This is a genomic window from Pseudonocardia sp. Ae505_Ps2 (assembly GCF_001932425.1).
In the GTDB taxonomy this organism is placed as follows: Bacteria; Actinomycetota; Actinomycetes; order Mycobacteriales; family Pseudonocardiaceae; genus Pseudonocardia.
In genome coordinates, this window is record NZ_MCIP01000001.1 from 5,506,172 (window position 1) to 5,562,170 (window position 55,999).

Here is a 55,999-nt window from a genome sequence, read left to right on the forward strand (position 1 = left end):
CGACCGCATGATGTCCGAGGGCCGTGCGCTCACCAACGCGATCGGCAACGTCGTGGCGACCTTCGTCGTCGCCCGCTGGAACGGCGAGCTCGACCGCGAGCGGCTCGCCGCGGTGCTGGACGACCCGAAGCTCGTCGAGGCCGACATGGAGGCCGCGCACGGGGGCGGTGCCGCCGACGAGCAGATCGAGCAGGCCGCCGAGGGCGCCGAGAAGCCCGAGTCCGGCTCCCGCGAGAAGGTCGGCGCGGGCTCCTGACCACGGCGCGGGTCCTCCTCCCATGACCGTCGCACCCCCGCGGAGCCGGCAGGCCCGCGGGGGTGCCGACGTCCCGGCCGGTGCACGGGTCCCCCTGCCACTCCCGCGGTGGCAGGCTGGGCCCGTGCGCCGGCCGTTCCGTTCCTCCCCACCGCTGCGGCGGTCGCGGCTGGTGCGGCGGCTGTTCCTGCTCCAGGTCGTCACCGTGCTGCTCACCGTCGGCGGGCTCGCCGCGCTGGGTGTCGTCGGTGCGACCCGCCTGGAGCACGACGCCGCCGGGCGGCTCACCACCGCCACCGCGCTGTCGCTGGCCTCCGATCCCGAGGTCGTGTCCGCGGTCGGCGAGGGCGGCGGGCTCGCCACCCTCGCCGGGCGGCTGCAGCCGGTGGCCGAACGCGTCCGCCGGGCCACGAACAGCAGCTTCGTCGTCGTCATGTCCCCGCAGGGCATCCGCTACAGCCACTACAACCCCGACGAGATCGGGCGGCCGTACCAGGGCAACATCGTCCCGGCACTGGCCGGACGCACCTCCACCGAGGTCTACACCGGCACCCTGGGCCCCTCGGTCCGCACCGTCACCCCGGTGCTCGTCGACGGCCGGGTCGCCGCGGTCGTGTCCGTCGGCGTGCTGCAGACCCGGATCAGCGATCTCGCGCTGCGCTGGCTGCCGGGCATCCTCGCCGCGGCCGTGGTCGCGGTGCTCGTGGGCTCGGGACTGGCGGTGGTGCTGGCCCGGCGGCTGCGTCGCCAGACCCTGGGCCTGGAGCCCGAGGACATCACCGCCGCCTACACCCACCACGAGGCGGTGCTGCACGCCGTCGGCGAGGGGCTGCTGGTCGTCGACGGCGACGGGCGGCTCGTCGTCGTCAACGCCGAGGCCCGGCGGCTGCTCGGCCTGCCCGACCACGACTCCCCCGGCGACCCCGCCGTCCCGGGCCGGCCGCTCACCGGGCTCGGCATGGACCCGGCCGTCGCGGCCGTGCTCACCAGCGGGCTGCGCTCGGACCTGCGCGACCGGGCCGCGCTGGCCGGGGAGCGGGTGCTGCTGGTCAACAGCAGGCACGCCGGGCCGGCCGCGGGCCCGGGGACGCGGGTGTTCACCCTGCGCGACCGCACCGAGCTGGCCGGGGTGCTGCGCGAGCGCGACGAGGCCCGCGACACCGTCGCCGCGCTGTCCGGGCAGGCGCACGAGTTCGGCAACCGGCTGCAGACCGTGCTGACCCTGATCGAGCTCGGCGACACCGCCGACGCCGCGGCGGCCGGCACCGCGGCGCTGGACCGCACCCGCGGGCCCGGCGCGCGGATCGTGGCCGAGGTGTACGACCCGGTCCTGGCCGCGCTGCTCGCCGACAAGGCGTGGCAGGCCTCCGAGCACGACGTCACCTTCTCCGTCACCGACGCCTGCGACCCCGACGTGCTGCCGGAGCTGCGGCTGCCCTTCGCCGCGAACGACCTGGTCTCGCTGGTCGGCAACCTCGTCGACAACGCGGTCGAGGTCGTCACCGGGCGCGCCGGGGAACGGTCGGTCGCGGTCGTCCTGCGCACCGGGCCCGACGGCCGCGAGCTGCTCCTGGAGGTCGCCGACAGCGGCCCCGGGGTGCCCCCCGACACCGCCCGCGAGCTGTTCACGTTCGGGTTCAGCACCCGTGCGACGCCCGGCGGCCGCACCCGCGGCATCGGGCTGGCGCTGGTCGACCGGATCGCCCGCCGCCTCGGCGGGTCGGTGACGGTCGGTGCCCGCGACGACGGCACCGGCGCCGTGTTCACCGTGCGGCTGCCGCTCCCGGCCGCGCCCCCCGGGGACACCGGACCGCCGGAGGACCCCGGCCCCCCGGTACACCGGCCGGACGCCCCGGTACACCGCCCGGACGCCCGGGTGGACCGGCCGGACGCCCCGGGCCACCGGCCGGAGACCTCGGCCACCGGCCGGGGCTGACCACCTGCCGCCACCGGATCCCGGCCCGCGGGGAACGCGACCACAGCCCGGCACATCCCGTCCGGTGCCCCGTCCCGGAGGCGCCGAGTGGCACGTCACATACCTCCGGGCCCCACCACAGAGTGCCTGGTGTGCCACTCGGCCGTCCGGACTCCGTCGACGGGTCGCTCCACGCACCGCGGCGAACGGGCCCCGTCGCGGCGACGGAGGGGTGCGGACTCGTTCGTCCTGCCCGGCCGAGGCCGACGACCCCGGCGACCGGGCGGACATCTCCTGCGGGCCGAGCAGGCCGGCCACCGAGCCACCGGGGCCCGCAGCCCGGGGAGGGCCACATCGCGGGGTGCAGCAGGTCGGACGGTCAGGCCCGGATCTCCCCCGGGACCGCCCAGCGCCCCGACCGTGCCCGCAGCCCCACCGCGACCAGGCGGACCACCATGAACGCGGCGAGCCCGGTCCAGATCCCGGCCAGCCCCCACCCGAACAGCAGGGACAGCCAGATCATCGGCAGGAACCCGCCCAGTGCGGCGAGCAGCGTGGTGGTGCGCAGGAAGGCCGCGTCACCGGCGCCGAGCAGCACACCGTCCAGGGCGAACACCACCCCGGCGATCGGCTGCAGCGCGGTGAAGAACCACCACGCGGCGGGGATCGCCGCGAGGACGGCCGCGTCGCGGGTGAACACCGGCGGCAGGACGGGATAGAGCGCGGCGAACAGCACGCCGAACCCGCAGCCGAGCACGAGGCCGTAACGGGTCACCCGGGCGGCGAGCGCCCGCGCCGGACCCGTGTCCGCACGGTCGCCCCCGGCGCGGTCGTCGGCAGAACGGTCGTCAGCAGCACGGTCGCCGGCAGCACCCTGCTCGCCGGCAGCACCACCGAGGGCGGCCCCGACCAGCGACTGCGCCGCGATCGCGACCGCGTCGAGCACCAGGGACTGGAACACCCACAGCTGCAGCACGATCTGGTGCGCGGCGACGGACTCGGACCCGAACCGGGCGGCCACCGCCGTCGCGGACAGGAAGCAGGCCTGGAACCCCAGCGACCGCACGATCAGGTCGCGGCCCATCGTCGCCTGGGAGCGGAGGACCGCGGTGTCCGGGGCGAAGCGGACCGGGTCACCGGCGGGGGCGCGCCGTCGTTCGACGACCAGCGCCCGCAGGAACAGCGACGCCGCGACGGCCTGCCCCGCGACGTTCGCGATCGCCGAGCCCTCGAGCCCCCAGCCCGCCCAGTCCCCCGCCCCGTGCACCAGGAGCGGGCAGAGCAGCGCGGACAGCAGGTTGCCGCCGATCACGATCCACATCGGACGACGCGTGTCCTGCACCCCGCGCATCCACCCGTTGCCGGCCAGCGTCACCAGGACCAGCGGGGCACCGAGCAGGGCGATGCGCAGCCACGAGACCGCGCCCTCGGCGATCGCCGGGTCCCCGGCGAGCAGCCCCGCCAACGGTGCGGCGGCGAGCTGTCCGAGCGCGACGACGAGCAGCCCGACGCCCAGCGCCAGCCAGGTCGCCTGTACTCCCTCGGTCACCGCGGCCGAGCGGCGCCCGGCGCCGTAGAACCGGGCCGCGCGCGCCGTCGTCCCGTAGGACAGGAACGTCAGCTGGGTCGTGACCTGCGCGAAGAGCACCGCCGCGACGGCGAGCGAGGCCAGCGGCAGCCCACCCAGCCGTCCGACGACGGCCGTGTCGACCAGCAGGAACAGCGGCTCGGCCGCCAGCACCGGGAGAGCGGGCAGGGCGAGCCGGAGGATGTCACGGGGCCCGCCCGCGAGAGGGGCGGGCCGGGTCACCGACGAGGGCGGCGGCAGAGGAAGCAGAACGCGGGCGGCAGGTTGCGCCACACCGTCCGGGTCATCACGACCTCGTCGAACGTGTCGTGCAGAGTCGCCTTGAACCGCCGCGCCGAGGGCATCGGCAGGGTGTGGGAGTAGGCGAACGTCGCGAACGCGCCGGTCTCCCCCACTGCCCCGACGACCTGGTCGAGGATCTCCTGCTGCATCACGCGGTCGAACAGCGACCAGGGCAGCCCGGAGATCACCGCGTCGACCGAGGTGATGTCCCGCTCGGCGAGCAGCGCCCCCAGCTTGCGGGCATCGCCGTTCACGACCTCGACGCCCGGGTGGCGCTCCTGGAGGTAGCGGGCCATGCCCGGGTCGAGCTCGACGGCGAGATGCCGCCCCTCCGGGGGCAGCCGCCTGCTGACCTGCGTGGTGACGGCGCCGGTGCCCGGCCCCAGCTCGACGACGACCGGGGCGCCGTGCCCCGGCGCGATGCGGGCCAGCTTCGCCGACAGCCGCGGCGAGCTCGGCCACACCGCACCCACCCGGGCCGGGTTGCGCAGCCAGGCACGGAGGAACTCCGGCCACCCGCTGGACGCGTTGCCGTGACTGTCGCCCCCGCGGGCCGCAGCGGGCTCGGATCGCACCGCACACCTCCTGGTCTCGCGGGACACGCTACGTGCCCCGACGCCGTGACGCCGGACCGCCCCGAGGTGTACCCGGTCGTGATGTCGGGGCCGTGTACCCGGGATGAACCCGGTCAACCGGGCGTTCTCAGCGGGCCAGCTCCGCACGCAGCAGCGCCAGGATGCCGGCGCGGGTGCCGGCGCGCTCGAACCCGGCCGCACCGGCGTGCCCACCGCCACCGAGCGCCGTCGCCACCCGGGACAGGTCCGGGGAACCGCTGCCGCGCAGCGACACCGACCACTCACCCGGCGCCGTCTCGGTCAGCAACGCCGCGACCCCGCCCCCGGCCGCGGCCTGCAGCGACCCGACCAGCGTCACCGTGCGGTCCCGGAACCGGGCCGCGGTCGCCACGTCGACGGCGGCCCACACCAGGTCCGCCCCGGCGGCGACGCCCGGTTCGCGATGGGCCCCGGCCAGCACCGTGGCCTGCGCCGCGAGCCACGCGAACGGCACCGGTCCCCCGATGTCCCGCAGCAGCGGGGCGGGCTCGACGCCGGCGTCGACGAGCTCGGCGCCCAGCCGGAGCGCGTCCGAACCGCCGCGCCGGAAACCGCCTGTGTCGGTGTAGAGCCCCGCGAACAGCGACCGGGCGAGGACCGCGTCCAACGGGGTGCCCAGCTCGGCGAGCACCTCCCGGACGAGCGTCACCGTCGCCGGGGCCCCCGGGTCGACGAGGTACCGGTCCGTGAACGCCGCGAACGACGCGTGGTGGTCCACCGCCAGCGACGACCCGGCCGTGTCCAACACCGGCTCCAGGTCCCCGAGCCGACGGGCCGCGGAGATGTCGCAGCAGACCAGCAGGTCCGGCGAGCGCGGCGCGTCCACCGAGGCGACGACGAGCCCGTGGGGATCGAGGCTGTCGACCAGCGCGGCCGGCACCTGGTCCGGCCCACCGAACGACACGGTGACCGGGGTGCCCGCGCGGTGCAGCGCCGTGGCCAGGGCCAGGGCGCTGCCCGCGGCGTCCGCGTCGGGCCGGACGTGCCCGACCACGAGCACGTCACGGGCCCGGCGCAGGATTGCCGCGGCCCCGGCCGGATCGACCGGACCGGGGCCCGGGACGGTCTCGTGCACGACGCCGGTCACTCGTCGTCGGTCTCCCGCGGCGCCTTGTACGGATCCGGGTCCCCCGCCGGGGACGCCGTGGCCGCCAGCCGGGCCACCTCCTCGTCGGAGGCGCGGGGGCGCGCCAGCAGCTCCTCCATCCGGCGGGCCGTGTCCGGCACCGCGTCCAGCACGAACGCGAGGCTCGGCGTGTGCCGCACCCCGGTCTGCTGCCCCACCCGGCTGCGGAGCACTCCGCTCGCGCTCTGCAGCGCCGCGGCGGCGCCCGCGGTGTCCGGCTCCTCTTCCAGCGAGGCACCCATGACCGTGTAGAACACGGTCGCCTCGCGCAGGTCCCCGGTGACACGGGTGTCGGTGATCGTCACCATCGCCAGCCGCGGGTCCTTCACCTCGTGCTCGAGGGCCTCCGCGACGATCTGCGAGATCCGCTTCGCGAGCTTGCGGGCGCGGGCCTGGTCGACCATGTCCTGCTCCTTCCACCGGGTCGTGCGAGCCCGAGTCTAGGCACGGGTCGCGGGGTTGCGCCGCGCCCGAGCGGGGCGGCGGTCAGTCGTCGTCCGGGCCGAACAGCCGTGTCCGCGCGGACAGCAGCTCCAGCTCGGGACGGGCGGCGACGAGTCGCTCGCACCGCTCCAGCAGGGCGTGCACGTGGCCCGTGTCGGCGGCCACACAGCTCACCCCGATCAGCGCGCGCCAGTGCAGGTCCAGGTGGCCGGCCTCGGCGGCAGCCACCTCGAACCGGCGCAGCTCGGCGAGCAGCGGACGGACCATCGACCGCTTCTGCTTGAGCGACCGGACGTCGCCGAGCAGGACGTCACACTCCAGGGAGCCGACGTACACACACACCTCCACTGACGCCGACGGGGCGGCCGGTGACCGGCCGCCCCGTCGGAGCGCGTTCGTCAACCGCTAGTCGCGCGGCTTCTCCCGCATCTCGAACGTCTCGATGACGTCGTCGACCTTGATGTCGCTGTAGGTACCGAGCGTCAGACCGCACTCGAAGCCCTCGCGGACCTCGACCACGTCGTCCTTGAACCGGCGCAGCGACGAGATCGGGAGGTTCTCGTGGATCACCTTCGAGTCGCGCAGCAGGCGCGCCCGGGCGTTCCGGCGGATCTCCCCACTCATCACCAGGCAACCGGCGATCGTGCCGAACTTCGAGGACTTGAAGACGTCGCGGACCTCGGCGCGGCCCAGCTCGACCTCCTCGTACTCCGGCTTGAGCATGCCCTTGAGGGCTGCCTCGATCTCGTCGATCGCCTGGTAGATCACCGAGTAGTAGCGGATCTCGACGCCCTCGCGGTTGGCCAGCTCGGTGGCCTTGCCCTCGGCACGGACGTTGAAGCCCATGACGATGACGTTGTCCGCGATGGCGAGGTTGATGTCGCCCTCGGTGATGCCGCCGACGCCGCGGTGGATGACCCGCAGCTCGACCTCCTCACCCACGTCCAGCTTCATCAGGGCTTCCTCGAGCGCCTCGACGGTGCCCGAGTTGTCACCCTTGATGATCAGGTTGAGGGTGTTGGTCTCCTTCAGCGCGGCGTCCAGGTCCTCCAGGCTGACGCGCTTGCGACGGCTCGCCAGCTCGGCGTTGCGCTCGCGGGCGCGGCGCCGGTCGGCGATCTGGCGGGCCACCCGGTCCTCGTCCACGACGAGGAACGTGTCGCCCGCACCCGGCACCGACGTCAGACCGATGACCTGCACCGGGCGCGACGGGAGCGCCTCGGTGACGTCCTGGCCGTGCTCGTCGACCATGCGCCGGACACGCCCGGAGGCGTCGCCGGCCACGACCGAGTCGCCGACCCGGAGCGTTCCGCGCTGGACCAGCACGGTGGCCACCGGGCCGCGACCGCGGTCCAGGTGACCCTCGATGGTGACGCCCTGCGCCTCCATCTCGGGGTTGGCCCGCAGGTCGAGCGCCGCGTCGGCGGTCAGCAGGATCGCCTCGAGCAGGGCCTCGATGTTGGTGCCCTGCTTCGCGGAGATGTCGACGAACATGGTGTCGCCGCCGTACTCCTCGGCCACCAGGTTGTACTCGGTGAGCTGCTGACGGATCTTCTGCGGGTTCGCACCCTCGACGTCGATCTTGTTGACCGCGACGACGATCGGCAGACCGGCCGCCTGGGCGTGGTTGATCGACTCGACGGTCTGCGGCATCACGCCGTCGTCCGCCGCCACCACGATGACCGCGATGTCGGTGGACTTCGCACCACGGGCACGCATGGCGGTGAACGCCTCGTGACCCGGGGTGTCGATGAACGTGATGAGCCGCTCCTCGCCCTCGAGCTCGGCCGCGACCTGGTAGGCGCCGATGTGCTGGGTGATGCCGCCGGCCTCGCCCTCGCGGACGTTCGCCTTGCGGACCGTGTCCAGCAGCCGCGTCTTACCGTGGTCGACGTGACCCATGACGGTCACGACCGGCGGACGGGCCTCGAGCGCGTCCTCGTCGCCCGGGTCACCGAACTCGATGTCGAACGACTCCAGCAGCGCACGGTCCTCCTCCTCGGGGGAGACGACCTGCACGCGGTAGTTCATCTCCTGGCCGAGCAGCTCCAGGACCTCGTCCGAGACCGACGCGGTGGCCGTGACCATCTCACCGAGGTGGAACAACACCTGTACCAGCGAGGCCGGGTTGGCGTTGATCTTCTCGGCGAAGTCGGTCAGCGACGCGCCACGCGGCAGCCGGATCGTCTCGCCGTTGCCCTTGGGCAGGCGGACGCCGCCCACCGAGGGCGCGGCCATGGCGTCGTACTCCTGGCGCTTCTGCCGCTTCGACTTGCGACCCTTGCGGGCCGGACCGCCGGGACGGCCGAACGCACCCGCGGCACCGCCGTGACCACGCGCACCGCCACCACCGGGACGACCGCGGAATCCACCACCGGCCGGGGGCGGACCACCGGGACCGCCACCACCGGGACGGAAACCGCCGCCACCGCCACCGGGACGACCGCCACCGGGGCCACCACGACCGGCACCGGGGCCACCACGACCGCCGCCGGGGCCACCACGGCCACCGGCACCGGCTCCGGGGCGACCGGCAGCCGGACGCGCGGGCATCATGCCCGGGTTCGGCCGCGGAGGCATGTTGCCCGGGTTCGGACGGGGACCGCCCGCACCCGGAGCGCCGCCCGGACGGGGCGGACGCGGCGGGGCCTCACCGGAACGCGCGGCGGGAGCCTCGGGACGGCCGCCCTGCTGGCCACCGCCCTGCTGGGGCTGCGGCGCACCGGGACGCGGGCCCGGCTTGGGCGAACCCTGGCCGACGCCGAACGGGTTGTTGCCGACGCGCGGCTGGCGCGGGCCCGGACGGGCACCACGCTCACCGGGCTGACCCGAGGGACGCGGGGCGCCACCGCCCTGGCCGCCCTGGCCCTGACCGGGACGGGGGGTCGAGGCGGGCTTCGGCGCGGCCGGGGCCTCGGCGACCGCGGCGGGAGTCTGGGCGGCCGGGGCAACCGGAGCCGCCGGGGCCTGCGGGCCGGGCTTGGGCGCGGCCGGTCCCGGCTTCGGGGCGTCGGTGCGCGCCGCGGGCTGCGACGGCGACGGGGCACCCGGGGTGGGTGTCGCGGGGGCCGGCGGACCCGGACGCGGGCCGGGCTTGGGGGCCGCACCCGGGGTCGGGCGCGACGGCGACGGGGCGCCGGAGCCACCGGCACGCGGACGACCGCCACCGGGCGCGCCGGAACCGCGGCGCTGGCCGCCGGCGGGGCCACCACCGGAGGCCATCGCGTCGCGCAGCTTGCGCACGACCGGGGCCTCCACGGTGGAGGAGGGGGACTTCACGTACTCCCCGAGGTCCTGCAGCTTGCTGAGGACCTGCTTACTGCTGATTCCGAGCTCTTTCGCGAGCTCGTGCACGCGGGCCTTGCCTGCCACTGCTCTCCTCATCCTGACCGGAGGCCGGGCGGCAGCATCCCGCTCGACCTCGAACCTAGTGTCGAAGCACGTTCATGGTGCGATCTTCACTGCTGGCTCATGACTGGTCGACCTTGCTTTCTTCCGATGACGGGTCCGAGAGGTTCCCGAGCCCCAGCGGGTCGTGCGACTCCTGCAGCCACCGCCTGACGGCGGTGACGTCCGGTGCCGAACGGACACGTAACGCCCGGGCGAACGCCGAGCGTCGCTCGGCCTTGTCCAGGCACCCCGTCGAGAGGTGCAACCAGGCACCCCGTCCGGGGAGACGGCGGCGCGGATCCGGAATGCAACGTCCGTTCTCCACGACCACCCGCAACAGTACGTCGGCCCGTTCCCGGGTCCGGCACCCCACACAGGTCCGGATCGGAACCGACCGGGTGTGCGTGGGCGACGGTCCGCGACCGCGGGCCGATGACGAGTGTAGCGCAGGGCGGTCGTCGGGCATTCCCTCGCCCGACCCCTGCTGTTGATCTCCGTCGGTCAGGACGGCTCCCCGGCGGGGTCGGCCGGCCCGCCGTCGGGCGTGACCGGGTCGCGCGGGTCGGCGTCACTGCGGATGTCGATCTTCCAGCCGGTGAGCCGGGCGGCCAGACGGGCGTTCTGCCCCTCCTTGCCGATCGCCAGCGACAGCTGGAAGTCCGGCACGACGACGCGGGCGATCCGGGCGCGCTCGTCGAGCACCGTCACCGACACCACCTTCGACGGCGAGAGCGCGTTCCCGACGAACTCGGCCGGGTCCTCGGACCAGTCGATGATGTCGATCTTCTCACCGGCCAGCTCCCCCATCACGCCGCGCACCCGGGCGCCCATCGGACCGATGCAGGCACCCTTGGCGTTGAGCCCGGAGCGGGTCGAGCGCACCGCGATCTTGGAGCGGAACCCCGCCTCACGGGCCACCGACACGATCTCGACGGAACCGTCGACGATCTCGGGCACCTCCAGGGCGAACAGCTTGCGCACCAGGTTCGGGTGGGTCCGCGAGAGCGTGATCGAGGTGCCCCGCGGGCCGCGGTTCACACCGATGACGAAGCAGCGGATCCGGTCGCCGTGCTTGTAGACCTCGCCCGGCACCTGCTCGGCGGCGGGCAGCACGGCCTCGGTGCCGCCGGAGAGCTCGACCACGACGACGCCGCGGGCGTTGGCGCGCGCGGCGCGCTGAACGATGCCGGCGACGACCTCGCCCTCCTTGGTGGAGAACTCGCCGTAGGTGCGCTCGTGCTCGGCGTCGCGCAGCCGCTGCAGGATGACCTGGCGGGCGGTCGTCGCCGCGATCCGGCCGAAGCCGTCCGGGGTGTCGTCGAACTCCGGGCCGGGGGTGCCGTCCTCGGACGCGTCGGCGGCGTCGCGGACCATGACCCGCACCACACCGCTCTTGCGGTCGATGTCGACGCGGGCGTCCGGGTGGTGACCGTCGGTGTGCTTGTAGGCGGTGAGCAGCGCCGTCTCGATGGCCGAGAGGACCGTCTCGAACGGGATCTCCTTGTCCCGCTCGATCGCGCGCAGCGCGGGGATGTCGACGTTCACCGGTTCTCCTCGTCGCGGGCAGTGCCCTCAGGGCCGTCAGGGCCGTCAGGGCCGTCGTGGTTCGTGGGGGCCCCGTCGGCCCCGTCGGTGCTGCCGGACAGCGCGTCCGGGTCGAGCAGTGCGGTCTCCGCGGGCGGGGCGGGCTTGAACTCGACCTGCACCTGGGCGTGGCGGATCTCCGCGAGCGGGATGTCGCGCCGCTCCGGGGACTTCCGGCCGGGGACCGCGACGGCGACCGTGTCGCCGTCGAGCCGGCCGACCCGGGCGTCGACGACGGAGCCGTCGGTCAGCGTGAGCCGCGCCAGGCGCAGGTAGGCCCGCCGCCAGTGCCGGGGCTCGGTGAGCGGCCGGTCGATCCCGGGCGAGGTCACCTCGAGCGTGTACGAACCCTCGATGAGGTGCTCGTGCGGGTCCAGCTCGGCGGCCGCGGAACGGCTGAGCCGGGCGATGACGTCGAGGTCGATGCCGGTCTCGGGCGAGGACTCGGGCAGGTCGACGACGAGCTTGACCGAGTGCCGTCGCCCGGCGGAGCGGACCTCCACGGCGTCGATCTCCAGCCCGGCCCCGTGGACCACCGGCTCGAGCACGCCGCGCAGCTGGTCTGCCAGCTGTGCGGGGTCCGGACTGCGCATCGGGTGACTCTCCTCGTGTGGGGGCCTGCCGGGGTGACGACCGGTCGGCAGGGCTCCGGTTGGGGTCGATCGTGGTGTCGCGACCGCCGGTGGGCGGGCACGTCGGACGCTCGCGGACGGCATCCGACAGCGGCGCCGCACACCGCGACGCGTCCGGACGGGACCGAGCGGTGCCGGTGACGGTGGGGACGGCCGACGAGCCTAGCGCGTCCGCCCGGCGGGCCGACGGTCGGTGGCCCGCCGGCGGGCGGTCGTCCGCGGCCCGTGCGGGCACGGTCGGTGCCGCGCGGCCCGGCGCGTGCTGGCAGCATGACCCGACGTGAACGACCGCCAGCCATCCGTGTCGTCCCGGGTGTCACCCGGGGTGTCCCCCCGGATGTCACCGACCGGGCCGCCGTCGTCGCCGGTCCCGTCGTCGGTGACCGGCCCCCGCCGTGTCCGCCCGACCCGACGCCAGGTGCTGGTGACCGCGGCCGCGGTGGCCGCGACGGTGCCGCTGGCGGGCTGCTCCCGCGCGACCACACGCACCCAGGACGCCTCGGACGCCCTGCTCGCGCTCGCCGACGCCGCCCGCTCCGACGCCGCGCTGATCGTCGCCGCGGTGACCGGCGACCCGTCGCTCGCGGGCCGGCTGGAGCCGCTGCGCGCGGCCCGGATGGAGCACGCCGCCGCGCTGGACCAGGCGGGCGGGCGCACCCCGGGCCAGATCGCCTCCCCCGCGACGCCACCGTCGGGTGACCTCGCCGCGGTGCGCGACGCCGTCGCCGGGTCGGCCCGCAGCGCGGGCGAGGTCGTCCCCCGCGCCTCGGCGCTGCAGGTGGGGCTGGTCGCCGAGGTCGCCGCCTGCTGCGCCACCTACGCGGCGATCCTCACCGGGGCCCCGGCATGAGCGCGGGTCCGCTGCCGCGGCAGTCCTCCGACGACGAGCCCCAGGTCCCCCAGGTCACCGTCGACGCGCTGCAGCGGGCGCTCGCCTGCGAGCACGCGGCCCTGTGGGCGTACAAGATGGCGCTCGCGTTCATCCCGCCGGAGTGGGCGACCCGGGCCCGCGGCGACATCGAGGCCCACACCACCCTGCGCGGCCAGATCACCCAGACCCTGTCCGACATCGGGCAGCGGCCGGTCTCGGCGCAGCCGGCGTACGCGGCCCCGCAGCCCGTCGTCGACGGCGTGTCGGCCGGGGCGCTGCTGGTGTCGGCCGAGACCGACGCGATCGCCGCGTGGCGGTCGGTGACCGAGCGGTCGTCGTCGGTCCCGCTGCGCGAGGCCGGGCTGAAGGCGATGGTCGAGTGCACCGGCCGGCTCGCGTACTGGCGCGGGGTCACCGAGCGATCCCCCGTCGTGCCGGTGTTCCCCGGCCGGAGCTGAGGGGCGCGCCGCTCGGCAACGCTCAACGGAGCGCGGCGGCGGCCGCCTCGACGTCGTCGAGGGTGGTCGACAGGTGGAACGCCAGCCGGGCGGCTCCGTCGCGTACGGCGGCGGTGATCCCGGCCGCGGCCAGCCGGTCGGCCGCACCCTCGGCGCGCACCGACACGATGGCCGACCCGGCGGGTGGCATCCCGAGGCGCTCGCGCAGGCCGTCGGCGAGGCCGACGCAGTGCGCGCGCAGTGCCTCGGGGTCGAGCGAGGCCAGCCACGGCAGCGTCACCGCGGCGCCGGCATGGGCGAACCAGACGGGGGCCTCCTCGCCCCCGGCCGGTCCGGGCCGTGCGGGCGGGTCCGGGGTGTAGAGCCCACCACCCCAGCGGTCCCGGGTGCCGTACCAGCCCGCGGAGTGCGGGGTGGGCTCCGGCCAGCGCGCCCCGGTGGGCGGTCCGTCGACCCAGGACGGCCGCCGGGCCAGCCAGGCGGTGCCGCGCGGCGCGAGCAGCCACTTGTACCCCGACCCGACGACGGCGTCGGCGTCGTGCATGCGCAGCGGGAGCCATCCGGCGGCCTGGGTGACGTCGAACAGCAGCCGCACGCCGCTGCGGGCGCGGGCGGCGAGCAGCGCGTCGACGTCGGCGATCGCGCCGTCGGAGGACTGCACCACCGACACCGCGACGAGGTCGTGGTCGGCGGCGTGTGCCGCCAGCTCGGCGAGCGGCACCTCGGTCACCCGGACCCCGCGGTGGGCCTGCACCGCGAACGGCCGGGTCACCGAGGAGAACTCGCCCCGGGCGACGAGCACCCGGGTGCCCTCGGGCACCGACGCGGCGAGCGGACCGATGAGACCGGACGTCGTGGCGCCCTGTGCGACGTCGGCGGCCGGCACCCCGGTGATCGCGGCGAACCCGGCACGGGCCGTCTCGACGGCGTCGTCGAAGTCCTTCGGCGAGGTCCCGCCGACGGCCCACCGCGCCACGACGTCGGCGACCACCGCCGACGCCCGTCGCGGCGGGATGCCGATGCTCGCGGTGTTCAGGTAGCCGGGCCGGTGTGGCAGTTCCCATCCGGCAAAGGTGACCGAGTCGTCCACGCTGCCCGACCGTACCGACGGTCCTACTGTCTCGGGGTGTGTACAGCGAGCTGATCGAGATCCGGACCGGTTCCGAGGAGACGGTCGTGGACCTGACGCACCGGATCGAACGCTTCCTGTCCGACTGCGGTGCCGACGACGGCCTGCTCAACGTCTTCGTGCCGCACGCGACGGCCGGGATCGCGGTCATCGAGACCGGGGCGGGCAGCGACTCCGACCTGCTCGCGCAGCTGCGCGAGCTGCTGCCCGCCGACGACCGCTGGCGGCACCGGCACGGCAGCGCCGGGCACGGTCGCGACCACGTGCTGCCCGCGTTCGTGCCGCCGTCGACGACGGTCCCGGTGATCGACGGCCGGCCCGCGCTGGGGACCTGGCAGTCGATCTGCCTGGTCGACACCAACGTGGACAACCCGACGCGGTCGGTGCGGCTGACGTTGCTGCCGGGCTGAGGCCCCGCGGCACCTGCTCAGGACCGCCGGGCGACCGCGGCCCGCCGCCCGTCGGAACGCCGCGCCGGGGTCGGACGACAGCGCCGTACGCTGCGCCGGTGACCTCCGGCCGGACGACGACCGACCGCCCGGCTGCCGCGATGTCGTCGCGGCAGGGCGGGCCCTCCCCCGGTTCCGGGCGACGGCTGCGTCCCGCGTTGGCCGCCGCCGTCGCCGTGCTGGTCGTGGCAGGCGCGGCGGCCGGGCTCGGTGGCATCCGCCCGGCCACCCCGGCCGTCCCTGCGCCCGCCCCGCCCCCGGCCGTGGAGCCCGCCGCGTTCGCGGTCACGCCCCCGCCGGGATGGACCGCTCCGGCACCCGGGGCGCCCGCGCTGGAGGTTTTCGGGGTGCCGTTCGCCCGGCTCGCCGAGGCCCCGCCCTTCGCCGCGGGCGACTGCCCCGTCGGCGCCGCACCGCGCGGGGTCGCCGCCGCGGCGCTCGTCGCCGTCCCGGCCGGGACGAGCGTCGAGCAGGCCGCGCAGGCCTTCGCCCGCGGCGCCGGGGAGTCCGCCTACGCCGGCTCGGCCCCGCAGGTGGCGGTCGGGCCGCCCGGGCCACGCCCGGGCGACGACGAGCCGGGGACCTGGGTGGAGGCCACCGTGCGCACCGACGGCACCGCGTCGGGGGCGGGCGGCTGCCGCGCCACCGACGGCGCGGTCGGGGTGCTCGCGGTGCCGCGGACCCAGGCCCGCGACGGCTCGGTCGGTGTCGCGATGCTGGTGGTCGCGGCGGACGTGGGCGGCGGCCCCGGCGACGCGGTGCCCCGCTCCGCGCTCACCGACCTGGCCGCCTCGGCGGTCCGCCCCGGCTGACCCCGGAACGCACGGAGCGCGCCCCTCCGGCGAGGGACCCGCTCCGTGCGGCGGCGGTGCGGCTCAGGCCCCGCGGACGATCCCGGCGACCAGCTCCGCGGCGCCGGCGCGGTCGATCTCGCTCCGCTCGCCGGTGGCCCGGTCCTTGAGTTCCAGCTTCCCCTCCGCGAGCCCCCGCCCGACGACGACGATCGTCGGGACCCCGATCAGCTCGGCGTCAGCGAACTTCACGCCGGGGCTCGCCTTGCGGTCGTCGAGGACGACCGACAGGCCCTGGGCCTCCAGCTCGGCGGCGACGGCCTCGCCGCCCTCCAGCAGCTCCGCGGACTTGCCCGCGACGACGACGTGCACGTCGAACGGCGCGACCGAGCGCGGCCACACCAGGCCGGAGTCGTCGTGGGACTGCTCGGCGATCGCGGCGACCAGCCGGGAGACGCCGATGCCGTAGGAGCCCATCGTGATCCGGACCGGCTTGGAGTCCGGGCCGAGCGCGTCGAGGGAGAAGGCGTCGGCGTACTTGCGGCCGAGCTGGAAGATGTGCCCGATCTCGATGCCGCGGGCGGCCTCCAGCACCCCGGTGCCGTCCGGGGACGGGTCCCCGGCGCGGACCTCGGCGGCCTCGATCGTGCCGTCCGGGGTGAAGTCCCGGCCCGCGACGAGGTCGACGACGTGGTGGTCGGCCTTGTCCGCGCCGGTCACCCAGGCGGTGCCGGTCACGACGCGCGGGTCCACGAGGTAGCGGACGCCGTTCGTGGCCAGCGCGCCCGGGCCGATGTAGCCCTTGACGAGGAAGGCGTTCCGGGCGAAGTCGGCCTCGTCGAGCAGCTCGACCTGGGCCGGCTCCAGCGACGCCTCGAGGCGCTTCATGTCGACCTCGCGGTCCCCGGGAACGCCGATCCCCAGCAGCTCCCACTCGGTCGCGCCCGGCTGCCGTGTCTTGACCAGCACGTTCTTGAGCGTGTCGGCCGCGGTGAAGGTGCGCTCGGTGTTGGCGTTGAGGAAGTCCACCAGCGACGCGATGGTCGGGGTGTCCGGGGTGTGGTGCACCTGCGCGGCGGGCAGCCCCTCGAGCGGGATCGCCGGGGGCGCGGGCGTGGTGACGGCCTCGACGTTGGCCGCGTAGCCGCCGGGGCCGCGGACGAAGGTGTCCTCGCCGGTCTCGGACTCGGCCAGGAACTCCTCCGACGCCGAGCCGCCCATCGCGCCCGAGGTCGCGGACACGATCACGTAGCGCAGCCCGAGCCGGTCGAAGATCTTGACGTAGGCGTCGCGGTGCTTGCGGTAGGACTCGGACAGGCCCTCGTCGGTGAGGTCGAACGAGTAGGAGTCCTTCATGAGGAACTCGCGGCCGCGCAGGATCCCCGCGCGGGGCCGCTCCTCGTCGCGGTACTTGTTCTGGATCTGGTAGAGGATGACCGGGTAGTCCTTGTAGGACGAGTACTCGCCCTTGACCGTGAGGGTGAACAGCTCCTCGTGGGTCGGGCCGAGCAGGTAGTCACCGCCCTTGCGGTCCTGCAGGCGGAACAGGTTGGGGCCGTACTCGGTCCACCGGTTCGTCGCCTCGTAGGGCTCGCGCGGCAGCAGCGCCGGGAACTGGATCTCCTGGGCGCCCATGGCGTTCATCTCCTCGCGCACCACGTTCTCGATGCGGCGGAGCACCGTGAGGCCGAGTGGGAGCCAGGAGTACACGCCCGGGGCCACGCGACGGACGTAGCCGGCGCGGACCAGCAGCTTGTGGCTGGGCACCTCCGCGTCGGCCGGGTCCTCACGCAGGGTGCGCAGGAACAGCGACGACATCCGGGTCAACACCTGCAGAAGGGTAGCGAGGGACCCCGGAGCTCCTCATCCCGGTTCCGGAGCGGGCAGACTCGGGGCATGGGAGACGAACAGCACGAGCTGCTCGCGGGGGCACGCCAGGGCGTCCTCGCGACGATCAAGCGCAGTGGCATGCCCCAGCTGTCGCCGGTGACGCCGTACTACGACCGGGCGGCGGGCACGGTGCAGGTGTCGATGACCGAGGGGCGCGCGAAGACCGCGAACCTGCGGCGGGACCCGCGGGCGGCGCTGTCGGTCGAGAGCGCCGACGGCCGCTCGTGGGCGACGGCCGAGGGCCCGGTCGAGCTCGTCGGCCCCGACGACTCGCCCGACGGACCGGCCGTGCAGGCACTGGTCGACTGGTACCGGGCCGCCGCCGGGGAGCACCCGGACTGGGACGAGTACCGCGAGGTCATGGTCCGGGACCGGCGGGTGCTGATGACGATGCGGGTGCAGCGCGTCTACGGCGAGAACCTGGGCTGAGCCCCACGTCGGGCAGGGGTGCACGGGTGGGCCCGCGCGCCCCGGCCCGAGCGGCTCAGACCGCCTCGTCCAGCAGCTCGCCGAGCATCCGGGCGACCGTCGGGGTCTCCACCAGGAACCCGTCGTGCCCGTACGGGGAGTCGATCACCTTCAGCGGGTCGGCGCGCGGGATCCCGTCGGCCAGCTCCTGCTGCTCGGCGAGCGGGTACAGCCGGTCGGAGGTGACACCGGCGACGTAGGTGCGGGCGCTCACCCGCGACAGCGCCGACGCCACCCCGCCCCGGTCGCGTCCCACGTCGTGGTGGTTCATCGCCTGGGTCAGCCGCACGTAGGACGCGGCGTCGAAGCGGTGCACCAGCTTGTCCGCGTGGTGGTCCAGGTAGGACTCCACGGCGTAGCGGCCGCCGTCGAGCGGATCCTCACCCGGCTGCGGGTCCCGGCCGAAGCGGGTCGCCAGCTCGACGCCCGACCGGTACGACAGGTGCGCGATCCGCCGGGCGACGCCCAGTCCGCGCCACGGCCCCTCGGGCGTGTCGTGGTAGTCGCCGCCGTGCCAGTGCGGGTCGGAGGTGATGGCCTGGATCTGCGGGCTCGCCCAGCCGATCTGGTCCGCCGACGACGCCGCGGGCCCGGCGAGCAGGAACAGCCGCCGTACCCGGTCGGGCTCGGTCGCCGCCCACTCCAGGGAGCGCATGGACCCCATCGAGCCGCCGATCACGCAGGCGAACGCGTCGATGCCGAGCGCGTCGGCCAGGTACTGCTCGGCGGCGACGGTGTCCCGCACGGTGACCGTCGGGAACCGGCTGCCCCAGGTCCGGCCGTCCGGGGCCCGCGACGCCGGACCGGTGCTGCCCTGGCAGCCGCCGACCGCGTTCGGCGCCACGACGAACCAGCGCGCCGGGTCCAGCGGGCCGCCCGGCTCGATCAGCCCGGGCCACCAGCCCGGCGTCGGGTGCCCGGGGCCGGCCGGGCCCTCCAGGTGCGCGTCGCCGGTGAGGGCGTGCAGAACCAGGACGGCGTTGGAGCCGTCCGGCGCGAGCTCGCCCCAGGTCTCGTAGGCCAGTCGTACACCGGGGAGCTCCCCGCCGGCCGCCAGCTTCAGCGGCGCCGGCAGGTCGAGGAACCGGCGGCGGCCGGGGTCGTCCCCCTCCCGCCAGGCACCGCTGGCGGGAGGGGGCTCGATGTCGTTCACGGACACCAGGTAATCAGATCCGCGCTCATGCGCCCTTCGCGGCGCGGAACCCGGCGTCGAGGTCGGCCTTGAGGTCCTCGATGCCCTCCAGACCGACCGAGAGCCGGACCAGGCCCGGGGTGACCCCGGACGCGATCTGCTCCTCGGCCGACAGCTGGCTGTGCGTGGTCGACGCCGGGTGGATGACCAGGCTGCGCACGTCGCCGATGTTGGCGAGGTGGCTGTGCAGCTCGAGGGCGTTGACGAACTTCTTGCCCGCCTCGACCCCGCCCTGCAGCTCGAACGCCACGATCGCGCCGCCGCCCTTGGGCAGGTACTTCTTCTGCAGCTCGTGCCACGGGCTCGACGGGAGGCCCGCGTAGTGGACCTTCTCCACCTCGTCGCGACCCTCCAGCCACTCGGCCAGCGCCTGGGCGTTCTGGTTGTGCCGGTCGATGCGCAGCGACAGCGTCTCGATGCCCTGCAGGATCAGGAACGCGTTCTGCGGGGAGATCGCCGGGCCGAGGTCGCGCAGCAGCTGCACGCGGGCCTTGATGATGTAGGCGATCGGGCCGACGGCGTCGGTGAACACCGCGCCGTGGTAGCTCGGGTCGGGGCTGGTCAGGCCCGGGAACCGGTCCTTGTTGGCGACCCAGTCGAACTTCCCGGAGTCGACGATGATGCCGCCGACCGAGGTGCCGTGGCCGCCGAGGAACTTGGTCAGGGACTCGACGACGATGTCGGCGCCGTGCTCGATCGGCCGCACCAGGTACGGGGTCGGGACGGTGTTGTCGACGATCAGCGGGACCCCGGCGGAGTGCGCGACGCCGGCGACGGCCGCGATGTCGAGGATGTTGCCGCGCGGGTTGCCCAGCGTCTCGCCGTAGAGGGCCTTGGTGTTCGGCCGGATCGCGGCCTTCCACTCCTCCAGGTCGTCCGGGTCGTCGACGAAGGTGACCTCGATGCCCAGCTTCGGGAAGGTGTAGTGGAACTGGTTGTAGGTGCCGCCGTAGAGCGAGGCGCTGGAGACGATGTGGTCCCCGGCCTCGGCGATGTTCTGGATCGCCAGTGCCTGCGCGGCCTGCCCGGACGCGACGGCCAGGGCCGCGGCCCCGCCCTCCAGCGCGGCGACGCGCTGCTCCAGCACGTCCTGGGTGGGGTTCATGATCCGCGTGTAGATGTTGCCGAACTCGGCGAGCCCGAACAGGTTCGCGGCGTGGTCGGTGTCGCGGAAGACGTAGGACGTCGTCTGGTAGATCGGCGTCGCCCGGGCGTTGGTGGTCGGGTCGGGTGCGGCGCCGGCGTGCACCTGCTTGGTCTCGAACGACCAGTTGGCGGTGATGTCGGGGTCGGTCACGGTGGGACTCCTCTTCGGGTCGACCGCCGGTGTGAGCGTGCCGAGGCGGGCCGTGCCCGGGTCGGTCGATCGCGGCGGCTACAGGGGTAGCTACAGGACTGTGGCGGGGCGGACGCGTACGTGGGCCCTCGGACGAGCGCGGGTCAGCGACAGGGGCGACAGGACGCGCTCGTGATCCGCATGCAGTCGACGTGGATGCGCGCCACCAGGCAGGTCACACACCCGAACGTAGTGCGGTCCCCCGGCGGGCACAACGGCCGTCCGCGGTGATCACTACTCTGTGGCGCCGTGCTCGTCCTGCTGCCGCCCTCGGAGACCAAGCGTGACGGCGGCGACGGCCCGCCGCTCGACCTCACCGCGCTCTCCCACGACGCCGACCTCGGCCCCGTCCGCACGGAGCTCTGCGACGAACTCGTCGCACTGGCCGGCGACCGTCCGGCCGCGCGTGCCGCGCTCGGGGTCTCCCAGCGCCAGGACGCCGAGATCGACCGCAACGCCGCGCTGCGCACGAACCCGACCCTCCCGGCGCTGGACCGCTACACCGGGGTGCTCTACGACGCCCTCGACGCCGGGTCCTTCACCCGCGCCACCCGGGACCGCGCCCGGTCCCGGCTCGCCGTGTGCTCGGCGCTGTTCGGGCTCCTCTCCGCCGACGACCCGATCCCGCCCTACCGGCTCTCGGCGGGCTCGAAGCTGCCCGGTTCCGGCACGCTCGCGGCGCGCTGGCGCCCGGCGCTCGACCCGCTGCTGGCGCGCATCGCCGACGGCGAGCTCGTCGTCGACCTGCGCTCGGGCGGCTACGCCGCGCTCGGCACGGTCCCCGGCGCGGTCACGGTGAACGTGCTGGCCCAGCGCCCGGACGGGTCGCGCTCGGTGGTCAGCCACCACAACAAGTCGCACAAGGGCGGCCTGGCGCGGCTGCTGGCGACCTCGCGGGCCGAGCCGGCCGACGCCGGCGCGGTGGCCCGGATCGCGCGGCGGGCGGGGCACCTGGTGGAACGCGACGGCAACCACCTCGATCTCGTCATCCCGGCCTGACCCCGGCCCCGGAGCCGGGGACACGCCCGCCGTGCCGGCCCTCGGTCGTGCCGGTCCCGGTCGTGCCGGTCCCGGTCGTGACGGTCCCGGTCGTGACGGCCCGGTCGTGACCGCGGGCAGCGCTGTCGTGCCGGCCCGGCCGTGACGGTGCGGCCGTGACGGTGCGGCCGTGACGGTGCGGTCGTGACGGTGCGGCCGGGCCCGGCCGGCACGCGTGGCGGCCGCCGTCGGCCGGCGGCGCGGAGGACCCCGGAAAACCCGTGGCGGGCCGGGGCGGCGTCCGGCAGGGTCACGACCGGCCGGAGGGACCGGTGGCGCGGCAGGACCGCGCGGTGCGAGCGGGGAGGTGCGTACCGATGGCCGTCCGTCGTGTCCGGGTGCGCAACGCGCGCCCCACCGCACCGTCCCCGTCGCGCGGCACGACCGGTCCCTGAGGACCGGCTCCGCGCGGCACCCCTCGCTGCCTCCGGAGCCGCACGTGTACTCCTCCGACCGTCCCGATCCCGTCCGCCGTCGCCGCCGCTTCGACGACCACAATGACGACGACGAGCCCCGCCCCCGTCCCGGCCGCGCCGACACCGCCGCGCTCGACCTGGACGGCCGTGCCGGGCACGACCCCGACACCGCCGAGATCCCCGGCGGTGCCGACCGCTGGTCCACCTGGACCGGGCTGCCCGCCGGGTCCCGCGGTCCGCACCCCCGCCCCGGCTGGCTGGTGACCGACGCCGGCGCCGTCGACCACGAGCGCGGGGTGCTCAAGACCGGCAAGGAGGCCGACGTGCACCTCGTCGAACGCGGCCTCCCCGGCCACGACGGGGTGCTGCTCGCCGCCAAGCGCTACCGCGACCCCGCACACCGCATGTTCCACCGCGACGCCGGCTACCTGGAGGGGCGCCGCGTCCGGCGCTCCCGGGAGACCCGCGCGATGGCGCGGCGCACCGTGCTGGGCCGCGACCTCATCGCCGGGCAGTGGGCGGCGGCGGAGTTCGCCGCGCTCGCCCGGCTGCACGGCGCGGGGGCGCCGGTGCCCTACCCCGTCTCGGTCGACGGGACCGAGGTGCTGCTGGAGTTCCTCGGCACCGCCGACGGGCGCGCCGCGCCCCGGCTCGCCGCGCTGCGCCCGGACCCCGACGAGCTGGCCGCGCTGTGGGGCGACCTCGTCGACGCCCTCGGGGTGCTCGCCGATCTCGGGTGGGCGCACGGCGACCTGTCGGCCTACAACGTGCTCGTCCACCGCGGCAGGGCGGTGCTGATCGACCTGCCGCAGGTGGTCGACGTCGTCGGGAACCCGCAGGGACCGGAGTTCCTCGACCGTGACGTGCGACGCATCGGCGAGTGGTTCGTCGCGCACGGGCTGGACCCGGCCGCCCCCGCCGACCTGCTGTCGGACCTGCGGGAACGCTCCCGGATCGGCTGACGGTCGACCCCAGTCGCCGGGGTGCGGCCCGGACACCACGGGCGGCATCCCGGCGGGCGGAGGAGGTCCCGCCGTCGTCCGGGCCGGGCGCGGGGCGTAGTGTCGATCGACGAGCGCCCGGGCATTCTGTCACCGGGCCGAGCCCTTCCATCACGGAGCGCGCACCGCGACGACGCACCTGCCGCGCCCGGGCCCGTCGGCCGAGCACACCTCCCCCGAGGTCTCCGCAGGACGTGCCACGTTCTCGAGGAGACCTGTCTTGACCAGGCCGCAGTTCCGCCCGCCGTCGTCCGACGCCGGCACCGCCACCGACCGTCCCGCCCGTCGGCGGGCCACCCGCCCGTCCGGGCCGTCCGCAGACGGCGGCGCCCAGCGCGGGTCGACCCGACGCGACGACCGCCGCACCGAGTTCCGCAGCGAGACCCGCGGCGAGTTCCGTGGCGAGGACCGCCGCGACCGTCCCGCCCGGGACGACGACCGCCGCGACGCCGCACGTCCGGCCCGGGGCGCCCGTACCGGCGGCCCCGCCCGCGGTGAGCGCTCCGGCGCTCCCCGCGGCGAGCGCACCGCCCGGGGCGAGCGCTCCGGCGACGGCGGCACCGGCAACCGCGCCGAGCGCCGCGAGCACCTGCAGGACGGCAGCCGCGTCGACCGCGGGCCCGCCCGGTCCTCCCAGCGCAACGGCGACCGTCCGGCCTCCCGCCGCGGACGCCGCGGCGGCGGTGGCGGTGGCAATGGCGGCGCCGCGTCCCGTCCGGCCGCGGCCCGCGCCGCCGTCGCCGCGCCGAAGGCCGAGCCGGAGCCGCAGTGGGTCGAGCCCGAGGACGGCATGCCGTCGTTCGCCGCGCTGGGCCTGCCCGAGCGGCTGACCACGGCGCTGGCCGAGCAGGGTTTCACCGCCCCGTTCCCGGTGCAGGCGGCCACGCTGCCCGACACCCTCGCCGGGCGTGACCTGCTCGGACGCGGCCAGACCGGGTCCGGCAAGACCCTCGCCTTCGGGCTCGCGCTGCTGGCCCGCCTGGCCGGGGAGCGCTCCCGCCCCACCGCTCCGCGCGGTCTGGTGCTGGTCCCGACCCGCGAGCTCGCCACCCAGGTCGTCGAGGTACTGAAGCCCCTGGCGAAGGCGGTCGACCTGCGGGTGACCGACATCGTCGGCGGGATGTCGATGAACAAGCAGGTCGCCGAGCTCAGGCGCGGGATCGACCTGCTGGTCGCCACCCCGGGCCGGCTGTCCGACCACCTCCAGCAGCGCACCTGTGACCTGTCCGAGGTCACGATCACCGCGCTGGACGAGGCCGACCGCATGGCCGACATGGGCTTCCTGCCCCAGGTCCGCGCGATCCTCGACCGCACCCCGGCCGACGGGCAGCGTCTGCTGTTCTCCGCGACCCTCGACGGCGACGTCGACACCCTGGTCCGGCGCCACCTCACCGACCCGGTGACCCGCTCGGTCGCCCCGCCGACCGGCAGCGTCGCGACGATGGAGCACCACGTGCTCGTCGTCGACCGCGACGACCGGCCCCGCGTCGTCGCCGAGATCGCCGCCCGGGAGGGCCGGACGATCCTGTTCGTGCGCACCAAGCACGGCGCCGACCGGATGGTGCGGGTGCTGCGTCGCGAGGGCGTCGCCGCCGGGCCGCTGCACGGTGGCCGCTCGCAGAGCCAGCGCAACCGCGCGCTCGACGACTTCCGCTCCGGCGCGGTGCCGGTCCTCGTCGCGACCGACGTCGCGGCCCGCGGCATCCACATCGACGACGTCGGGCTCGTCGTGCACGTCGACCCGCCCGCCGACCCCAAGGCCTACCTGCACCGTGCCGGGCGTACCGCCCGGGCCGGGGAGGACGGCGTCGTGGTGACGCTGGCGATGCCCGAGCAGCGAGCCGAGGTGGACCTGCTCACCCGCCAGGCCGGGGTCTCCGCGGAGGTCTCGACGGTCCGTCCGGGGCACCCGGACCTGGTCCGTGTGACCGGTGCGCAGGAGCCATCCGGCGAGCCGATCATCGTCGCCAAGCCGCCGAAGCCCACCCCGCGCCGTCGCCCGGCCGCGGGCGGGGCCGCGCGCTCCGACCGGCCGCGCCGCCGGCGCTGACCTCCCCCGGGTCGCGGCCGCCTCACCCGGCCGCGACCCGTGCGGGTCAGCCCCGCCGCGCCTGCCGGCGCAGCTGCAGGATCCGGCCCGTCCCGGGCACGGCGACCAGCAGGATCCCGGCGATCGCGGCGAACAGCAGCGCCACCCCGGTCGGCAGGGTCCCGGTCATCCACAGGAAGGTGATCGCGACCGGCTCGGTGTTCTGCAGGATGAACACCAGCAGGAAGATCAGCACGACCGCCGAGAGGATCAGTGCGGCCCACAGCCCGCCGGCGCGGGTGTGCGGGATCGCGCGCTTCTCGGTGGTGGCCTCGGAGTCCGGTCCGCCCTCCACCGGCACCGCCACGGTCGGCTGCTCGGCCGTGGGGTCGGGCGTGCGCAGCGCCGGATGGGTCGCCGGGTCCGCCGTCGGGTCCGCCGGTCCGACCCGCCCCCAGGCCGGGGAGTCGCCGCCCCGTCGGTCCTCGCTCATCCGTTCCGCCTTCCTCTCCCAGCGTGTCCGCTCGTGCACCCTCGGTCGGAGCACGCGCGGGAGTATCGCGCACTCGGCGCCCCGGCGACGGCGACGCGCGGAGCACGCCCCTCGTCCGGTCGTGCGCCGCACGGTCCCCGCCGGACCTGCGCACACGGGCCGCGGGCCGGGCCCCGCTCAGGAGCGACGGCGCTCCATCGGGACGTGCGGGATGCCGTCCTCGACGAACCGCTCCCCCGCCGGCACGAAACCGTGCCGGGCGTAGAACACCTGCTGGACCTCTTGGGCGTCGAGCACGCAGGGGCGGTCGCCGACCTCGGCGAGCGCCGAGTCCATCAGCCGGTGCCCCAGCCCGCGCCCGCGCGCCTCGGCCCGGGTGCACACCCGGCCGATCCGCATGACCCCGCCGGGCTCGGCCAGCAGCCGCAGGGTCGCGACCACCGTCGCGCCCTCGGCCAGCCAGTGGTGCCGGGTCCGTGGTTCGAGGTCACGCCCGTCGAGCTCCTGGTAGGGGCACTCCTGCTCGACGACGAAGATCGCGGTGCGCAGCGCGAGGAGCGCGTACAGCGTGGCCGGGTCGAGGTCGGCGGCCCAGGCGCGGTGCAGGGTGGGGGCCGCCGCCGCGGCCGGTGTGGGGACGGTCATCTCCAGAGGGGTACCAGAACGCCGCCGACCCGCGGAAGCGGTTAGCCTCGCGACGTGGCCCACCATGATCTGGTCGTCATCGGCACCGGTTCCGGAAACACCTTCCTCGACGAACGCTTCGCCGGGCTCGACGTCGCGCTCGTCGAGCACGGGGTGTTCGGCGGGACCTGCCTGAACGTCGGCTGCATCCCGACGAAGATGTACGTCTACGCCGCGGACGTCGCCGAGACCATCCGGCACGCGCACACCTACGGCGTCGACGGCACCGTCGACAAGATCCGCTGGACCGACATCCGGGACCGGGTGTTCGGGCGGATCGACCCGATCTCCGAGGGCGGACGCTCCTACCGGGTGGACCGCAGCCCCAACGTCACCGTGTACTTCGGGCACGCCCGCTTCACCGGCGAGCGCGAGCTGGGCATCGAGCGCACCGACGGCTCCGGCACCGTCACGGTCAGCGGCGACCGGATCGTCATCGCCGCCGGGTCGCGGCCGAGCATCCCGCCGCTGGTCGCCGAGGCCGGTGTGCCGTTCGAGACCTCCGACACCGTGATGCGTGTCGACGACGTGCCGCGCCGGCTCGCCATCCTGGGCGGCGGTTACATCGCGTCGGAGTTCGCGCACGTGTTCTCCGCGCTCGGCGCCGAGGTCACCGTGATCGCCCGCGGGCCGAAGCTGCTGCGCCACCTCGACCACACGCTGTCCGACCGGTTCACCGAGATCGCCACCGCCCGCTGGGACTGCCGGCTGGGACGCCAGGTCACCGCGCTGTCCGGCGACGGCAGCGGTGGCCCCGGCGAGGTCGAGATCACCCTCGACGACGGCTCCACCGTCGTCGCCGACACGCTGCTCGTCGCCACCGGCCGGGTGCCCAACGGCGACCGGATGGATCTGGACCGCGGTGGCGTGACCGTGCACGCCGACGGCCGGGTCGCCGTCGACGAGTACCAGCGCAGCGTCTCCGCCCCGGGGGTGTGGGCGCTGGGCGACGTGAGCTCCCCGCACCAGCTCAAGCACGTGGCCAACCACGAGGCCAAGATCGTCGGTCACAACCTGGCGCACCCGGACGACCTGCGCACCACCAACCACGACCTCGTCCCGGCCGCGGTGTTCACCGAGCCGCAGATCGCCTCGGTCGGCCTGACCGAGGCCGAGGCCCGCGACGCCGGGTTCGACATCGCGGTCAAGGTGCAGAACGTCGGCGACGTCGCCTACGGCTGGGCCATGGAGGACCGCACCGGCATCTGCAAGCTGATCGCGGAGAAGGGCACCGGCAGGCTGCTGGGCGCCCACCTGCTCGGGCCGCAGGCATCGACGCTGGTCCAGCAGCTGATCCAGGCGATGGCCTTCGGCCAGACCGTCACCGAGATCGCGACCGGCCAGTACTGGATCCACCCGGCGCTGCCCGAGGTCATCGAGAACGCCCTTCTGGGGCTGGAGATCTGACGGCTCAGGTCACCAGGACGACGTCGACGTCGAGCACCCGGTAGGTGCCGAGCGCACGACGATCACGGGTCACGAGGGGAACCCCGGCGTACGCGGCGCAGCCACCGACCAGGGCGTCGTAGACCGACCCGCCGGAGACCCCCGTGCCCGCCAGCCGGTCGAGCAGCTCCGCGGACGCGGCGGGCGACAGGAAGACCGTGTGCGGGAAGTTGTGCCGGATCAGCGTCGCGACCGCGGCGACGGTGCGGCGGCTCGGCGCCGGGAGCCGGGTGAGCACCGAGAACGTCTCGAACGCCGCGTGACCGGACAGGCCGATCCGTCGTCCCTCGACGACGGATCGGCATGCTGCCCGTGCCTCGTGGTCGGCGGTACTGAGCGCCACCGCGACACTGGTGTCGACGAGCAGCTGCGGGTCAGCGCTGGTCGGCGTCACGGAGCTGCTGCACGTCGTCGTCGGTGAGAGGAGTTCCCGACGACGGGACCAGGAGCCAGCCGTCCTCCTCCGCCAGGGTGTCCTGCGCGACCGGACGGACCCTCAGGTCCGCACCGTCGGCCTCGACATCCACCTCGCCCGGGACCAGGCCGAGGCGCTCCCGCAGCTGCTTCGGGATCACCAGACGCCCGGCATTGTCGATGGAGGCCTTCATACCATCAGGCTACCAACGAGATGCCACCCGCGGGGCCGGGTCAGGACGCCGCCCGCTGCGCCGGGTCCGCCGGCTCGCCCGGTGATTCCGGACGCGGCCGAGCCTGCGGGTCGTAGGGCGTCGCCGGGCGGGTCTCCCCGCGCAGCTCCTCCAGCAGCCCGGTCACCGCGTCCATGATCTTCGCGGTGGCCGCGTCGAGGGTGGTCTTCGTCAGCGGCTTCCCGACGAACTCCGAGAGGTCCACCGGCGGGCCGAGCGCGACCGTGACGCGCTTGCGCGGGAACGGCGCCGGCTTCCCGTCGGCGGGCAGGAAGTCCTGGGTGCCCCAGTTCGCCATCGGGATCACCGGGACGCCGGAGCGCAGCGCGATCCGGGCGACGCCGTTCTTCGGCTTCATCGGCCAGTGCTCGGGGTCACGGGTGTAGGTGCCCTCCGGGTAGATCGCGACGATCTCCCCGCGCTCCAGGGCGTCGATCGAGCCGGTGAACGACTCCGACGCCCGCTTCGACGACCGGTACACCGGAATGTGCCCGCCGTGGCCGAGCACCCACTTGACCACCGGCACCGACCACAGCTCGCCCTTGGCCAGGAACCGCGGGATCCGGCCGTGCGCGGTGCCGAAGGCGATGTCGAAGATCGGGTCGGAGAACGAGACGTGGTTGCCGACCAGCAGGGCGCCGCCGGTGCGCGGCAGGTGCTCCGCACCGCGCCAGCCCAGCCGGGTCCCGAAGACGACGAACGGCCAGATCACCGCGATCGCGAGGCCGAACCAGAAACCCGACCCGCGACGCCGGCGTCGCACCGTCGCCACGACCTTCTGCCACACCGTCAGCTCCGGTGGCACGCCCATCGTCGTCGTCCTCTCCCCGCCCGTCCGCGGCGCCCGGCTCCCGGGCGCACGCACATCTTCGCGCCTCCCGCGGCCGGGTGCGTCCGTGGTCCTACCCACCCACGCCGTGACCACCGGAGGTGATGTGCACCTCACTCGTTCGAGCGGCCCGCGCGCCGAGATGTCTCGACGAGCAAGGTACCGGGGCCCGATCTAGGGTCGACGGGTACGCACCGGCCGCGGGCCGTGTCCGGGCCGACCCGATGTGAGGACGGTCCCACCGACCGGCCACCACCGGGCCGCCGGACGAACACGCGCCGAGACCGTCCCGGTGCCCCGTGCACCCCGTCCCCTGCGAGGCGCCCCGTGCCCGATCCGAGTCCGTGGCTGGAGAACGCCGGCGACCGCCACCCCGACCCCGCCGGTGTGGTGCTCGTCGCCCACGGTGGGAAGTCGCACTCCACCGCCCCCGCCCGGCGCGGGCTGGCGCTGCTGCGCATGCTGCCGTTCGCGCACTCCCTGGAGCGCGGCGGGCGCGGCCACCGGACCGAGCTGGGCTCGGGCGTCGCGGTGCACCTGCTGCGCTACCGGGTGCGGGGCTGGAACGGCCCGGCCATGGACGCCTACCGCGACGCCGAGTGGGCCGTCCACGAGCTCGCCCGCCGCTACCCGGGGCGTCCGATCGTGCTCGTCGGGCACTCGATGGGTGGCCGTGCGGTGCTGCGGGCGGCGGGCGCGCCCGGTGTCGTCGCGGTGTGCGGGCTCGCCCCCTGGCTGGAGGGATCCGACCCGGTCGAGCAGCTCGCCGGGCGCGCGGTGCTGATCGCGCACGGGGACCGGGACCGGATGACCGACCCCGCCGCGTCCTACGCCTACGCCCTGCACGCCCGGTCGGTGACCGACCGGGTCGCCCGCTTCGACGTCCTCGGCGACGGCCACCCCATGCTCCGCCGCGCCGGTGACTGGACCTCCCTGGTGCGACGTTTCGCACTCGGCGAGCTCGGGGCCGAACCCCGGGACCCGGTCATCTCGAACGCCATGGCGGAACCCGCCCCGGCCGGGCTGCGGGTCGCGCTCGAAGGAGTCCACAGGTGAGTGCAGTGCAGGCGCGTCCGACCGTTGCCGTGGTGGGCAGCGGGGTGTCCGGTCTGACGGCCGCCCACCTGCTGTCCCGCAGCCACGACGTGACGCTGTACGAGGCCGACGACCGCCCCGGCGGGCACGCCCACACCCACGAGCTGGCCTCGTCGGACGGGGGGACGACCCACGTGGACTCGGGTTTCATCGTCCACAACGACCGCACCTACCCGAACCTGCTGCGGCTGTTCGGCGAGCTGGGCGTGGCCACCCAGGACTCCGACATGTCCATGTCGGTGCGCTGCGACGGCTGCGGGCTGGAGTACGCCGGTGCCCGCAAGCTGGGTGGCCTGTTCCCCCAGGCGTCGAACCTGGCCCGGCCGGCCTACCTGCGGATGCTCGGTGAGGTCGTCCGGTTCCACCGCCACGCCCGCCGGGTCCTGGCCGAGTCCTCCGCCGGCGACGTGACGCTCGGGGCGTTCCTCGCGATCGGTGGCTACTCCCGCTACTTCGTCCAGCACTTCATGATCCCGGTGGTGTCCTGCGTGTGGTCGGCGGGCGCGGCGCTGTCGCTGGACTACCCGGCGCGCTACCTGTTCACCTTCCTCGACCACCACGGCATGCTCGGGATCGGCGGCTCGCCGCAGTGGCGGACGGTCACCGGCGGGTCCCGCTCCTACGTCGAGCGCGTCGTCAAGCAGCTCCCGGCCGTGCGCACCGCGACACCGGTCCGCTCGGTCGTGCGCTCGGCCGCGGGCGTCGAGGTCCGCGACGACTCCGACACCGTCGCCGCGTTCGACCACGTCGTGCTCGCCACCCACCCCGACCAGGCGCTGGCGGTCCTGGGCGACGACGCCACCGCCGACGAGCGGGCCGTGCTGGGGGCGTTCACCTACTCCCGCAACGAGACCTGGCTGCACCACGACACCTCGCTGCTGCCGCGCCGCGGCGGCGCCCGGGCGTCGTGGAACTACCTCAAGCCGGCCTGCGCCGACTCCGCCCAGGCTCCGGTGCTGGTCAGCTACGACATGAACCGGCTGATGCGCCTCACCGACCCCGACGACTGGGTGGTCACGCTGAACGGCGCCGGGCGGATCGCGCCGGACGCCGTCGTCGCACGGATGACCTACGAGCACCCCGTGTACACGCCGGGCTCGGTGGCCGCGCAGCGCCGCCTACCGGAGCTGAACACCCCGGTCACCGCCTTCGCCGGCGCCTACCACGGCTGGGGCTTCCACGAGGACGGCTGTGCCTCGGGGGTACGCGCCGCCCGCGCGCTCGGGGTGAGCTGGTGAGCACCCCGGCGCTGTACGACGCCGAGGTGCGGCACGCCCGCCGGCGCGACCTGGAGTCGTCGTTCTCGCACCCGATCTACTACTGGCTCGTCGACCTCGACGCGCTGCCGCGGCTGCCGTTCTGGCTGCGCCCGTTCGCCCGCTTCGAGTCCCGCGACCACCTCGGCGACCCCGGTCGCGGGATCCGGGAGAACGTCGACACCTACCTGGCCGCGCACGGCATCGACCTGGCCGGGGGCCGGGTCCTGATGCTCGCCCACGCCCGGGTGCTCGGCTACGTGTTCAATCCGATCTCGGTGTTCTGGTGCCACCGCGCCGACGGCACGCTCGCCTGCGTGATCGCGGAGGTGCACAACACCTACGGCGAACGGCACTGCTACCTGCTGCACCCCGACCCGTCGGGGCGGGCGAGCGTGGACAAGGAGTTCTACGTCTCGCCGTTCCTCACCGTCGACGGCCACTACGCGATGCGCCTGCCCGAACCCGGCGACCGGCTCGGCATCGCGATCACGCTGCACCAGGACGGCGCGCCCGCGTTCGTCGCCACCCTGGCCGGGACCCGCAGGCCCGCGACCACCCGGCAGGTGGCGCGCACGGTGCTGCGGCGCCCGCTGGTCACCCAGCGGACCGCGGCGCTGATCCGGCGGCACGGCATCGCGCTGTGGACCCGGCTCCCGGTCGTGCCGAAACCGGCCCGTCCACCACAGAACCGCGCGGGCCTGCCCGACGAACACCCCGTACAGGATCTGCCTCAGGAAGGGCTCTCGCGATGACGATGCAGCACGACGGGATCGCCGTGCCGGTGACCGGCGGGGCGCGCGGCGTCCGGCCCCGCACCCACGCCGTCCCCCGCCCCAACGAGGGAGTGTGGCCCGGGCTGGCGACGCCGCCCGTGGCCCCGGTCAAGGCCAGGATCGCGGAGTCGCTGTTCCGCAACGCCGTCCGGTCGCTGCCGGTCCGGGTGGTGTTCCCCGGTGGGGAGCGCATCGGGTCGGGCGGCCCGGACTCCCCGGTGATGCGGATCGAGCGGCCGTCGGCGCTCTTCCACCGGCTCGGCGCCGACTCGAAGATCGGGTTCGGCGAGTCCTACATGGTGGGTGACTGGACGACCAGCGACCTGCCCGGTCTGCTGACCCCGTTCGCGTCCCGGCTGTCGACGCTGATCCCACCGGCGCTCCAGCGGCTGGGCCGCCGGTTCGCCGAGGCCCGCCGGCCCACCGCCGAGGTCAACTCGGTGGAGGGGTCGCGGGAGAACATCCACCGCCACTACGACCTGTCCAACGAGCTGTTCTCGCTGTTCCTCGACGACACCATGTCCTACTCCGCGGGCTGGTTCGCCGACGGCTCCGACGACCTCGTCCTGGCCCAGGAACGCAAGATCGACGGCATCCTGGACATGGCGGGCGTCGGGGCCGGGATGCACGTGCTGGAGATCGGAACGGGCTGGGGCGGGCTCGCGACGCGGGCCGCGCAGCGCGGCGCCCGGGTCACCACACTGACGATCTCGCAGGAGCAGAAGACCCTCGCCGAGGCGCGGCTCGCCGAGGCGGGCGTGGCCGACCGGGTGCAGGTGCTGCTGCGCGACTACCGCGAGGCCCAGGGCTCCTACGACGCCGTCGTGTCGGTCGAGATGATCGAGGCCGTCGGCGTCGAGTACTGGCCGACGTACTTCGCCGCGCTGGACCGGCTGCTCAAGCCGGGCGGGCGGGTCGGCCTGCAGTCGATCACCATGCCGCACGACCGGATGATGGTCGCCCGCGACGACTACACCTGGATCCACAAGTACGTCTTCCCGGGCGGGATCATCCCGTCGGTCGAGGCGATCGAGCAGAACCTCGCCGACCACACCGGCGGCCTGCACGTCGCCGAGCGGCGCAGCCTCGGCTTCGACTACGCCCGCACCCTGGGCCACTGGCGCACGCGCTTCCTCGAGCGGTGGGACGAGGTCGAGGCGCTCGGCTTCGACGAGACGTTCCGCCGGATGTGGGAGTTCTACCTCGGCTACTGCGAGGCGGGCTTCCGCGTCGGCTACCTCGACGTCTTCCAGTTCTCGCTGCAGCGCCGCCCGTCCTTCTGAATCGAGCTGAATCGAGGCCCCATGACCACCACCCCCGCGGAGCGCCTCGCCTCGCTCCTGGAGGACGTCCTGCGCGCCCCGCTCCCGGTGCGGCTGCGTGCCTGGGACGGCAGCGAGGCCGGGCGGACCGGCACGCCCGACGACCCGACCCCGCCGACGGTGATCGTCCACCGGCGCCGGGCCCTGCGCCGGCTGCTGTGGGCGCCGGGCGAGCTCGGCCTGGCCAGGGCGTTCGTCTCCGGCGACCTGTCCTTCGACGGCGACATCGCCGACGGCCTGTCCCGGTTCTGGGCGCTCGCCCGGCCGGGCACCGGTGCCGTGCGGCTCGACCTGCGTCAGAAGCTGGGGGCACTGGGCACCGCGGCCCGGCTCGGCGCCGTCGGCCCGCCGCCGCGGCCGCCGTCGTCGGAGGCCCGTCTGGGCGGGCGGCGGCACAGCCGCCGCCGCGACCGCGACGCGATCAGCCACCACTACGACCTGTCGAACGAGTTCTACGCCTTCCTGCTCGACCCGCAGATGGCGTACTCGTGCGGCTACTGGACCCGCGACGAGGGACCCGACTACACCCTCGTCGACGCCCAGCGCGACAAGCTGGACCTGATCTGCCGCAAGCTCGGCCTGGCGCCGGGGATGCGGCTGCTCGACGTCGGCTGCGGCTGGGCGTCGCTGCTCGTGCACGCCGCGGAGCACTACGGCGTGCACGCCACCGGGGTGACCCTGTCGGCGCAGCAGCGCGACTACGGCGTCGAGCGCGTCCGCCGGGCTGGACTGTCCGAGCGGGTGGAGATCAGGCTGCAGGACTACCGCGAGATCTCCGACCAGCCCTTCGACGCGGTCGCCTCGATCGAGATGGGCGAGCACGTCGGCCAGGAGAACTACGGCGTCTACGCCGCGCAGCTGCACCGCATGCTGCGCCCGCACGGACGCCTGCTGCTGCAGCAGATGTCGCGCGGCTCGGTCGGGGCGAACACCGCACCCGGCGGCGGCGCGTTCATGGAGGCCTACGTCGCGCCGGACATGTACATGCGCCCGCTCGGCGAGACCCTCGGGTTCCTGGAGCAGGCCGGGCACGAGGTGGTGGACGTGCACTCGCTGCGCGAGCACTACGTGTGGACGGTCCGGCCGTGGCTGGAGACGCTGCAGGCCCACCGCGAGATCGCGATCCGGATGATCGGTGCGGAGCAGTGGCGGATCTGGCTGCTGTACCTGGCCGGCGCGGCGCTGGCGTTCGAGGAGAACCGGATGGGTGTGCACCAGATCCTGACCGTGCGCCCCGGCGCCGACGGCACCTCCGGTCTGCCGCGCAGCCGCACCGGGATCCTGGGGCTCGACCCGGCCGTCGGGCACGCCCCGGCGGGCGCGCCGTCGCCGGCCGCGACAGCATGATCTCGTGAACCCGTTCCCCTGGGCCGCGTGGGCCGTCAACCTCGGCGTCACCGCCGTCGCCGTGGCCGTGCTCATGGCCCTCGCCTACGCGATCGGGGTACGGCGCGGCAGGCACGACGGCGTCGACGTCGTCTGGGGCCTCGGGTTCGTGTGGGTCGCGCTGGTCACCGCGGTGACCGCGACGGCCCTCGACCCGACGGGCGACGGCTGGCGGCGCGCCCTGGTCGTCGTGCTCGTCGCGGTGTGGGGCGGGCGGCTGGCCCGGCACATCGCGCGGCGCAACCACGGGAAGCCGGAGGACCGGCGGTACGTGGAGCTGCGCGAGCGCGGTGCGATCGGCCGTCGCGTCTACCTCACCCAGGGTGCGGTGATGTGGGTCGTGTCGCTGCCCGTGCAGCTCGCCCAGTACGGCAGCGCGGCGACGGGATGGCTGGTCGCCGTCACCGTGCTCGGTGTGCTCGTCTGGGCGGTCGGGTTCGCCTTCGAGTCCGTCGGCGACGCCCAGCTGGCCCGGTTCACCGCCGATCCCGCGAACCGCGGCGAGGTGATGGACCGCGGGCTGTGGCGGTACACCCGCCACCCCAACTACTTCGGCGACGCCTGCGTCTGGTGGGGTCTGGGCATCCTCGCGCTGCACCACCCGGCAGGTCTGATCGGCCTGGTCGGGGTCGCCGTGATCACCGCGAACCTGGTGAAGGGCACCGGCGCGGCGCTGCTGGAACGCGACATCGCCGGCCGGCGCCCCGGCTACGCCGACTACGTCCGCCGCACCAGCGGGTTCCTCCCGCTGCCCCCACGTTCCTGACCCACCCCGCACCCCCGGCCCGAGGAGACACCATGGCCGTCGGCGACACCGCCACCGACTTCGAGCTGCCCGACGAGGCCGGCACACCGCGCAGGCTGTCCGACCTGCTGGCCGCCGGGCCCGTCGTCCTGTTCTTCTACCCGGCCGCGATGACCGGTGGCTGTACCGCCGAGGCCTGCCACTTCCGCGACCTCGCGGCCGAGTTTGCCGAGGTCGGCGCGCAGCCGGTCGGGATCTCCTCGGACCGGCCGGACAAGCAGAACATGTTCGCGGCCGCGAACGGCTTCGGCTTCCCGCTCCTGTCCGACGCCGACCACACCGTCGCGAAGTCCTTCGGCGCCTACCGGGCCTGGCTCCCGGGGAACTTCCACACCCGCCGCAAGACGTTCGTGATCGGGCCGGACCGCCGGATCCTCGCCGAGATCGGCTCCGAGACCGACATGAACAAGCACGCCGACGAGGCGCTGGCCCTGCTGCGCGAGCGCACCGCGGCCTGACCCGGGCGCCCCGGCCGCGCAGGCCGGGGCGACGGGCTCAGGGCAGGGTCAGGATCTCCGCGCCGTCGTCGGTCACGACGATGGTGTGCTCGAACTGCGCGACCCACGACTTGTCCTTGGTGACGACGGTCCAGTCGTCGTCCCAGGTGTCGTAGTCGATCCCGCCAAGGGTGATCATCGGCTCGATGGTGAAGGTCATCCCGGGCTCGAGGACGGTGTGCACGTCGGGCTGGTCGTAGTGCAGCACGACCAGCCCGGAGTGGAACTCGTGGGCGATGCCGTGGCCGGTGAAGTCGCGGACGACGCCGTAGCCGAAGCGCCTGGCGTAGGACTCGATGACCCGGCCGACGACGTTCAGCTCGCGCCCGGGACGGACGGCCTTGATGGCGCGCATCGTGGCCTCGCGGGTGCGCTCGACGAGCAGCCGTGCCTCCTCCGACACGTCACCGGCGAGGAAGGTCGCGTTGGTGTCGCCGTGCACCCCGCCGACGAACGCCGTGACGTCGACGTTGACCACGTCGCCGTCGTTGATCACGGTCGTGTCCGGGATGCCGTGGCAGATGACCTCGTTGAGGCTGGTGCAGCAGGACTTGGGGAAGCCGCGGTAGCCCAGCGTCGAGGGGTACGCGTCGTGGTCGACGAGGAACTCGTGGACCACGCGGTCGATCTCGTCGGTGGTGATGCCCGGGCGGACGGTCTCACCGGCGAGCTGCAGCGCCCGGGCCGCGATCTTCCCGGCGTGCCGCATCAGCTCGATCGTCTCGGGCGTCTGGACGTCGCCGCGACGGCTGCGCGCCGGGGCCGGCTTGCCGACGTACTCCGGACGCGGGATGTGCGCCGGCACCTCGCGACTCGGGGTCGGTGTACCGGGGACGAGCAGCGTGCGGGTCGACATGACCCCATCGTACGTCCGGCTCGGTCAGCGGGTCGGGGTGCGCGGGGCCCCCAGCCGCGCGACGGCCGCGGAGATCCCCCGCCAGCCCAGCAGCAGCACCGCGAGCGAGATCGTCGCGACGACGGCGAACGACAGCGGCAGCCGCCCCAGGAACCCCAGGCGGAGCAGGAGCCCGACGACCACGGCCCCGACGAGCACGACCGTCCCGGCACGCAGCGACGCCGGCGCCGACCGCACCCACGGCGTCGCCCAGGCCGCCGCGGCACCCAGCGCGAACGGCAGCGCGGTGCCGAGCAGGCCGAGCACGCTGTCGGCCTCGGCGTGGCTCATCCTCCCGACGGCGGCGAACACCACGACGGCGACGAGGTCGGCCACGAACGCCAGGGCGGGGATCCGGCTGGGGTGCACGACGACCAGGGTAGGACGCCCCACGCGGCGCCGGCCCGCCGCCGCCCGGCCGGTCCCTCCCGGGTCGCTCAGCGCGGGAGGCCCGACAGGAACCGCGCCGTCATCTGCACCGCGGGCCCCGAGGACCCGCCGTCGACGATGAGGGTGGCGAAGGCCAGGTCACCGCGGTAGCCGGTGAACCAGCCGTGCGACCGGTTGCTGCCGTCGGGGCCCGCGTACTCGGCGGTGCCGGTCTTGCCGAAGACCTCGCCCTGCCCGGCGGCGGCCCGCGCCGTCCCGGAGGTGACGACGGCGCGCATCATCGGCCGCAGCTGGTCGAGCACCGCGCGGTCCGGGGTGCCCGGCGCGACGGCGGCCTCGGTCGTCGTGCCGCGGATCAGCGACGGGGTGACGGGCGCACCGTGCGCGACCGTCGCCGACACCATCGCCATGCCGAACGGGGAGGCGAGCACGTCGCCCTGGCCGAAGCCGTCGCTGGCCCGCTGCAGGTCGTCGGTGGCGGGCGAGACGGTGCCGGTGATCGTCGTCATCCCGGGGATCTTCCAGTCCGCGCCGAAGCCGAGCGCCTTCCCCGCGGTCGGCAGCCCGTCGGCGGGCAGCCCGAGCGCCAGCCGGGAGAACGTGGTGTTGCAGGACTGGGCGAACGCCTCGGTCAGCGGCACGGTGCCGAGGACGAAGGAGTTCTCGTTGGGGATGGTGCGCCCGTCGATCACGGTGGTGCCCGGGCACTCGACCGGGGACTGCGGGGTGAGGTTCTCCGCCGGCATCGCCCCGTACGCGGTGACGATCTTGAACGTGGAGCCGGGCGGGTAGCGGCCGGTCAGGGCCAGTGCGCCGTCACGGTCGGCGGCGGCGTTCTGCGCGACGGCGAGCACCGCCCCGGTGGACGGCCGGATCGCGACGATCATCGCCTGCCGGGAGTCGGCGTCGACGGCGTCCTGCGCCGCGTTCTGCACGGTGCGGTCCAGCTCCAGGGTGACCGGCCTCCCGGGCCCGGCGGGCTGCCCGGCGACCGAGCGGACGGTCTCGCCGCGCGGGCCGACGACGTCGACCGACCAGCCGGGGGTGCCGCCCGCGGCCTTCTCGATGTCCGCGCGGGCGCCCTGCATCAGCTGGCCCGCGAAGCCCTGGTCGGGCGGCAGCAGCCGGGTCGAGGACACGAAACGGACGCCGGGCAGGTCGTAGATGCGGTCCCGGACCCGCTGGTAGTCGGGCTCCCGCAGCACGACGACGGTGTAGGCCTGCCCGTCCGGCACGGCGTTCGCGCCCGCCCTGATGCTCGACGCGGTGATGGCGGGGTCGATCGACCCCAGCGCGGAGCCGAGACCGCTCGCGGCCTGCTCGACCTGCGCCTTGTCCAGGGTGACGGTGACGACCGGGGTGGGCGCGAGCAGGGTGGCCCCACCGGCGTCGAGCACGGGCGCGGGCGCCGCGGTGACGGTGCGGGTCACCGGCCGCTGGCCGTCGGTGAGGCCCGGCGCGAACGCGGCGGGCGACCAGTCGACCGCCCATCCGGTGTCGTTGCCGGGGGTGTCGTCGGCGGCGACGAGCGGCAGGTCGAGCGTGTAGTTCCAGGCCCGGCCCTGCCCCAGGTCCCAGGCGACCTCGACGGTCGACGTGGCGCGGTCGCCGTCGGTGCGGGTGCCGGTGATCCGCGCGGTCATCCCGGTCGGCGCGAGGTCGTCGCGGGCCTTCTGCAGGTAGGCGCCCGCCGTCTCCGCGTCCGTGGTGTAGACGGCGGCACCCGGCGCGTCACCGGCGGCCCACGCGGTCACGTACCGCTCGGCGGTCGTCCCGGCGCCACCCCAGGGGCGCAGCAGCGCCACCACGACACCCACCGCGACGAGCACGACGATCGCGGCGGCCAGGACCAGGGGGCGCTTCCGCAGGGTGGCGATCACGATCACCGAGTATGCCGCCCCCGGTGTGAGGCCCGGGTGTCCGGGCGCCGGCCCGTTCGCGGAGGCGAGCTCGGCGAGCACCCCACCCGGTGGGAGCCCCGCTCCCGGAGAGAGATGTCCTCGTCGTGCACGCATCGGCGCCGTCAGGGGCCTGGTACGGATCCGTCGTTCACAGCACCCCGGCGAACGCCAACGCCACGACCTGGGCGATCGTGTTGTGCACCACGTGCGTGACCACCCCGGGCCACACCGAGCCGCTGCGCCGTCGCAGCTCCCCCGCGACCAGACCGACGACGAGCGCGGTCACGAACACCGCGTTCAGCCCGTGCGCCAGCGCGAACACCAGGGCGCTGCCCACCACACCGACGACCGCCCCGTAGCGCAGCAGCCCCGAGGTGACCACCCCGCGGAACAGCAGTTCCTCCCCCAGCGGGGTCAGCACCGCGAGGAACAGCAGCGACAACGCCACCGACCACGCCCCGCCACTGCCCGCGTCGGCGTAGGCGCCCTGGATGTTCTCCGGCTCGATCCCGACCAGGACCATCCCGATCGCCAGCAGCCTGCTGACGACGAACGCCAGGATCGCCCCGGCCGCGCCGATCACCAGCCAGCGCACGGTCGTCGCCCGCACGCCGAACTCGGGCAGCGGGCGACGCCGGACGGCGACGGCCGCGGCGAAACCGGCGATGCCCGCGATCCCCGACAGGGCCGCGAGGAACAGGCCTCCCGCGAGCGGCCCGAGGTCGAGGGTCCGCAGCACCAGCGGCCCACCTCCGTAGGCCACCGCGGCCAGCACGACCAGCCCGACGACGATCTCCCCCCACCCGGGACTCGACGGGCTCCCCGCTGTGACGGGTGCTGCGGAGCGGGAACGGGACACGACGGGGCCTCCCCGGTGCGGTGGCGCCGGGGCGGATGCCCGCGGCAGGCACCGAGTCGACACCGTGCCGCTACGGCACGGTCAAGTCGGGGTACCCGACCGGGTCTAGAACAGGACGGTCGCGAACCGCGCGACCTGCACGAACCCGACCCGCTGGTACGCGGCCCTGGCCGGGGCGTTGAAGGCGTTGACGTACAGGCTGGCGCGCCGGCCCATTCCGGCGAGCGCGACCGCGACCGCCGACGTCCCGGCCGTGCCGAGCCCGTGTCCCCGCCAGGCCGGGTTCACCCAGACCCCCTGGATCTGGCCGACGGTGCGCGACAGGGCACCGATCTCGGCCTTGAACACGACCTCGCCGTCGTGGAACCGGGCGAACGCCCGCCCGGAGGTGATCAGCTCGGCGACCCGGGCCCGGTAGCCCGCCCCGCCGTCGCCCTCGCGGGGGTCGACGCCGACCTCCTCGGTGAACATCGCGATGGCGGCCGGCAGGTACCGGTCCAGCTCGGAGATGCGGACCGGACGCACCCGGCTGTCGGGCGCGACCATCGGCGGCCGTTCGAGCGTCATCAGGGGCTGGTCGGGCCGGATCTCGCGGGCCGGGCCCCAGCCCGGTGCGAGCTCCTCCCACAGCGGCAGGACGAGCTCGGCCCGCCCCACCAGCGACGAGCACAGCCGCCCGGCCCGGCGCGCGCGGTCGGCGAAGGCACGCAGCGCCGCCCGGTCACCGCGCAGCGGCACCAGGTTCGCCCCGGAGAAGCACAGACCGTCCGCCGGGGCCCCGTGGGACCACAGCTCACCGCCCAGCCGCCACGGGTCGAGGCCGACCGCCTCGATGCGGGAGGCGACCATGCACGCGGCGACGGGGTCGGCGTCGAGCACGTCGTGCACCCCGGAGCGGTGACGATCGTCGAGAAGCCGTGCCCCGGCCACCCTCAGCACGGGTTCATGATGCCACGTCGAGGCCCGTCCGGTACCGGTACTCGCTCAGCCGACGGTCACCTGGGGTTCACCCGTCACGCCCTCCGCGCTCTCGCCCATCTCCTCGGCGAGCCGCATGGCCTCCTCGATCAGCGTCTCCACGATCTTGTGCTCGGGGACGGTCTTGATGACCTCGCCCTTGACGAAGATCTGCCCCTTGCCGTTGCCGGAGGCGACGCCGAGGTCGGCCTCGCGGGCCTCACCCGGGCCGTTGACGACGCAGCCCATGACGGCCACGCGCAGCGGGACCTCCATGCCGGTCAGTCCGGCGGTGACCTCGTCGGCGAGGGTGTAGACGTCGACCTGGGCCCGCCCGCAGGACGGGCAGGACACGATCTCCAGCTTGCGCGGGCGCAGGTTCAGCGACTCCAGGATCTGCTGGCCGACCTTGATCTCCTCGACCGGCGGCGCGGACAGCGACACCCGGATGGTGTCGCCGATGCCCTGGCGCAGCAGCGCCCCGAACGCGACGGCCGACTTGATCGTGCCCTGGAACGCGGGCCCGGCCTCGGTGACGCCGAGGTGCAGCGGGTAGTCGCACTGCTCGGCGAGCAGCTCGTAGGCCCGCACCATCACGACCGGGTCGTTGTGCTTGACCGAGATCTTGATGTCGTGGAAGTCGTGCTCGGCGAACAGGCCCGCCTCCCACAAGGCCGACTCGGCGAGCGCCTCGGGCGTCGCCTTGCCGTACTTCTCCAGCAGTCGCTTGTCGAGCGAGCCCGCGTTGACCCCGATCCGGATCGGCGTGCCGTGGTCCTTCGCGGCGTGGGCGATCTCCTTGACCTGGTCGTCGAACTTGCGGATGTTGCCCGGGTTCACCCGCACCGCGGCGCAGCCGGCCTCGATAGCGGCGAACACGTACTTGGGCTGGAAGTGGATGTCGGCGATCACCGGGATCTGCGACTTCTGCGCGATCGCGGGCAGGGCCTCCGCGTCGTCGGCCGACGGGCAGGCGACGCGCACGATGTCGCAGCCGGCCGCGGTCAGCTCGGCGATCTGCTGGAGGGTCGCGTTGACGTCGGAGGTCAGGGTGGTCGTCATGGACTGGACGGAGATCGGGTGGTCGGATCCGACACCGACCGGGCCGACCTGGAGCTGCCGGGTCCTCCGGCGCGGGGCCAGGGTCGGCGCGGGCGCGGACGGCATACCCAGGGAGACGCTCACGACCTCCACTATCCCACCGTGTGGCACGGTCCGCCGTACCCGGTGAGGAGGGGCACTCACGTGCGGCCGTGCTTCTCCTGCGCATCCTGCAGCGTCGAGCTGTGGGGCAGCCAGGTCGCCAGCTCGACCGGCCAGCCGTCGTCGGCCAGCATCCGGACGACGGCGGGGTCGTCGTCGAGGATCATCGCGATCTCCCGCTCGCGGGCGAGCAGCCGCAGGACCTCGCGCTTGACGTAGCGGGCGGGGCGGTGGTCGTCGTCGGGGCGCATGAACAGCGGCCCGGTCGGCAGGCCGACGCGCTCCAGCCAGGTCTCGGTCAACCTGCGGTTCCGCTCGGGGCGGCCGGTCAGGTAGACGACGTCGTACTCGGCCTGGGCCGCGCGCAGCCGCTCGGCGCCCTCGTCGAGCAGCGGGTCGGCGTGCGCGGCGGCGAAGAACGTCTCCCACCGGTGCACGTCGAGGTAGTGCAGCCGGTGCGAGACGTCGGCGAGGACGCCGTCGATGTCGAAGACCGCCAGCGGACGGGCGCCCTCGGGTGCTGCGCTCACCCGAACAGCCGCACCGGGTTGACGATGTCGGCGATCGCGACCATGACCGAGAACCCCAGGAAGACGATCACGAACACGTAGGCGACCGGGAGCAGCTTCGCCGCGTCGACCGGCCCGGGGTCGGGGCGTCCGAGCAGCTTCGCGGTGTTCCGCTTGATCGCCTCCCAGATCGCCGGGACGATCTGGCCGCCGTCCAGCGGCGGGACGGGGAGCAGGTTCAGCAGGAACAGCGACAGGTTCACCGCGGCGAGCATCATCAGGAATCGGCTGACGTCGGCCTGCCACGGGACGTCCTGCTGGGCGAGGATCTCACCGCCGATCCGCGAGACGCCGACGACACCCATCGGACTGTCCTGGCTCCGCTCCTCGCCGAGGAACGCGGCTCCGAACAGGGCCGGGACGCGGGCCGGGATCTGGGTGATCGCCTCCGCCGTGCGGACGACGCCGTTGCCGATCTGCGCGGCCACGTCGCCCGGGCCGAGCTGCATGTACTTCGTGTCGAGGGCGACACCGAGATAGCCCGCCGTCACCGTGGCGTACGGGTCGGCCGAGTCCCGGGCCGGGAGGACGTTCGGGATGACGTCGACGGTCAGCGGGATCTGCCGGCCTGCCCGCTCGACGACGATCTGCGTGGGTCCCGACGACGCGCGGATCGCGTCCTGCAGGGCGGTCCCGTCGTCCGGGCCGAACTCCTGTCCGCGGACGGACAGGATGCGGTCGTCGGGCTGGACCCCGGCCGCGAGCGCCGGCGCGAGCGGCGCTCCGGCCGGGCACTCCTTCGGGACGCCGTTCTGGACCGCGACGGCCGGGAGCACGCACTTCTCGAGCGACTCGATCTGGGTGGTGGCCGCAGGCACGCCGATCCCCATCAGGACAAGCGAGAACAGCACCACCGCCAGGATCAGGTTCATGAACGGCCCGGCGAACATGACGATGATCCGCTTCCACGGCGACCGGGTCCAGAACTGCCGGTCCGCGTCCTGCGGCAGCACGTCGGCCTGACTCTGGCGCCGCGCGTCGTCCATCAGCCCCTGGAACGGGCCGGTCCGTCGGTTGCGGCCCAGCGTGCCGCCCTTCGCGGGCGGCAGCATCCCGATCATGCGCACGTAGCCGCCCAGCGGGATGGCCTTGATGCCGTACTCGGTCTCGCCGCGGCGCACCGACCAGACGGTGCGGCCGAACCCGACCATGAACTCCGGGACCTTGATCCCGAACCAGCGGGCCGTCGCGAAGTGCCCGAGCTCGTGCCAGGCGATCGACAGCAGCAGCCCGAAGAAGAAGATCGCGATCCCGACGACCGTCCACACGATGGTCACGACCGCGTCTTCTCCCGCTCGTGGGCCTTCTCGCGCGCGTGGGCCCGGGCCCAGGTCTCGGCAGCCAGCACGTCGTCCACGATAGCCGGGTCACCCGTCCAGGCGTCGGCCGCCTCCAGCACCTCGCCGAGCAGGTCGGTGATCCCGGTGTAGCCGATCGTCCCGGCGACGAACGCCTCGACGAGCTCCTCGTTGGCGGCGTTGAGCACTGCGGGCAGGCAGCCGCCCGCGGTGCCGGCGGCGCGGGCCAGGCGCACCCCGGGGAACGCGTCGTCGTCGAGGGGCTCGAAGGTCCAGCTCTGCGCGGTGTCCCAGCGGCACGGCGCCGAGGCGCCGGCGATGCGCTCCGGCCAGCCGAGCGCCAGCGCGATCGGCAGCCGCATGTCCGGCGGCGACGCCTGGGCGATCGTCGAGCCGTCGGTGAAGGTGACCATCGAGTGCACGATCGACTGCGGGTGCACGGTGACGTCGATGCGGTCGTAGGGCACCCCGAACAGCAGGTGCGCCTCGATCACCTCGAGACCCTTGTTCACCAGCGTCGCCGAGTTGATCGTGATGACCGGGCCCATGTCCCAGGTCGGATGCTTCAGGGCCTGCTCGACCGTGACGCCCGCCAGCTCCGCGCGGGTCCGTCCGCGGAACGGGCCGCCAGACGCGGTGAGGACGAGCCGGTCGACCTCGGACTCCCGTCCGCCGCGCAGGCACTGCGCGAGCGCGGAGTGCTCGGAGTCGACCGGCACGATCTGCCCCGGTGCGGCCGCCGCCGACACCAGCGGACCGCCTGCGACCAGCGACTCCTTGTTCGCCAGCGCGAGCCGGGCGCCGGTGGCGAGCGCGGCCAGGGTCGGGCCGAGGCCGCGGGAGCCGGTGATGCCGTTCAGGACGATGTCGGCGCGGCACGCCGTGACCAGCTCGGTCGCGGCGTCCGGGCCGTCGAGCACCTCGACGCCCGGCAGTTCCGCCCGCAGCCGCACCGCCGCGGCGGCGGACGCGACCGCGACCCGCCGGACGCGGTGCGCACGGACCTGGGCCACCAGCAGGTCCACGTCCGATCCGCCCGCGGCCAGCCCGGACACCGTGAACCCGCCGGCGCGGGTGATCACGTCCAGGGCCTGGGTACCGATCGACCCGGTGCTGCCCAACACGACGAGTGACTTCATCACGGCACATCATCCTCGCCCCGCGAGCTGTGCGACGATGACCCCGCACGGAGCCGGACCAGGAGGACACACGGTGGCCAGCAAGGCAGTCGCGCACAGCGCAACGACGAGCAAGACCCGCGAGATCGCCGTCGCGTCCGGGATCGACCCGGCGGACGAGCCCTCGGTCGACTGGGGCTGGCACCAGAACTTCCACCGGGGCGTGCCGATCGCGGCCGCCGTGGTCGGCGTCGTGCTGCTGCTGTTCACGATCGGCCACCCGGTGAGCTGGACCGAGTTCCTGTTCTCCGCGGTGCCCGCCGTCGTCTGCTTCATCGGCGCGATCGCGTACCCGCTCCACCAGCGCCGCCGTCGTCTCTGAGGCGCGGCACCGGGCCGACGCCGGATGGCGCGCGACGCGGGTGAGCCGGTCGAGCTGACGATCGGCGACCGGGTCGTGCGGCTGTCCACCCCCGACCGCGTCTACTTCCCGGAGCGGGGCGAGACCAAGCGGGACCTGGCCGCGTACTACACGGCGGTCGGCGACGGTGTGGTCCGCGCGCTGCGCGACCGGCCGTGCATGCTGCACCGCTTCCCCACCGGTGTCACCGGGGAGAAGGTGCACCAGAAGCGGTTGCCGCGCGGCGCCCCCGACTGGGTCCGCACCGTCCGCGTGACCTTCCCGCGGTACAACCGCACCGCCGACGAGCTGTGCGTGACCCACCCGGCCGACGTCGTCTGGGCGGTGCAGATGTCCACCGTCGAGTTCCACCCCTGGAACTCCCGCGCGGCCGACGTCGAGTCCCCCGACGAGTGGCGCATCGACCTGGACCCGATGCCGCAGGCGTCCTGGGCCGACGTCCGCCGCGTCGCCGGCGTCGTCCGCGAGGTCCTCGACGAACTGGGCGCGACCGGCTTCCCGAAGACCTCCGGCGGCTCCGGGCTGCACGTCTACGTGCGCATCCCACCCGACCACGGGTTCGCCGACGTCCGCCGCGCCGCGCACGCCTTCGCCCGCGAGGTGGAGCGTCGCTGCGACCGCGTCGACCTGTCGTGGTGGCGCAAGGACCGCGACCCGTCGACGGTGTTCGTCGACTACAACCAGAACGCCCGCGACCACACGATCGCCTGCGCCTACTCCGTGCGCGGCACCCCCGACGCGCGGGTGTCGACCCCGGTGACCTGGGACGAGATCGACGACTGCGAGCCCCGGGACTTCACGATCGCCACCGTCCCGGCGCGCTACGCCGAGCTGGGCGACCTGCACGCCGGCATCGACGAGGCCGTGTTCGGCATCGAGCCGCTGCTGGAGTGGGCCGCCCGGGACGAGCGCGACGGCGCCGCGACACCCGATCTGCCCGATCTCGACGCGGGCGCCCGCTAGGCTCGGCGCCCATGGACGACGGGCCCCGCAAGGACAGACTGACCCGGCTCGGGTACGGGATCGGCGGCGGCCTCGCCGTCGGGTCCGCCGTGTGGGTGCTGTCGGGCACGTGGTGGTGGCTGCTGCTCTTCCTCGTCGTCGGGCTGGCGCTCGGGCTGTTCCTGCGCGCGCCGACCCCGGAGTCCTAGCAGGACACCTGGCCCGGCCCGGGCTCCTGGGCGCGGGCCCGCAGTCTCGCGAACTCGGCGACCATCGCCGCGCGCGACCAGTGCGCGTTGAGCCCCGACGGGTTCGGCAGCACCCAGATCCCGGTCGCACCCAGCCGCTCCGCCTGCTCCCCCACCACCGCGCCGCGTCGCCCGAACGCGGTCCGGTAGGCACCGATCCCGACGACGGCCAGCCACGCCGGTTCCCGCGCCGCGACCAGCGCCCGCAGCCGTACCCCACCGGCGACGAGCTCGTCGTCGGTCAGCTCGTCGGCGCGGGCGGTGGCCCGGGGCGCCATGTTCGTGATGCCGAGACCGAGCCCCGCGAGCTCGCCCTGCTCCGCGGGCGCCAGCAGGCGCGGGGTGAACCCGGAGGAGTGCAGGACCGGCCAGAAGCGGTTGCCGGGGCGGGCGAAGTGGTGCCCGGTCGCCGCCGACACCAGGCCCGGGTTGATGCCGCAGAACAGCACCCGCAGCGGCGGGTCGTCCGGGCCGGGCAGGACGTCGTCGATCGTGGAGTCCCGGGCGCGGTCGAGGGCGTCGCGGTCGGGCAGGCGGGGCACGAGGGTCATCCGACCACGACCGCACCGGGGCCCGCCGCCCGGGACCGATGGATTCCGGGCGCGCGAACGGTCTGTCCACGGACGGGCGAGCCGGGATGCCGCGCCCGCGCCCCGAGAGGAGACTCCCCGCCGTGGACCTGCCCGTGATGCCCCCGGTGAAGCCGATGCTGGCCAAGCCCGCCCCGTCCATCCCCGACGGCAGGCTCTACGAACCCAAGTGGGACGGCTTCCGCTCGATCGTCTTCCGCGACGGCGACGAGGTCGAGATCGGCTCCCGCAACGAGCGGCCGATGACCCGCTACTTCCCCGAGGTCGTCGAGGCGGTGCGGGAGCACTTCCCGCCGCGCGCGGTCGTCGACGGGGAGATCGTCGTCGCCTCGGGGAACGCGCTGGACTTCGAGGCGCTCCAGCAGCGGATCCACCCCGCGGTCAGCCGGGTGACGCTGCTCTCGACCGAGACGCCGGCGTCGTTCGTCGCCTTCGACCTGCTGGCCCTCGGCGACGACGACCTCACCGCACGCCCGTTCGCCGAGCGCCGCGCGCTGCTGGAGGAGGCGTTCGCCGGCGTCGCCCCGCCGGTGCACCTCACCCCGATCACCGACGACACCGGGACCGCGCGCCGCTGGTTCGAGAAGTTCGAGGGCGCCGGGCTCGACGGCCTGATCGCCAAGGACCCGGCCGGGACCTACCAGCCCGACAAGCGCGTCATGACCAAGATCAAGCACGAGCGGACAGCGGACTGTGTCGTCGCCGGGTACCGGGTGCACAAGTCCGGGCCGGACGCCGTCGGGTCGCTGCTGCTGGGCCTGCACGACGCCCGCGGCGTGCTGGTGTCGGTCGGCGTCGTCGGGGCGTTCCCGATGGCGCGCCGACGCGAGCTCATGACCGAGCTGCAGCCGCTGGTCACCGACTTCGACGACCACCCGTGGGCCTGGGCGAAGCAGCTGGAGGGCGAGCGCACCCCGCGCAAGTCCGAGACGAGCCGGTGGAACGCCGGCAAGGACCTCTCCTTCGTCCCGCTGCGCCCGGAGCGGGTGGTCGAGGTCCGCTACGACTACATGGAGGGCCAGCGGTTCCGCCACACCACCCAGTTCGTGCGGTGGCGCCCGGACCGCGACCCCGCCTCGTGCACCTACGAGCAGCTGGAGCGCCCGGTGACCTTCGACCTCGCGGAGGTCCTCGCCGGGCACGGGTGATCGGCGATCACGGCCGGCAGCCGCAGGACTCCCGGTGCACGAAGGTCGTCGGCAGCCGCAGCGAACGCCGCTCGGCGTCGGGTTCGGCCATGCGGCGCAGCAGCAGCCGGACCGCCTCGCGCCCGATGTCGGCGAACGGCTGCGCGACGACGGTGAGGCGCGGGCTGAACGCGTCCGCCCACGGGAAGTCGTCGAAGGCGGCCAGCGCCAGGTCCCCGGGGATGGTGAGCCCCAGGTCGTGGGCGGCCTGGACAGCGCCGATGGTCATCGCGTTGTTGCCCGTGACCAGCGCGGCGGGCCGGTCGGGCGAGGCCAGCAGCTCGCGCACGACGGCACGGGCGGGCTCGCTGTCCGAGCGTCCCTCCACCACCGGCCCTGGCGGGAGATCCGCCCGGCGCATCCCGAGCCGGTAGCCCTCCAGCCGCTCGACGGTCGTCGACAGCCCGGGGAGACCCATCACGAAGCCGATCCGGCCGTGCCCAGCCTCGGCGAGGTGGGTCACCAGCCCCGCGACGGGCTCCACGTTCTCCGAGCCGACCTCGTCCAGGACGCCGTCGAGCATCCGGTCGACCAGCACCGTCGGCACGCCCTGCGCGGCGAGCGCCTCCAAGGTCGCGGTGGAGTCGCCCGAGGGGGCGAACAGCACGCCGTCGACGCGGCTGCGGAGCTGCGTGACGGCCGTCGCCTCGTAGCCCGGGTCGTCGTGCGGGTCGGCGAGCAGCAGGGTGTGCCCGGCCGCGGCGGACTCGTCCTCGACCGCGTGCAGCAGCTCGCCCAGGTACGGGTTGGAGATCGCCGACAGGGCGAGCCCGAGCGTGCGGGTGCGGGAGGTGGCGAGCGAGCGGGCCGCGGCGTTGGGCGTGTACTGCACCTGCGCCATCGCGGCGAGCACCTGCTCGCGGGTGGCCTCCCGGACCGGCCGGGTGCCGTTGAGGACGTGGGACACGGTCGCGGTGGACACCCCGGCGAGCCGGGCGACCTCGGCCATGGTCGCGATCACACACCTCCGACGCGGGTCACGGGTTGGCGACAGGCTACAGGCAACCGGTTGCGCAAGCGGTTGCTCCGCACTTACCGTGCACCGGTCATACCGGACGGACGTGTCCCGGATCACACCGTTGCACACCCGTCGGAGCCCTCGACGAGGAGAGTGCCCGTGCGCCCGAGAACCAGGTCGCGTCCCGCCGTTCTCACCGCGCTACTGGCGGTCATCGGCCTCGCCCTCACCGGCTGCGCCGGTGCCGGCACGTTCGGCCTGCCCGAAGGTACGCGGATCGTGACGATCGCGATCGTGTCGAACCCCCAGATGGAGGACGCGATCGAGCTCAGCCCGCGGTTCGAGGCCGAGAACCCCGGCATCACCGTGCGCTTCGTCAGCCTGTCGGAGAACGAGGCCCGCGCGAAGATCACCGCGTCGGTCGCCACCGGCGGCGACGAGTTCGACGCCGTGATGATCTCGAACTACGAGACCCCCCAGTGGGCCCGCAACGGCTGGCTGGTCGACCTCGACCCGCTGATGGACGCCACCCCCGGCTACGACCGCGACGACTTCATCCCGACGATCCGCGGCGCCCTGTCCGGCCCCGACGGGCACATGTACTCGGTGCCGTTCTACGGCGAGTCCGCGTTCCTGATGTACCGCAAGGACCTCTTCGCCCAGGCCGGGCTGACCATGCCCGCGAAGCCGACCTGGGACCAGGTGGCGCAGTTCGCCGACCGCCTCACCGACCGCCAGCAGGGCCGTGGCGGCATCTGCCTGCGCGGCAAGCCCGGGTGGGGCGAGGTCATGGCCCCGGTCGACGCGATGATCAACTCCTACGGTGGTCGCTGGTTCGACCAGGACTGGAACGCACAGCTGACCTCGCCCGAGGTGCGCAAGGCGGTCAACTTCTACGTCGATCTCCTCCGTCGCGACGGCCAGGCCGGTGCGGCGGGCTCCGGGTTCTCCGAGTGCGGCAACCAGTTCAGCCAGGGCAACACGGCGATGTGGTTCGACGCCACCGTCGCCGCGGGCCTGCTGGAGGACCCGGCCCAGTCCAACGTCGCCAGGAAGGTCGGCTACGCGCCGGCGCCGACCGGCGTCGACGGCCTGTCCTCGGGCTGGCTGTACTCGTGGGCGCTGGCCATCCCCCGCACCACCGCGGAGAAGGGCCCCGAGCAGGTCGACGCGACCTGGAAGTTCCTGTCCTGGATGACGTCCAAGCCGTACCAGGAGATGGTCGGCGAGGACCTCGGCTGGACCTCCGTCCCGCCCGGCGCCCGCCAGTCGACCTACCGGATCCCCGAGTACGTCGCGGCGTCGAAGGCCTACGCGCCGCAGACCATTGCCGCGATCAACGCCGCCGACCAGGACCGGCCGACGCGCGACCCCGTCCCGTACACCGGGCTGCAGTTCGTCGGGATCCCCGAGTTCCAGGACCTGGGGACCCGGGTCAGCCAGCAGATCTCCGCGGCGATCGCCGGACAGCAGACCGCCGACGAGGCCCTCGACGAGGCCCAGAGCTACGCCGAGACCGTCGGCGAGTCCTACCAGCAGAGCGGGGGCGACCGGTGACGACCACAGAGGCACCACCGCAGGCGGCACCGGAACGGCAGACCTCGCCGGCAGCACAGCGCCGCGACGGCTGGATCCGCCGGGCCCCGCTGCTGCCCGCGCTGATCTTCACGATCATCATCACGCAGCTGCCGTTCCTGGTGACGATCTGGTACTCGTTGCAGTCCTGGAACCTGGTACGCCCCGGCAGCCAGCGCTTCGTCGGGCTGGAGAACTACGCGACGGTGTTCACCGACTCGCAGTTCCGCGGGGTCGCGCTGAACTCGATCCTGCTGACCCTGGGGTCGGTGGCCATCGCGATGGTCCTCGGGCTGCTGATCGCGCTGCTGCTCAACCGTGCGTTCCTGGGCCGCGGCATCGTCCGGACGCTGATCATCACGCCGTTCCTGATCACCCCGGTCGCCGGTGCCCTGCTGTGGAAGTCGGTCCTGTTCGACCCCACCTACGGCCTGGTGAACTTCCTGCTCTCGCCGTTCGGCGCCGGGCAGACCGACTGGGTGTCCACCTTCCCGCGGGCCGCGGTGATCATCGCGCTGGTGTGGCAGTGGACGCCGTTCATGATGCTGCTGATCCTCGCCGGGCTCGGCTCGCAGCCGCAGGAGGTCCTCGAGGCCGCCCGGATGGACGGGGCGACCGGGTTCGCGGTGTTCCGCGAGGTGACGCTGCCGCACCTGCAGCGGTTCATCGAGCTGGGTGTCGTGCTCGGCGCGATCTACCTGGTCAACACGTTCGACACGATCTACATGATGACCCAGGGCGGTCCGGGTACGGCGTCGGCGAACCTGCCGTTCTACATCTACCAGCGGGCGTTCCTGGGCTTCGACATCGGTGAGTCCGCCGCGATGGGCGTGGTCACCGTGGTGGCGACGATCATCGTGGCAACCCTGGCGCTGCGTCTGATCTTCCGCAGCTTCTCCGCCGCCGAGGAGGCGTGATGACCGCAGTCGCCGAACGGACCTCCACCCCCGCGACGACGCCGCGGAAGGCCCCGCGCGGGGCCGGGCCGCTGTTGGGCGTCCTGGCCTGGATCGTCGGGCTCGGGTTCTTCTTCCCGGTGCTGTGGATGGTGATGACCGCCTTCAAGACCGAGGCGCAGGCCGTCACGATCCCGCCGACGGTGTTCTTCGCACCCACCTTCGACAACTTCGCCGAGGTGTTCGGCGGCGGCGTCGGGCCCTACCTGCTCAACTCGCTGTTCGCGACGGTCGCCTCGACGGTCCTGGTGCTCCTGCTGGGCACCCCGGCCGCGTTCGCGCTGTCGCTGCGGCCCGTGAAGAAGACCCAGGACGTGCTGTTCTTCTTCATCTCGACCAAGATGCTGCCGGTCGTCGCCGCGATCGTGCCGATCTACGTCGTCGTGAACTACCTGGGCGCGCTGGACAACATCTGGACGCTCGTCGTGCTCTACACGGCGATGAACCTGCCGATCGCGGTGTGGATGATGCGGTCGTTCTTCCTGGAGGTCCCCAAGGAGCTCCTGGAGGCCGCGAGCATGGACGGCGCGTCGCTGTGGCGCTCGCTCCGCGAGGTCGTGCTGCCGATCATCTCGCCCGGCATGGCCGCCACGGCGCTGATCTGCATGATCTTCGCCTGGAACGAGTTCTTCTTCGCGGTGAACCTCACCGCCTCCCGGGCCGCGACCGTGCCCGTGTACCTCGTCGGGTTCATCACCTCCGAGGGCCTCTACTTCGCCAGCCTGTGCGCCGCGGCGACCGTGGCCGCGCTGCCGGTGGTCATCGCCGGCTGGATCGCCCAGAACAAGCTGGTCCAGGGCCTGTCCTTCGGGGCCGTCAAGTGATCGTGTTCGTGAACAGGATGGGAGCCCGCCGTGGCTGACGTGGTGTTCGACCAGGCATCTCGGATCTACACCCCCCGGGGCGAAGCCTGCCGTCGACCGGCTGGACCTGACGATCGAGGACGGCGAGTTCGTCGTGCTCGTCGGGCCGTCCGGATCGGGCAAGTCGACGGCGCTGCGGATGCTCGCGGGCCTCGAGGAGATCGACGGCGGCTCGATCCGGATCGACGGCGAGAACATGGTCGGGGTGCCCTCGCGCGACCGCGACATCGCCATGGTGTTCCAGAACTACGCGCTCTACCCGAACAAGACCGTCGGGGAGAACATGGCGTTCCCGCTCAAGATGGCCGGGATCGACAAGGCCGAGCGTGCGGTCAAGGTCAAGGAGGCCGCCGAGATCCTCGGCCTGACCGACTACCTCGACCGCAAGCCGCGCGCGCTGTCCGGCGGCCAGCGCCAGCGCGTCGCGATGGGCCGGGCGATCGTGCGCGAGCCGCGGGTCTTCCTGATGGACGAGCCGCTGTCGAACCTCGACGCGAAGATGCGGGTGCAGACCCGCACCGAGATCGCCGCGCTGCAGCGGCGGCTGGGCGTCACCACCGTCTACGTCACCCACGACCAGGTCGAGGCCATGACGATGGGCGACCGCGTCGCGCTGCTGGCCGACGGCAAGCTGCAGCAGTTCGCCACCCCGGCCGACCTGTACGACCGGCCGCAGAACGCGTTCGTCGCCGGGTTCATCGGCTCGCCGGCGATGAACCTGTTCACCGCGCGGGTGACCGAGCGCGGGGTGACCCTGGCCGGGCGGGAGATCGCCCTGCCCCAGGACGCCCGGTCGACGATCGGGGCGCAGCGGCTCACCGAGGTGACCCTCGGCATCCGTCCCGAGCAGTGGACGGTCTCCCCCGACGGCGGCGAGGGCATCCCGGCCCGGGTCGACGTCGTCGAGGAGCTGGGATCGGACGCCTACCTCTACGGCACCCTCGCCGAGGTCGCCGGTGACCTGTCGGCGACGGCCTCGCTGACCGGTTCGCGTGACGACGCCGTCGTCGTGCGGACCGCGGGACGCACCGGCGCACGGCGCGGGGACCGGGTGGCGCTGACGCCCTCGACCGAGGGGCTGCACCTGTTCCACCCGGAGACCGGCGACCGGCTCTGAGCGGCTCTGCCCGGCGGCGCGAGGGGGCCGCCGGGCGGAGACCGGCCCGGATGCGACGCGGCGAGCGGCACGAGGGGCCGCCGGGCGGGTCAGCCCGGGTGCGAGGCGGCGAGCTGGCCGCAGGCCGCGTCGATCTCCTGGCCGCGGGTGTCGCGGACGGTGCAGGCGACGCCGGCCGCGCGGACCCGGCGCACGAACTCCTCCTCGACGGGCTTGGGCGAGGCGTCCCACTCGCTGCCCGGCGTCGGGTTCAGCGGGATCAGGTTGACGTGCACCCTCGAGGTCCCGATGTGCTGCCGCAGGACCTTCCCCAGCATGTCGGCGCGCCACGGCTGGTCGTTCACGTCACGGATCAGCGCGTACTCGATGGAGACGCGGCGGCCGGTCGTGGTGGCGTAGCGGCGGCCCGCGTCGAGGACCTCGGCGACCTTCCACCGGTTGTTGACCGGGACGAGGGTGTCGCGCAGCTCGTCGTCCGGGCAGTGCAGCGAGATCGCCAGGGTGACCGGGATGCCCTCCTCGCGGAGCCGGTCGATCGCCGGGACCAGCCCGACGGTGGACACGGTGACCCCGCGGGCGGAGATGCCCAGCCCGTCCGGGGCGGGCTCGGTGATCCGGCGGACGGCGGCGACGACCCGCTTGTAGTTGGCGAGCGGCTCGCCCATCCCCATGAACACGACGTTCGACAACCGGGTCGGCTCGTCCAGCACCCCGTCGCGCGCCTGGGCCGCGGCGCGGCGGACCTGGTCGACGATCTCGGCGGTCGACAGGTTGCGCTGCAGACCGCCCTGGCCGGTCGCGCAGAACGGGCACGCCATCCCGCAGCCCGCCTGGCTGGAGATGCAGACCGTCGCCCGGTCCGGGTAGCGCATCAGGACACTCTCGGCGAGCACGCCGTCGTGGCCGCGCCACAGCGTCTTGCGGGTGGCGCCGCCGTCGCACGCCTTCTCGGTCAACGGCGTGACCAGCGGCGGGAGCAGCGGACGCAGCTTCTCCCGGACGTCACCGCCGAGGTCGCTCATGGCGTCGAGGTCGTCGGTGAGACGACCGAACCAGTGGCGGGCCAACTGGTCGAGGCGGAACCGCGGTACGCCGAGCTCCTGCGCGACGGCGGCACGGTCGGCCGGGTCGAGGTCGGCGAGGTGGCGGGGCGGAGTACCGCGGCGGGGTGCGTCGAAGACGAGCGGGAGGCTGGACATGGCACCCCCCAGTGTGCCAGCCCGGTCGCGGGTCAGCGGATCCCGGGGATCCGCACGTTGAAGCGCCGGGACAGGTCCTCCAGGATCCCGAGCCTGCGCGCGGCCGCGACCCACAGCACGATCCCGGCGCAGAGACCGGTCACCGGCACCGCGGACCCGGTCCCCTGCCCCTGGTAGGTCAGGGCCAGGAAGGCGCCGAACGCGGCGATGAGCAGGACCAGGCCGCCGGTCGCGACGAGGCTGCGCTCCTCCAGCACGGTGGACGCCTGGATCAGCAGCACCCCGACGAGCGCGGCGGACAGGGGGGTGGACAGCTCGCCGTAGCCGACCAGGGACAGCAGCAACGGCAGCAGCACGATCCCCGCGACGCCGATCACGATCAGCCGCTGCATCCGGCGCTTGCGCTCGGGGTGCAGGGTCACCGCCATCGCGGCGTTGCGCCGGCGCACGATCCACAGGTACGCGGTCAGGAAGATCCCGAGCGCGACGAGGACGGTGGCGAACCCGTTCCCGAGGCCACCCGCGCCGACCGCCCAGGCGAGCAGGCCCAGGACGATCTCCAGACTCGGCACGGGAACGCCCAGCGACGGCTGGCGCATCGTGTACGGCATGCACCCA

At 74.1% G+C, this 55,999-nt stretch carries 56 protein-coding genes and 1 pseudogene (1 of these 57 only partly in view); 26 read left to right on the forward strand and 31 right to left on the reverse strand.

The window, feature by feature from the left end:
* Both Ae505Ps2_RS25610 and Ae505Ps2_RS25615 read left to right on the forward strand, forming a co-directional pair.
* Positions 1 to 256, forward strand: the 3' portion of a protein-coding gene (locus Ae505Ps2_RS25610) for a cation:dicarboxylase symporter family transporter (protein WP_075307537.1). The gene continues 1,211 nt to the left of window position 1, outside the view; the window shows 256 of its 1,467 coding nt (coding positions 1,212-1,467); the start codon falls outside the window, past its left edge; its stop codon occupies positions 254 to 256.
* 124 nt (positions 257 to 380) lie between these two features.
* The gene (locus Ae505Ps2_RS25615) at positions 381 to 2,192 is read left to right on the forward strand and encodes an ATP-binding protein (protein ID WP_170917088.1); all 1,812 of its coding nucleotides are present in this window, start codon (positions 381 to 383) and stop codon (positions 2,190 to 2,192) included.
* 358 nt (positions 2,193 to 2,550) lie between these two features.
* Here the strand turns inward: Ae505Ps2_RS25615 and Ae505Ps2_RS25620 are convergent, their stop codons facing one another.
* The 9 genes from Ae505Ps2_RS25620 to rimP form a co-directional block, all read right to left on the reverse strand.
* Complete coding sequence (locus Ae505Ps2_RS25620; RefSeq protein WP_075333131.1) at positions 2,551 to 3,981, reverse strand: MATE family efflux transporter; 1,431 nt, start codon at positions 3,979 to 3,981, stop codon at positions 2,551 to 2,553.
* On the reverse strand, positions 3,978 to 4,532 hold the full coding sequence (locus tag Ae505Ps2_RS25625; RefSeq protein ID WP_043277579.1) for a methyltransferase domain-containing protein: 555 nt from the start codon (positions 4,530 to 4,532) through the stop codon (positions 3,978 to 3,980). Before Ae505Ps2_RS25625 ends, Ae505Ps2_RS25620 begins: the two co-directional genes overlap by 4 nt.
* 211 nt (positions 4,533 to 4,743) lie before the next feature.
* The gene (locus Ae505Ps2_RS25630; RefSeq protein WP_084786436.1) at positions 4,744 to 5,742 is read right to left on the reverse strand and encodes a DHH family phosphoesterase; all 999 of its coding nucleotides are present in this window, start codon (positions 5,740 to 5,742) and stop codon (positions 4,744 to 4,746) included.
* Positions 5,739 to 6,185 (reverse strand): 30S ribosome-binding factor RbfA, encoded by a 447-nt coding sequence (rbfA, locus tag Ae505Ps2_RS25635; RefSeq protein WP_075554062.1) that lies wholly within the window; start codon positions 6,183 to 6,185, stop codon positions 5,739 to 5,741. Before rbfA ends, Ae505Ps2_RS25630 begins: the two co-directional genes overlap by 4 nt.
* A gap of 82 nt (positions 6,186 to 6,267) precedes the next feature.
* Positions 6,268 to 6,561 (reverse strand): DUF503 domain-containing protein, encoded by a 294-nt coding sequence (locus Ae505Ps2_RS25640; protein WP_075554063.1) that lies wholly within the window; start codon positions 6,559 to 6,561, stop codon positions 6,268 to 6,270.
* A 69-nt stretch (positions 6,562 to 6,630) separates the two neighbouring features.
* Positions 6,631 to 9,597: a translation initiation factor IF-2 gene (gene infB, locus Ae505Ps2_RS25645; protein WP_075554064.1), complete on the reverse strand. Its 2,967-nt coding sequence runs from the start codon at positions 9,595 to 9,597 to the stop codon at positions 6,631 to 6,633.
* Between the two features lie 97 nt (positions 9,598 to 9,694).
* Positions 9,695 to 10,081 carry a YlxR family protein gene (locus Ae505Ps2_RS25650; protein WP_083695718.1) on the reverse strand — a complete coding sequence of 129 codons (387 nt, stop codon included), beginning with the start codon at positions 10,079 to 10,081 and terminating at the stop codon, positions 9,695 to 9,697.
* A 35-nt stretch (positions 10,082 to 10,116) separates the two neighbouring features.
* Complete coding sequence (nusA, locus tag Ae505Ps2_RS25655) at positions 10,117 to 11,160, reverse strand: transcription termination factor NusA (protein WP_075554065.1); 1,044 nt, start codon at positions 11,158 to 11,160, stop codon at positions 10,117 to 10,119.
* Positions 11,157 to 11,792: a ribosome maturation factor RimP gene (rimP, locus tag Ae505Ps2_RS25660; RefSeq protein WP_084786438.1), complete on the reverse strand. Its 636-nt coding sequence runs from the start codon at positions 11,790 to 11,792 to the stop codon at positions 11,157 to 11,159. The genes nusA and rimP overlap by 4 nt, the downstream gene beginning before the upstream one ends.
* 376 nt (positions 11,793 to 12,168) lie before the next feature.
* On the opposite strand from rimP, the gene Ae505Ps2_RS25670 reads away from it, so the two are divergent.
* Positions 12,169 to 12,681 (forward strand): hypothetical protein, encoded by a 513-nt coding sequence (locus Ae505Ps2_RS25670; RefSeq protein ID WP_139318778.1) that lies wholly within the window; start codon positions 12,169 to 12,171, stop codon positions 12,679 to 12,681.
* Positions 12,678 to 13,160, forward strand: a complete 483-nt coding sequence (locus tag Ae505Ps2_RS25675) for a ferritin-like domain-containing protein (RefSeq protein WP_060711415.1) — start codon at positions 12,678 to 12,680, stop codon at positions 13,158 to 13,160. The genes Ae505Ps2_RS25670 and Ae505Ps2_RS25675 overlap by 4 nt, the downstream gene beginning before the upstream one ends.
* Before the next feature lie 22 nt (positions 13,161 to 13,182).
* On the opposite strand, the gene Ae505Ps2_RS25680 is transcribed toward Ae505Ps2_RS25675, so the two are convergent.
* Positions 13,183 to 14,250 (reverse strand): aminotransferase class V-fold PLP-dependent enzyme, encoded by a 1,068-nt coding sequence (locus Ae505Ps2_RS25680; protein ID WP_075307551.1) that lies wholly within the window; start codon positions 14,248 to 14,250, stop codon positions 13,183 to 13,185.
* A 38-nt stretch (positions 14,251 to 14,288) separates the two neighbouring features.
* On the opposite strand from Ae505Ps2_RS25680, the gene Ae505Ps2_RS25685 reads away from it, so the two are divergent.
* Positions 14,289 to 14,699: a secondary thiamine-phosphate synthase enzyme YjbQ gene (locus tag Ae505Ps2_RS25685; protein WP_075307553.1), complete on the forward strand. Its 411-nt coding sequence runs from the start codon at positions 14,289 to 14,291 to the stop codon at positions 14,697 to 14,699.
* Between the two features lie 98 nt (positions 14,700 to 14,797).
* Positions 14,798 to 15,550, forward strand: a complete 753-nt coding sequence (locus tag Ae505Ps2_RS25690) for a hypothetical protein (protein ID WP_075554066.1) — start codon at positions 14,798 to 14,800, stop codon at positions 15,548 to 15,550.
* Positions 15,551 to 15,613: 63 nt separating this feature from the next.
* Here the strand turns inward: Ae505Ps2_RS25690 and Ae505Ps2_RS25695 are convergent, their stop codons facing one another.
* The gene (locus tag Ae505Ps2_RS25695; protein ID WP_075307557.1) at positions 15,614 to 17,359 is read right to left on the reverse strand and encodes a proline--tRNA ligase; all 1,746 of its coding nucleotides are present in this window, start codon (positions 17,357 to 17,359) and stop codon (positions 15,614 to 15,616) included.
* Positions 17,360 to 17,425: 66 nt separating this feature from the next.
* On the opposite strand from Ae505Ps2_RS25695, the gene Ae505Ps2_RS25700 reads away from it, so the two are divergent.
* Positions 17,426 to 17,848, forward strand: coding sequence for a PPOX class F420-dependent oxidoreductase (locus Ae505Ps2_RS25700; RefSeq protein WP_060711411.1), 423 nt, complete (start codon positions 17,426 to 17,428; stop codon positions 17,846 to 17,848).
* A 55-nt stretch (positions 17,849 to 17,903) separates the two neighbouring features.
* Here the strand turns inward: Ae505Ps2_RS25700 and Ae505Ps2_RS25705 are convergent, their stop codons facing one another.
* Both Ae505Ps2_RS25705 and Ae505Ps2_RS25710 read right to left on the reverse strand, forming a co-directional pair.
* The gene (locus tag Ae505Ps2_RS25705) at positions 17,904 to 19,040 is read right to left on the reverse strand and encodes a homoserine O-acetyltransferase (RefSeq protein ID WP_075312116.1); all 1,137 of its coding nucleotides are present in this window, start codon (positions 19,038 to 19,040) and stop codon (positions 17,904 to 17,906) included.
* Between the two features lie 25 nt (positions 19,041 to 19,065).
* Positions 19,066 to 20,376, reverse strand: coding sequence for a bifunctional o-acetylhomoserine/o-acetylserine sulfhydrylase (locus Ae505Ps2_RS25710; protein ID WP_020624377.1), 1,311 nt, complete (start codon positions 20,374 to 20,376; stop codon positions 19,066 to 19,068).
* Positions 20,377 to 20,664: 288 nt separating this feature from the next.
* Between Ae505Ps2_RS25710 and yaaA the strand changes: the two genes are divergently transcribed.
* The 3 genes from yaaA to Ae505Ps2_RS25725 all read left to right on the forward strand — a co-directional run bounded on the left by yaaA (position 20,665) and on the right by Ae505Ps2_RS25725 (position 24,920).
* On the forward strand, positions 20,665 to 21,414 hold the full coding sequence (gene yaaA / locus Ae505Ps2_RS25715) for a peroxide stress protein YaaA (protein ID WP_075333128.1): 750 nt from the start codon (positions 20,665 to 20,667) through the stop codon (positions 21,412 to 21,414).
* 478 nt (positions 21,415 to 21,892) lie between these two features.
* Complete coding sequence (locus Ae505Ps2_RS25720; protein WP_083695715.1) at positions 21,893 to 22,831, forward strand: RIO1 family regulatory kinase/ATPase; 939 nt, start codon at positions 21,893 to 21,895, stop codon at positions 22,829 to 22,831.
* A gap of 829 nt (positions 22,832 to 23,660) precedes the next feature.
* The gene (locus Ae505Ps2_RS25725) at positions 23,661 to 24,920 is read left to right on the forward strand and encodes a DEAD/DEAH box helicase (protein ID WP_075312120.1); all 1,260 of its coding nucleotides are present in this window, start codon (positions 23,661 to 23,663) and stop codon (positions 24,918 to 24,920) included.
* A 46-nt stretch (positions 24,921 to 24,966) separates the two neighbouring features.
* On the opposite strand, the gene Ae505Ps2_RS33735 is transcribed toward Ae505Ps2_RS25725, so the two are convergent.
* Both Ae505Ps2_RS33735 and Ae505Ps2_RS25735 read right to left on the reverse strand, forming a co-directional pair.
* A complete protein-coding gene (locus Ae505Ps2_RS33735) occupies positions 24,967 to 25,392 on the reverse strand; it encodes a lipopolysaccharide assembly protein LapA domain-containing protein (RefSeq protein ID WP_083695713.1) in 426 nt (141 codons plus the stop codon).
* A gap of 177 nt (positions 25,393 to 25,569) precedes the next feature.
* Entirely contained in the window at positions 25,570 to 26,037 is a 468-nt protein-coding gene (locus tag Ae505Ps2_RS25735) for a GNAT family N-acetyltransferase (RefSeq protein WP_075307563.1), read from the reverse strand.
* 54 nt (positions 26,038 to 26,091) lie between these two features.
* On the opposite strand from Ae505Ps2_RS25735, the gene Ae505Ps2_RS25740 reads away from it, so the two are divergent.
* Entirely contained in the window at positions 26,092 to 27,483 is a 1,392-nt protein-coding gene (locus tag Ae505Ps2_RS25740; protein WP_075307565.1) for a mycothione reductase, read from the forward strand.
* A 4-nt stretch (positions 27,484 to 27,487) separates the two neighbouring features.
* Here the strand turns inward: Ae505Ps2_RS25740 and Ae505Ps2_RS25745 are convergent, their stop codons facing one another.
* The 3 genes from Ae505Ps2_RS25745 to Ae505Ps2_RS25755 are packed head-to-tail and all read right to left on the reverse strand — an operon-like array spanning position 27,488 to position 28,980.
* On the reverse strand, positions 27,488 to 27,916 hold the full coding sequence (locus Ae505Ps2_RS25745) for a type II toxin-antitoxin system VapC family toxin (RefSeq protein ID WP_020622012.1): 429 nt from the start codon (positions 27,914 to 27,916) through the stop codon (positions 27,488 to 27,490).
* Complete coding sequence (locus Ae505Ps2_RS25750; RefSeq protein ID WP_075554067.1) at positions 27,897 to 28,130, reverse strand: AbrB/MazE/SpoVT family DNA-binding domain-containing protein; 234 nt, start codon at positions 28,128 to 28,130, stop codon at positions 27,897 to 27,899. The genes Ae505Ps2_RS25745 and Ae505Ps2_RS25750 overlap by 20 nt, the downstream gene beginning before the upstream one ends.
* Positions 28,131 to 28,170: 40 nt before the next feature.
* Complete coding sequence (locus Ae505Ps2_RS25755) at positions 28,171 to 28,980, reverse strand: lysophospholipid acyltransferase family protein (RefSeq protein ID WP_170917089.1); 810 nt, start codon at positions 28,978 to 28,980, stop codon at positions 28,171 to 28,173.
* 345 nt (positions 28,981 to 29,325) lie between these two features.
* On the opposite strand from Ae505Ps2_RS25755, the gene Ae505Ps2_RS25760 reads away from it, so the two are divergent.
* The 7 genes from Ae505Ps2_RS25760 to Ae505Ps2_RS25790 are packed head-to-tail and all read left to right on the forward strand — an operon-like array spanning position 29,326 to position 36,096.
* On the forward strand, positions 29,326 to 30,054 hold the full coding sequence (locus Ae505Ps2_RS25760) for an alpha/beta fold hydrolase (RefSeq protein WP_020622016.1): 729 nt from the start codon (positions 29,326 to 29,328) through the stop codon (positions 30,052 to 30,054).
* Positions 30,051 to 31,331 carry an FAD-dependent oxidoreductase gene (locus tag Ae505Ps2_RS25765; protein WP_349289841.1) on the forward strand — a complete coding sequence of 427 codons (1,281 nt, stop codon included), beginning with the start codon at positions 30,051 to 30,053 and terminating at the stop codon, positions 31,329 to 31,331. The genes Ae505Ps2_RS25760 and Ae505Ps2_RS25765 overlap by 4 nt, the downstream gene beginning before the upstream one ends.
* Complete coding sequence (locus Ae505Ps2_RS25770; RefSeq protein ID WP_075307569.1) at positions 31,328 to 32,104, forward strand: DUF1365 domain-containing protein; 777 nt, start codon at positions 31,328 to 31,330, stop codon at positions 32,102 to 32,104. The genes Ae505Ps2_RS25765 and Ae505Ps2_RS25770 overlap by 4 nt, the downstream gene beginning before the upstream one ends.
* Complete coding sequence (locus Ae505Ps2_RS25775) at positions 32,101 to 33,408, forward strand: cyclopropane-fatty-acyl-phospholipid synthase family protein (RefSeq protein WP_083695711.1); 1,308 nt, start codon at positions 32,101 to 32,103, stop codon at positions 33,406 to 33,408. The genes Ae505Ps2_RS25770 and Ae505Ps2_RS25775 overlap by 4 nt, the downstream gene beginning before the upstream one ends.
* Positions 33,409 to 33,429: 21 nt before the next feature.
* Positions 33,430 to 34,794 carry a cyclopropane-fatty-acyl-phospholipid synthase family protein gene (locus tag Ae505Ps2_RS25780; RefSeq protein WP_020622020.1) on the forward strand — a complete coding sequence of 455 codons (1,365 nt, stop codon included), beginning with the start codon at positions 33,430 to 33,432 and terminating at the stop codon, positions 34,792 to 34,794.
* Positions 34,795 to 34,798: 4 nt separating this feature from the next.
* Positions 34,799 to 35,599, forward strand: a complete 801-nt coding sequence (locus tag Ae505Ps2_RS25785; protein ID WP_075307571.1) for a DUF1295 domain-containing protein — start codon at positions 34,799 to 34,801, stop codon at positions 35,597 to 35,599.
* Between the two features lie 32 nt (positions 35,600 to 35,631).
* Entirely contained in the window at positions 35,632 to 36,096 is a 465-nt protein-coding gene (locus Ae505Ps2_RS25790; protein WP_075307573.1) for a peroxiredoxin, read from the forward strand.
* Between the two features lie 37 nt (positions 36,097 to 36,133).
* Here the strand turns inward: Ae505Ps2_RS25790 and map are convergent, their stop codons facing one another.
* The 9 genes from map to dxr form a co-directional block, all read right to left on the reverse strand.
* Entirely contained in the window at positions 36,134 to 36,991 is an 858-nt protein-coding gene (map, locus tag Ae505Ps2_RS25795; RefSeq protein WP_075307575.1) for a type I methionyl aminopeptidase, read from the reverse strand.
* A 24-nt stretch (positions 36,992 to 37,015) separates the two neighbouring features.
* Complete coding sequence (locus Ae505Ps2_RS25800) at positions 37,016 to 37,399, reverse strand: DUF3054 domain-containing protein (RefSeq protein ID WP_233147468.1); 384 nt, start codon at positions 37,397 to 37,399, stop codon at positions 37,016 to 37,018.
* 68 nt (positions 37,400 to 37,467) lie between these two features.
* On the reverse strand, positions 37,468 to 39,300 hold the full coding sequence (locus Ae505Ps2_RS25805; RefSeq protein ID WP_158071463.1) for a penicillin-binding transpeptidase domain-containing protein: 1,833 nt from the start codon (positions 39,298 to 39,300) through the stop codon (positions 37,468 to 37,470).
* Positions 39,301 to 39,469: 169 nt separating this feature from the next.
* A complete protein-coding gene (locus tag Ae505Ps2_RS25810; RefSeq protein ID WP_075307577.1) occupies positions 39,470 to 40,180 on the reverse strand; it encodes a type II CAAX endopeptidase family protein in 711 nt (236 codons plus the stop codon).
* A 105-nt stretch (positions 40,181 to 40,285) separates the two neighbouring features.
* The gene (locus Ae505Ps2_RS25815; RefSeq protein WP_043276319.1) at positions 40,286 to 41,119 is read right to left on the reverse strand and encodes a GNAT family N-acetyltransferase; all 834 of its coding nucleotides are present in this window, start codon (positions 41,117 to 41,119) and stop codon (positions 40,286 to 40,288) included.
* A 45-nt stretch (positions 41,120 to 41,164) separates the two neighbouring features.
* Entirely contained in the window at positions 41,165 to 42,322 is a 1,158-nt protein-coding gene (gene ispG / locus Ae505Ps2_RS25820) for a flavodoxin-dependent (E)-4-hydroxy-3-methylbut-2-enyl-diphosphate synthase (protein WP_043276332.1), read from the reverse strand.
* A 56-nt stretch (positions 42,323 to 42,378) separates the two neighbouring features.
* Positions 42,379 to 42,870 (reverse strand): nucleotidase, encoded by a 492-nt coding sequence (locus Ae505Ps2_RS25825; RefSeq protein ID WP_020622029.1) that lies wholly within the window; start codon positions 42,868 to 42,870, stop codon positions 42,379 to 42,381.
* Positions 42,867 to 44,186: a site-2 protease family protein gene (locus tag Ae505Ps2_RS25830; RefSeq protein WP_075333127.1), complete on the reverse strand. Its 1,320-nt coding sequence runs from the start codon at positions 44,184 to 44,186 to the stop codon at positions 42,867 to 42,869. The genes Ae505Ps2_RS25825 and Ae505Ps2_RS25830 overlap by 4 nt, the downstream gene beginning before the upstream one ends.
* The gene (gene dxr, locus Ae505Ps2_RS25835) at positions 44,183 to 45,346 is read right to left on the reverse strand and encodes a 1-deoxy-D-xylulose-5-phosphate reductoisomerase (RefSeq protein WP_075554068.1); all 1,164 of its coding nucleotides are present in this window, start codon (positions 45,344 to 45,346) and stop codon (positions 44,183 to 44,185) included. Before dxr ends, Ae505Ps2_RS25830 begins: the two co-directional genes overlap by 4 nt.
* A gap of 73 nt (positions 45,347 to 45,419) precedes the next feature.
* Here dxr and Ae505Ps2_RS25840 point away from each other — a divergent pair, with 73 nt between their 5' ends.
* From Ae505Ps2_RS25840 to Ae505Ps2_RS32180, 3 genes are read left to right on the forward strand one after another with little or no spacing between them, the layout of a single operon-like run.
* Entirely contained in the window at positions 45,420 to 45,707 is a 288-nt protein-coding gene (locus Ae505Ps2_RS25840; protein WP_020622032.1) for a DUF2631 domain-containing protein, read from the forward strand.
* A gap of 24 nt (positions 45,708 to 45,731) precedes the next feature.
* On the forward strand, positions 45,732 to 46,709 hold the full coding sequence (gene ligD, locus Ae505Ps2_RS25845; protein WP_075307581.1) for a non-homologous end-joining DNA ligase: 978 nt from the start codon (positions 45,732 to 45,734) through the stop codon (positions 46,707 to 46,709).
* Positions 46,710 to 46,720: 11 nt separating this feature from the next.
* The gene (locus Ae505Ps2_RS32180; RefSeq protein WP_170917090.1) at positions 46,721 to 46,897 is read left to right on the forward strand and encodes a hypothetical protein; all 177 of its coding nucleotides are present in this window, start codon (positions 46,721 to 46,723) and stop codon (positions 46,895 to 46,897) included.
* On the opposite strand, the gene mug is transcribed toward Ae505Ps2_RS32180, so the two are convergent.
* Complete coding sequence (gene mug, locus Ae505Ps2_RS25850) at positions 46,894 to 47,487, reverse strand: G/U mismatch-specific DNA glycosylase (protein WP_075307583.1); 594 nt, start codon at positions 47,485 to 47,487, stop codon at positions 46,894 to 46,896. The two genes, Ae505Ps2_RS32180 and mug, sit on opposite strands and share 4 nt — an antisense overlap.
* 122 nt (positions 47,488 to 47,609) lie before the next feature.
* Between mug and Ae505Ps2_RS25855 the strand changes: the two genes are divergently transcribed.
* Positions 47,610 to 48,674, forward strand: a complete 1,065-nt coding sequence (locus Ae505Ps2_RS25855; RefSeq protein WP_020622036.1) for an ATP-dependent DNA ligase — start codon at positions 47,610 to 47,612, stop codon at positions 48,672 to 48,674.
* A 7-nt stretch (positions 48,675 to 48,681) separates the two neighbouring features.
* Here Ae505Ps2_RS25855 and Ae505Ps2_RS25860 read toward each other — a convergent pair whose 3' ends face one another.
* Positions 48,682 to 49,662 carry a LacI family DNA-binding transcriptional regulator gene (locus Ae505Ps2_RS25860; RefSeq protein WP_198932143.1) on the reverse strand — a complete coding sequence of 327 codons (981 nt, stop codon included), beginning with the start codon at positions 49,660 to 49,662 and terminating at the stop codon, positions 48,682 to 48,684.
* Between the two features lie 168 nt (positions 49,663 to 49,830).
* Here Ae505Ps2_RS25860 and Ae505Ps2_RS25865 point away from each other — a divergent pair, with 168 nt between their 5' ends.
* The 4 genes and pseudogenes from Ae505Ps2_RS25865 (at position 49,831) to ugpC (ending at position 54,182) form a co-directional block, all read left to right on the forward strand.
* Positions 49,831 to 51,228, forward strand: coding sequence for a sugar ABC transporter substrate-binding protein (locus Ae505Ps2_RS25865; RefSeq protein ID WP_075307585.1), 1,398 nt, complete (start codon positions 49,831 to 49,833; stop codon positions 51,226 to 51,228).
* Positions 51,229 to 51,302: 74 nt separating this feature from the next.
* A complete protein-coding gene (locus Ae505Ps2_RS25870; protein ID WP_043276338.1) occupies positions 51,303 to 52,163 on the forward strand; it encodes a sugar ABC transporter permease in 861 nt (286 codons plus the stop codon).
* Positions 52,163 to 53,026, forward strand: coding sequence for a carbohydrate ABC transporter permease (locus Ae505Ps2_RS25875; RefSeq protein WP_020622041.1), 864 nt, complete (start codon positions 52,163 to 52,165; stop codon positions 53,024 to 53,026). The genes Ae505Ps2_RS25870 and Ae505Ps2_RS25875 overlap by 1 nt, the downstream gene beginning before the upstream one ends.
* Before the next feature lie 30 nt (positions 53,027 to 53,056).
* Positions 53,057 to 54,182: pseudogene (gene ugpC / locus Ae505Ps2_RS25880) on the forward strand (sn-glycerol-3-phosphate ABC transporter ATP-binding protein UgpC).
* A gap of 89 nt (positions 54,183 to 54,271) precedes the next feature.
* On the opposite strand, the gene rlmN reads toward ugpC, so the two are convergent.
* Together rlmN and Ae505Ps2_RS25890 are read right to left on the reverse strand one after the other, a co-directional pair.
* Complete coding sequence (gene rlmN / locus Ae505Ps2_RS25885; protein WP_020622043.1) at positions 54,272 to 55,381, reverse strand: 23S rRNA (adenine(2503)-C(2))-methyltransferase RlmN; 1,110 nt, start codon at positions 55,379 to 55,381, stop codon at positions 54,272 to 54,274.
* A gap of 32 nt (positions 55,382 to 55,413) precedes the next feature.
* A complete protein-coding gene (locus Ae505Ps2_RS25890; protein WP_020622044.1) occupies positions 55,414 to 55,992 on the reverse strand; it encodes a hypothetical protein in 579 nt (192 codons plus the stop codon).
* Positions 55,993 to 55,999: the final 7 nt, after the last annotated feature.

Excerpts from the sequence above, each read along its gene's own strand:
- rbfA (WP_075554062.1), bottom strand. The coding sequence starts at position 6,185 with ATGGTCGACCAGGCCCGCGCCCGCAAGCTCGCGAAGCGGATCTCGCAG.
- Ae505Ps2_RS25650 (WP_083695718.1), bottom strand. The coding sequence starts at position 10,081 with ATGCCCGACGACCGCCCTGCGCTACACTCGTCATCGGCCCGCGGTCGC.
- rimP (WP_084786438.1), bottom strand. The coding sequence starts at position 11,792 with ATGCGCAGTCCGGACCCCGCACAGCTGGCAGACCAGCTGCGCGGCGTG.
- Ae505Ps2_RS25670 (WP_139318778.1), top strand. The coding sequence starts at position 12,169 with ATGTCACCGACCGGGCCGCCGTCGTCGCCGGTCCCGTCGTCGGTGACC.
- Ae505Ps2_RS25675 (WP_060711415.1), top strand. The coding sequence starts at position 12,678 with ATGAGCGCGGGTCCGCTGCCGCGGCAGTCCTCCGACGACGAGCCCCAG.
- Ae505Ps2_RS25700 (WP_060711411.1), top strand. The coding sequence starts at position 17,426 with ATGGGAGACGAACAGCACGAGCTGCTCGCGGGGGCACGCCAGGGCGTC.
- Ae505Ps2_RS25725 (WP_075312120.1), top strand. The coding sequence starts at position 23,661 with ATGCCGTCGTTCGCCGCGCTGGGCCTGCCCGAGCGGCTGACCACGGCG.
- Ae505Ps2_RS33735 (WP_083695713.1), bottom strand. The coding sequence starts at position 25,392 with ATGAGCGAGGACCGACGGGGCGGCGACTCCCCGGCCTGGGGGCGGGTC.
- Ae505Ps2_RS25735 (WP_075307563.1), bottom strand. The coding sequence starts at position 26,037 with ATGACCGTCCCCACACCGGCCGCGGCGGCGGCCCCCACCCTGCACCGC.
- Ae505Ps2_RS25750 (WP_075554067.1), bottom strand. The coding sequence starts at position 28,130 with ATGAAGGCCTCCATCGACAATGCCGGGCGTCTGGTGATCCCGAAGCAG.
- Ae505Ps2_RS25755 (WP_170917089.1), bottom strand. The coding sequence starts at position 28,980 with ATGGGCGTGCCACCGGAGCTGACGGTGTGGCAGAAGGTCGTGGCGACG.
- Ae505Ps2_RS25775 (WP_083695711.1), top strand. The coding sequence starts at position 32,101 with ATGACGATGCAGCACGACGGGATCGCCGTGCCGGTGACCGGCGGGGCG.
- Ae505Ps2_RS25780 (WP_020622020.1), top strand. The coding sequence starts at position 33,430 with ATGACCACCACCCCCGCGGAGCGCCTCGCCTCGCTCCTGGAGGACGTC.
- Ae505Ps2_RS25790 (WP_075307573.1), top strand. The coding sequence starts at position 35,632 with ATGGCCGTCGGCGACACCGCCACCGACTTCGAGCTGCCCGACGAGGCC.
- map (WP_075307575.1), bottom strand. The coding sequence starts at position 36,991 with ATGTCGACCCGCACGCTGCTCGTCCCCGGTACACCGACCCCGAGTCGC.
- dxr (WP_075554068.1), bottom strand. The coding sequence starts at position 45,346 with ATGAAGTCACTCGTCGTGTTGGGCAGCACCGGGTCGATCGGTACCCAG.
- ligD (WP_075307581.1), top strand. The coding sequence starts at position 45,732 with ATGGCGCGCGACGCGGGTGAGCCGGTCGAGCTGACGATCGGCGACCGG.
- Ae505Ps2_RS32180 (WP_170917090.1), top strand. The coding sequence starts at position 46,721 with ATGGACGACGGGCCCCGCAAGGACAGACTGACCCGGCTCGGGTACGGG.
- mug (WP_075307583.1), bottom strand. The coding sequence starts at position 47,487 with ATGACCCTCGTGCCCCGCCTGCCCGACCGCGACGCCCTCGACCGCGCC.
- Ae505Ps2_RS25860 (WP_198932143.1), bottom strand. The coding sequence starts at position 49,662 with ATGGCCGAGGTCGCCCGGCTCGCCGGGGTGTCCACCGCGACCGTGTCC.
- Ae505Ps2_RS25875 (WP_020622041.1), top strand. The coding sequence starts at position 52,163 with ATGACCGCAGTCGCCGAACGGACCTCCACCCCCGCGACGACGCCGCGG.
- rlmN (WP_020622043.1), bottom strand. The coding sequence starts at position 55,381 with ATGTCCAGCCTCCCGCTCGTCTTCGACGCACCCCGCCGCGGTACTCCG.
- Ae505Ps2_RS25890 (WP_020622044.1), bottom strand. The coding sequence starts at position 55,992 with ATGCCGTACACGATGCGCCAGCCGTCGCTGGGCGTTCCCGTGCCGAGT.